Source organism: Streptomyces sp. NPDC007945, from assembly GCF_042958885.1.
In the GTDB taxonomy this organism is placed as follows: domain Bacteria; phylum Actinomycetota; class Actinomycetes; order Streptomycetales; family Streptomycetaceae; genus Streptomyces.
Genome location: NZ_JBIBJV010000003.1, coordinates 617445 through 673646 on the forward strand (window position 1 = coordinate 617445; position 56202 = coordinate 673646).

Consider the following 56202-nt stretch of genomic DNA (forward strand, 5'->3'; position numbering starts at 1 on the left):
GCGCCAACCCGCTGCTCCACCTCAGGCAGGGCACCGAAGGCGGCTGGTTCGACAACTACGCTCAGAGCTTCGACGCCGTCTGGGCCGGCGCACGGCCCTGGACACCCGACCAGGAGGGGACCGCCGCACATGGGCAGGACTGAGTACTACAACGACCCCGACGCCCCCAAGGCCAACACCCTCATCCCCGCCAGCAACCTCCTGGTCGTCGACGACAGCGGCGCCATCCTGCTCCAGCGCCGCCGTGACACCGGCCAGTGGGCGCTGCCCGGCGGCGCTCAGGACATCGGCGAGACCGCCGCCGAGTGCGCGGTACGCGAGTGCCTGGAGGAGACGGGGATCGTCGCCGAGGTCACCGGCTTTCTCGGCGTCTACACCAACCCGAACCACATCGTGGCGTACACCGACGGCGAGATCCGCCAGCAGTACGAGACCACCTACATCGGCCGCCCCGTCGGCGGCGAGCCCACCATCAACGACGAGGCCGACGACGTCCGCTTCGTCCAGTCGGCCGACCTCGACCAGTACGACATCCACCCCAGCATGCGCCAGCAGATCGGCGACTACCTGGCCGGCACCTACCCCTACCTCGGCTGAGCCGCCAGCACCGCCTCCACCCGCCCCACGGCAGCGAAGATCTCCGGCGCCGCCCGACGGATGAACCGCCCGACCACGCTGTCGTCCCCGTAGCGGCCCAGGATCTCCGCGACCCGCTCCTCGGCGGTGGTCCGGCCGCCGTCGGGAGTGGTCGTCATGTCGCAGTACACGAGCGCGTCCACCAGCAGCGGCTCCTCCAACAGTGGGAACTCGCCGGAGAGTTCTTCCGGCAGCCCCCGCTCCTCGGCCTCCAGCAGCGCGAAAGAGTGGTTGGCGACCAGCCGCACCAGCCGTTCATCGGCCCCATGCTCATCGCGAAGGAATCGGGCCCCGTCCAGCGGGTGGAAGCCGGTCGTGGCCAGGCGCGGGGCGTATCCGACATCGTGCAGCGAGGCGGCGGCAACGAGGAGGCTGGCGTCCTGGCCGAGAACATGACTGACTTCGACCGCGCGTTTAGCCACTCCCTGCGTATGCGCCCACCTGCGTGGAAGCGTGCTGCTGAGCTCTGCTTCCGCGACCTGCGTCGCCCACTCCTCGATCAGATCGTCCATGTGCGCTCTCTGCCCGGAGCGTGATCTCCACAAGCCTGACCGGCGGCGTGAATCGCCGTGGTTTCACCGGCGCCAGCTGCACCCGTGTCACCACAGGCCAAAAGATGCACCGGGAACTAGGCTCGGCGGTTCGAAGCTATCGGGGTGGGTGCCGCGGCATGGCCAGGACCCCAGGATGACTGCCGCACACGGGTAGGGCTGTGCTACACGTACCGCCTGCACCACAATGGGTGCGGGGAGCAGCCATCCCCTCGTTGCCCATACATCATGATGCTCTTGGAGCTCTCGCCGTGACGCTCTCCGCCTACTCTTCACCTACTGCGCTCGAGACCGTGTTCAAACGGGTCATCGAGCGCAAGGCTGTCCGCGCCGAAGCGACACTGCAGGCAGACATCCGACAGTTCCTGCTGGATGCGGACCTCAACCTCGGCGAGCAGGATCTCCTGACTCCTGTGCTGGAAGCGCAGGTAGGTGGTGGTACCGGCCATCGCATCGATATTGAGATGGGCGCGACCGTCATCGAGGTCAAGAAGGACATCAGTCGCCCGAAGATCCGCAAGGACGCGGTCGCGCAGCTTTCGAAGTATGTGCGTGCCCGAACAGAGCAGCGCGAGCGGCGACACGTCGGGATCCTTACTGACGGTGCTGACTGGCGTGCCTACACCCTGGTCAACGATGAGCTGAACGAGGTCAACTATTTTGATGCTCGGGAGCGCAACGCCAGAGCGCTGGACTTGGTTCGGTGGCTCGAAGGCGTCCTGGCAACGTCCGAGGGTGCGGCACCTACACCAGATGCCATCGCAGCTCGCCTCGGAGCGGACAGCGTCGCACACTCCATCGACAAGGCGGTCCTGGCTGCGCTTTACGAGGAAAACAGGAGTCTGCCGACCGTTCAGCTGAAGCGCGACCTGTGGTCTCGGTTGCTGCGCAGCGCCCTTGGCGCCCAGTTCGAGGACAGCGACGATCTGTTCATTGAGCACACGCTCCTCGTGAATACCGCCTCGATCATTGCCCACGCAGTGATGGGCATTGACGTGAAGGACACCCCGCCCGCCTCGCTGGTTAACGGTCAGCTGTTCACCCAGGCGCGGATCTCGGGTGTGGTCGAGTCGGACTTCTTCGGCTGGCCTCTGGAGATTGAGGGCGGCGAGGGGTTTGTTCAAGACTTGTCTCGTCGCCTCGCCGGCTTCGACTGGTCAAGGGTCGAGCACGACGTACTGAAGGTTCTGTACGAGTCGGTGATTGCCGCCGAGACCCGTAAAAAGCAAGGGGAGTACTACACGCCGGACTGGCTGGCGGAAGCGACGGTGATCGAGGCAGTCCCCGATCCACTGAACATGCGAATCATGGACCCGTCGTGTGGTTCCGGAACGTTCCTCTTCCACGGGGTCCGTCGTTATCTGGCAGCCGCACGGGACATCGGGTTGCCCCTACGAGAGGCGCTGGACGGGCTCCATGACCATGTCGCGGGCATCGATCTCCACCCAGTCGCTGTAGCACTGGCCCGCGTCACCTACCTCCTCGCCATCGGCCGCGAGACGCTTACCTCTGAAGAGCGCGGTCCGATAAGCGTCCCTGTCTACCTGGGCGACAGTCTCCAGTGGGACCAGCGCACCGACCTCATCGACCACGGCCACCTCGTCATCAAGACCGGCACGGGAAATCAGCTCTTCACCAACGAGCTTCGCTTCTCCGAAGCATTGCTGCAGGATGCCAGCCGTTTCGACGCGATTGTCAACGAGTTGGCCGACAAAGCGGCCGATCCGCATCGTGGGAAAGGAAAGCTGCCTTCCCTCATCGCCCTTTTCAACCGGCATGGAGTCTCTAGCGCGGACGATCGAGAAGAGCTGACGGACAACTTCCGTGTCCTGTGTGAACTGGTCGACGAGGGACGCAATCACATCTGGGCCTACTACGTTCGAAACCTTGCCCGCCCCATGTGGCTATCCCGCGCTGAGAACCGCGTCGACGTTCTCGTCGGAAATCCGCCCTGGCTGTCCTACCGGCACATGCCAGGTGAAATGCAGGCGACCTTCAAGGAGATGATGCAGGCCCGCGGTCTATGGAGAGGTTTTGAGGTCGCAACTCATCAGGATCTTTCTGGTCTCTTCATCGCTCGTGCTGTCCAGCAATACCTGCGCGAGGGTGGTTCTTTCGCCTTCGTTGTCCCTAACCCGGTGCTGGATCGCCCCTACTGGACCGGCTTCCGCAGTGGGGAATGGACAGACCCAGACCATCCCGTGAAGGTCGATTTCACCGGCTCATGGGACCTGCGTCGGCTACGTCCGCACTTCTTCCCCCGCGCCGCCGCCGTCATCTTCGGCCGCCGCCGCTCCATGGGCATCGGGCAGTGGGGCAGCAGTGCCGTTGGCCTTCCCAAGGAAACCGAAATCTGGACCGGAAGGATCACCAAGAGTGCGGCTCAATGGGAACGTGCCAAGGGTTGGATCAAGAGAGTAGACGGCCTACTGCGTTATCCGAAGGATGCGCTGATCAGCTCGCCTTACCGAAGCCGGTTCGCGCAGGGGGCAACGGTCGTCCCCAAGGTTCTCTTCTTCGTTGAGGAGCAGGCGGCTGGTCCTCTTGGTCTTGGTGGCGGCCGAGTCTCAGTCCGCTCCCAGCGCAGCACTATGGAGAAGAAGCCGTGGAAAGACATTCCCAATCTGGAAGGGTCGGTTGAGAAGCAGTTTGTCCGGCCGGTCCTGCTGGGTGAACACGCCGTCCCCTATCGCATCCTCGGGGCTGACCGGGTCGTTCTTCCCATCGAAACCACGAATGTTCTCTTGGATGGGCAGCACGACCATCTCGACCGCTATCCAGACCTGGCGGCGTGGTGGCGCAATGTGGAGCGGCTGTGGGATGACAATCGCTCCAGCGATCGGCTCTCCCTCCTCGAGAGGTTGGATTTCCGCAGAGGATTGACCGAGCAGTTGCCTGGAGCTCCCTTGCGAGTGGTCTACGGGAAGGCGGGCATGTATGTAACCGCAGCGCTGGTAGATGACCCGAACGCAATCATTGACCACTCTCTGTACTGGGCTGCAGTCGCCACCAGGCAGGAGGGCATGTACCTCCTTGCGCTGCTCAATGCCCCACGCCTCACAGAACTTGTGCGGCCGCTCATGTCATACGGGAAGGACGAGCGGCACATCGACAAAGCCGTGTGGGATCTTCCCATCCCTGACTTCGATCCCTCTGATCCCAAGCATGTCCGGATCGCAGAGCTCGGTGAGATGGAGACCCAGCGGATCGCGGAGCTCAAGTTCGAAGAGGGTAAGAGCTACATCCAGATCCGTCGCACGTTGCGTGACTTCCTCCTCAGCTCCCCGGATGCCGAGGAGCTAGATCAACTGGTTACCGAATTGCTCGATTGAGTTGGCGCCCCAGAGTCCTTCAACGAAGGCGGGCCGGGGATCGGGTCAGCCGGCCCGTCGTGCGTGAGCGCTGCGTGAGCGGACTGGGTGGCACCAGGGTGGACCCAGCGTCACGGTGATCACGGTCGGACGCCCCTGACCTGGGGAAACGGGATTCTGCGGCATCGTCCGGCACCACCCGGGATGATCTTGTGGGGCCTCGTAATGCGTAGGTCTCGGGTTCGAATCCCGAAGGCGGCTCAGAGAAAGGCCCGCCCGGACATCGTCCGGGCGGGCCTTTTCTGGGTCTGGGGGAGTGCGAGCGGCAGGCAGGGGGGAAGTGTGGGCGAGATCGAGGTGACCGAGCGGACCCGGTTGCGGCGGATGCGGGAGAAGGGGTCGCACCGGCGGGCGGATCTGGACGCCGTGCTGGCCGCCGGGTGGCTGTGCCATCTCGGGGTGACCGTGGACGGGGTGCCGATGGTGGTGCCGACGGCGTACGGGGTCGACGGCGACCGGCTGTACGTGCACGGATCGGTGGCCAGCAGGAGTCTGGTGCGGGCGCCGGAGAGCACGGTGTGCGTGACCGTGACGCACGTGGACGGGCTGGTGCTCGCGCGGTCCGTGTTCGAGCACGGGGTGAACTACCGGTGCGCGATGATCTACGGCGTTCCCGAGCGGGTCACCGACCCGGAGGAGAAGCTGCGGGGGCTGCGGGCGCTGACCGAACAGAGCAGCCCGGGGCAGTGGGAGTACGTCCGGCGGCCCAGCCGGAAGGAACTGGCCGCCACCTCGCTGCTTGCGCTCGACCTCACCGAGGCCTCGGTGAAGACCCGGAGCGGACCCCCGGACGACGGTGACTCCGAGGACGCGGAGCTGGGGCTGTGGGCGGGGGTGCTGCCGGTCGTGACCACCTTCGGGACGCCGGTGCCGGACCCGGCGCTGCCTCCTGGTCTCGCCGCGGCCGTGCCGGAGCACATTGCGGGGAGGGCCGGGCGGAGGACAGACGTCCGCTAGGGCCTGTCGTCGAACTCCCGCCTGCCCCACGACGCCATGCACGCACTCTCGCCGCACCGGGCACAAGGCCAAGTACGTCCCGTACGAGGCCTCGCGCCCGGCACGCCGAGAGCACGCACCTGACGCCGCGGGGCCGCCCTCCGGGCGAAGGCGGGAGTTTGACGACAGGCCCTAGCTGTGTCGACTGGGCGTGTCGGCCCGCTCGTGAGCCGTACACCCGGGCGGTCTCTCAGGTGGTGAGGGCGTGGCGGGCGAGGTGGGGCGGGTCGGCGAGGACGTCGATCGAGGTGATCGGGCCGGCCGGGGCCGTGAAGACGTAGAGCGCGTCCGGGTCGGCGTCGGCGACCAGCGCCGGGGCGCCGTCCACCAGGATCGGGCGGGCCGCCGCCGCGCGGGCCGCGAGGACGCGGGCGACGGCCGGGGCGCCGTGGGCGGGGCGGACCCCGCCGCGGACGGCCGACCGGTCGGCGCGCAGCACCGCGGCCGGGTCGAGGAGGGCGAGCAGTGCCGCCGTGTCGCCCGCGCGGGCGGCGGTGAGGACGGCGTCGAGGGCGGCCCGGAGCCGTACGGGATCGGGGACGGGCATCTCCTCGGCGCCCCGGACCCGGGCCCTCGCGCGGGCGCCGATCTGGCGGACGGCGGCCGGGGCGCGGTCCAGGACGGGGGCGAGGGTCTCGTACGGGACGCCGTGCAGGTCGTGGAGGACGAGGACGAGCCGTTCGGCCGGGGTCAGACCCGGGGCGGCGTCGGGCGCGTCCGCCCAGGGGTCCCAGGGGTCGGGGCGGCGTGCCTCACGGGCCCGGAGCCGGTCCAGGCAGATCCGCGCCAGGACGGCTTCCGGCGGCGGGCCGGGGTCGGGGACGGGCCCCGGGCCGCGGCGCGCCCTCGGGCCGGGGCCGTAGGAGGCGAGGGCGCGTTCCGCGGCCCGCACGGACCGGTCGGCCGCGGGGGCGGAACCGAGCAGGCCGAGGGCCATGGCCCTCAGCCGCCCGCGCGTGGTGGCGTCCACGTCGGTCGCCGTTCAGTCGCCGTGTCCGGTGCCCCCGCTGCCGAAGCCGCCGCTGGAGATCCCGCCCCACTTGCGCTTCTCCTCGTCCGGAGGGGTCGGGGAGGTCTCGCTGCCGCCGCCGTCCTTGAGCTGGTACGGCATGAGCCGGTGGGCTCCGTCGGTGTGCGGCATCTCGGTGCCGCGGCGGTACTCCGACATCTCGCCGGGGAGCGCGCCCGTGTCCGGGCGGTGCGGTTGCTCCTCGGGCTGCGGTGGGCGGGGCTCCCGGGTGCGGACGCGGTAACCGAACCAGAAGGCCCCGATGAGGATGGCCACGAGCACCAGGCCGCCGAGCACTTGTGCCAGTCCTGACTGCCAGACTCCAGCGGCCAGGATCTCTGCGCTGAGAGTGTTCATACCAACAGGATTACCCGATTCCGCTTCTTCGAATGCGTTCGATGGCGAGTTCGATGAAACATTTCCCCGGCCCCGCCGCGTCGAAGGGATGTACGCACGACAGCGAGCTCGGCGGTCGCACAGGGCGACCGTCGGTGACCACTCGCGACCGACGCCGGCCAGGGAGAGGAGGGGGCATGAGAACGTCCCGCGCGGACGAGTTCCTGGAGTTCGCCTCGGCGCGCACCGGCCAGCTGTTCCGCTCGGCCTGCCTGCTGACCAGCGGGGACGTCCACCTCGCCGAGGACCTCACGCAGGAGACGCTGGGCAAGATGTACGCCCTCTGGGGCAGGGTGTCCCGGATCGGCAACCCCGCCGCCTACGCCCAGACCGTGCTCGTCCGCACCTTCCTCAGCCACCAGCGGCGCCGCTCCGCCACCGAGCGGCCGCTCGGCGAACTGCCCGACCACACCCCGGACCCCGGCCGGGACCCCCTGCTGCGGATCGCCCTCCTCGACGCGCTCGCGGCCCTGCCCCCGAAGGACCGGGCGGTCGTGGTGCTGCGCTACTGGGAGGACCGCAGCGTCGAGGAGACCGCCGACGCCCTGCACACCAGCTCGGCGGCCGTCCGCACCCGCTCCACCCGGGCGCTCGGCAAGCTGCGGCAGCGACTCGGCGGCAGCATCGCCGAGTTCGCGCTGCGCTGAGTGGCGCTCCGCCCGCGCTGAGCGGCGCTCCCGCCGCGTCCGTCCCTCATCCGTCCCGCTTCCGGTACCCCGTCAGCATCCCGGACGTCCCGGCACTCAGGCATTCCCACTTCCCAGCAGAGAGGGCCACTTCGTCATGCCTCAGAACGAACACCACGACCCCGAACCGGAGTTCCTCGGCGCGTTCGGCTCCGCCCTGCGTGCGACCGGCGAGGGCTTCCCCGTCGACAGCCGGCCCGAGCTCGTCACCGGCGGTCTCGCCCGCGGCCGCCGCCGGCTCCTGCGCCGCAGGCTTGCCGTCACCGGCGGCGCCGTCGCGCTCGCCGCCGTCGGCGTCGGCGGCTTGTACGCCGGCTCCTTCGCCACCTCCGCCCAGCAGGCGGACAAGGCGTCCGTGGCGGCACCCCGGGACGGCGGCGCGACGACGCCGACCGCCCGGCCTGCGGGGGAGTCCGGGACGCTGAAGCCCGGCGAGGCCCAGATCCCGCTCTCCGAAATCGCCGAGGTCCTCAAGGCCAACACCCCCGCCGGGCACTGGCGGTTCGACGACCTCGACGGCACCGGCCAGGGCCTCGGCGGGTACTTCGACGACGGCCGGGGCGAGGCCGCCGTCGGCGTCACGCTCTCCCGGACCGGCCGCGCCCCCGACGCGGGCGCCGACATGGTGGTCTGCCCCGAGAAGGCGTACGTCCCCTACGACGACTGCACGACGGGGCGGTTCGGCGACGGCTCCCGGTGGATGGTCTTCCAGGGGTACGAGTACCCCGACAAGCGCGAGGAGACCAAGAACTGGCGGGCCACCCTGCTGACCAAGGACGGCTTCCTCGTCGACGTGAGCGAGTACAACGCGCCCGCCGAGAAGGGCGCCGAGATCAGCCGGGAGAACCCGCCCTTCTCCCCCGCGCAGCTCAAGACGCTCGTCGCCGCCGAGGAGTGGCGTGCGCTCCTGAAGCGGATCCCACCGCTGCCCACCACGCCCGGCAAGGCGGACAAGCCGGGCAAGCTCGCCAAGCCCGGCAAGGTCCGCCAGGCGCCGCCGCAGATCGCCGGCGACGCCGTCCCCGCCACCCTGCGGGCCCTGCTGCCCAAGGGGCTCAAGGTCGTCGACAAGGGCGGGGAGGGCGAGTTCGCCTTCGTCGTGGTCGACGACGGCAAGGGCAAGAGCCTCGTCCAGATCAACGTGCAGTACGGCATGGACGATGTCGCCGACCAGCTCTTCGGCTCCGGTGACGTCACCACCCTCCCCGACGGACGCAAGGTGAAGCTGACCCGGCAGCCCGGCGAGAAGGGCGGCGCGGGCGTCGTCTGGTGGACCGCCGACACCATGACGAAGGACGGCTTCCGGGTCGTCGTCTCCGCCTTCAACACGGGCGCGCAACACGAGGCGGCCACCCGCGCCGAGCCCGCGCTCACGCTGGAGCAGCTGAAGGCGATCGCCCTCGACCCGAAGTGGGCGAAGTTGCGAGCGAAGTGACGGGCGGCCCGCACGGGCGGTGCGCGCACGGTGCGCGGTTGTACGTAGGCGGTAGGCGGACGGCGGAGGGGGTCGTGCGCGCGGGTGGCGGGGAGGCGGTGTGCGGGGGTCACTTGGCGTCCGCGTACCGCTCCACCGTCGCCGTCGTGAACGGGAAGCGGACCGGCGTCGCGCCGAAGGCGATCCGGCCCGCCTCGTCGCCCGCCGCCCGGATCGCCTCCGTCACCGCCGCCGCCTCCTCGGCGGGGCAGTGCACGATCACCTCGTCGTGCTGGAAGAAGACCAGCTCGGCGCGCATTCCGGCGGCGGAGAGCGTACGGCGCAGGGCCGCCAGCATCAGCAGGGCCCAGTCGGCGGCGCTGCCCTGGACGACGAAGTTCCGGGTGAAGCGGCCCCTGGCCCGGGCGTTGTTCGAGGCGTACCCGGGGGTGAAGCCGTAGGCGAAGCCCGCACCGTCCTCCGCGGCCGCCGGCTCGGGGCCGTCCTGGGGAAGACCCGCCTCGCCGTCGTCACCCGCGCCGACCGCCTTCGGGCTCGTACGGCCCAGCCAGGTGCGGACCAGCCGGCCCTCCTCGCCGGCCTTCGCCGCCTCGTCGACATAGGCCACCGCGCGCGGGAAGCGGCGCCGCAGCGCCGCCAGGTTCTTCAGGCCGTCGCCACTGGTCTGGCCGTAGATCGCGCCGAGCAGGGCGAGCTTGGCGTGGTCGCGGTCACCGGAGAACGCCCGGTCCGACAGCCGGGTGTACAGGTCGTCCGGATGGCCGGCGACCTCCATCAGACCCGGGTCGCGGGAGATCGCGGCGAGCACCCGCGGCTCCATCTGGTCCGCGTCCGCGACCACGAGCCGCCAGCCCTCGTCGGCGACGACCGCGCGCCGGATCACCTTCGGGATCTGGAGCGCCCCGCCGCCGTTGGTGGTCCAGCGGCCGCTGACCGTGCCGCCCGGGAGGTACTCCGGCCGGAAACGGCCGTCGCGCACCCAGTCCGCCAGCCAGGACCAGCCGTGCGCCGTCCAGATCCGGTACAGCTTCTTGTACGCGATCAGCGGCTGCACCGCCGGATGGTCGAGCTCCTCCAGCTCCCAGCGGCGGGTGGACCGCAGCCGGATCCCGGCCTGCGCGAAGGCCTTGATCACGTCCGCCGGCAGATCGGGTCTCACACGGCGGCCGAACGCGGCCGACACCTCGTCCGCCAGCTCCGCCAGGCGGCGCGGCTCGCCCCCGCCCGCGTACCGCTCGCCCAGCAGCTCGTGCAGCAGCTCCCGGTGCACGTCGGCCCGCCACGGCAGCCCCGCCCGGTGCATCTCGGCGGCGATCAGCATCCCCGCCGACTCGGCGGCGGTCAGCAGCCGCATCCTGCCCGGATGCTCGGCCCGGTCGTGCCGGCGCTGCTGCTCCGCGTACACCTCCAGGAGCCCCTCGAAGGGGACGGAGACGGCCGGTCTCGGCTCGAAGAGCGAGTCCTGGGAGGTGGGCTCGGCCGTGCGCGCCGGCGGGTCGGACGGCACCGGGCCGTTCCGCAGCCGGGCCCACGCGGCGGCCGCCGAACGGGGCTCGCCGAGCCGGCCCTCGTGGCCGAGGAGCAGCTGCTCGGCGTCCTCGACGTCGTAGCACCGCTCGACGCGGACGCCGGCGGCGAGCAGCCGCGGATAGACCTCGGCCGTCGACCGCCACACCCAGCGCGCCACCTCCGGCCGGGACCGGACGGCGGCGACCAGCGACGGCTCGCGGCGCACCTCCCCCGCGGGCGCGCCGTCGGGCCGGAGGGGGGCGAGGACCACGCCCTCCCCCTCCGGTTCCGGGGCCAGCGCCCACCTCTCGCTCATGGGTGCGAGTCTGGCATCCGCCACTGACAGAGACCGGTGACGGCGCCGCCGCCCGCGCGGCGGGGTCGGTCTCGGGGCGGGGTCGGTCGCGCGGCAGGGCCGGTCACGGGTTGGGGCTGGTCGCGGGTGGGGCCGCCGCACGCGCGGCAGGGCCGTCCGCCAGGCGGGGCTGGTCAGGGGGTGGGGCCGGTCGCGGGGCACGCGGGTCCGGCATGCGGCGGTGGGGCGGTGGGTCCGTGACGGGGCGCGGTGCGGCGGGGCGCCGACGTGGCCGAGGTGCGGTGGGGCCCGGGCCGCCTACGCCGCCGCGTGGAAGAGGGCGGCCGCCTCGCCGCGGGAGGCGACGCCGAGCTTGCCGAGGATGTTCGCCACGTGGAACTTCACCGTGGACTCGCTGATGTGCAGTTCCACGGCGATGCGGCGGTTGCGGTGGCCGAGGGCCAGGTGGCGCAGGACCTCGGTCTCCCGTTCGCCGAGGGTCGCCAGCGGATGCGCCGCACCGGCCGGGGCGTCCGGGGTGGCCAGCGGCATGACCGCCGTCGTCGTGGTGCCCCAGCCGGGGACGGCCTCCAGGTCGATGCGGCCGCCGAGGACGTCGAGCCGGTCCCGTACCGTGCCCGCGCCGACGTCGCAGGTGGCGAGCGCGCCCGGGCCGTCGTCGCGGACGGTGGCGAGCAGTTCGTGCTCGGTGAGCCGCCAGCCGACGTGCACCCGGCTCACCCCCTCCTGGTCCAGGACGATCGGCAGCAGCGCGCGGACGATCGCGCGGGCGCTGTGCGCGAGGTCGGCGGGGAGGGAGAGGTCGCTGTCCGGCGGACCGAGTTCGAGCCGGGCCGTGTGGTGCCGGAAGACCGTCCGCAGCTCGTCGGCGAGCCGGCCGAAGGCGGCGCGCGCGGACTCCTCGGCGACCGCGCGGTCCCGCTGCCGCACGGACCGGATCTCCAGGAGCGCGGAGGCGGCGAGGTCGGTGGCGGCGGCTCGGGCCGCGGCGTCGTCGAGGTTCCTGCTGCGGAGCACCGACAGGACGCCGGAGACGGCCGCCGCGTGGGAGGTGGTCAGCTCGGCGATGACCCGGGCGCGGGTGTCGGCGGCGGTACGGGAACGGGCCAGCGCCCCCGGCATGGCCTCGACCGCGAACCGGTCGAGGTGGGCGGTCACCAGGTCCCACAGGGCCTGTGCCACGGCGAGTCCGTCGGGTCCCGCGGGCGCGGCGCCGTCCTCGAGGAGCAGGACCAGGAGGGAACGGCGGGCGGTGGCGTCGCTCGTCACCGCGAGGACCGGGCGGGGGCGTCCGGCGAGCCGCGCCGTCCCCTGCCAGGGCTCGCCGGGGACCCCGGCGGCGAGCAGCGGCGCCAGGTCCCCGGGGGTCGGCCCGCCGACCGCGCCGCCGGTCGTCTTGAACGGCGAGTGCGCGCAGTGCGTGGAGAGTTCGGCGGCGCCGAGGTGCGGGACGGCCGGGGCGAGCGCGGCGGAGAGCTGCGGGAGGACCCCGTCGAGCGGCCGGCGGAGGATCTCGTACGCGGCGGTCAGCGTGGGCACGTCCATGACGCCAGCGTAGTCAGGGACTTGGACGGGGCGGCTGGTCTTTCGGACAGGTCGGACTGGTCGGAGGGAGGGCCGGGAATGGGCGCGGTCGGACGGAGGCTTGAGCCCATCGAGACACCGGGTCATCGAAACTCCGAGTCATCGACGCATCGAGATACAGAGACATGGGGAAGCGGGCGCGGACATGTGAACGCGCCGACAGAGAGGGCGACATGGCGACGGCGACGATGGACGCGATCGTGTTCGAGGAGTTCGGCGGACCCGAGGTGCTGCGGTACGAGACCGGCGTCTCCGTGCCGGAGCCGGGGCCCGGCGAGGTGCGGCTGCGGGTCGCGACGGCGGGCGTCAACCCGGTCGACTGGAAGACGCGCAGCGGTCTGATGGCGGCCTTCCACCCGACGACGTTCCCGGCCGTGGCCGGGATCGAGGTGGCCGGCACGGTCGACGCGGTCGGCGAGGGCGTCACCCGACTCGTCGTCGGCGACGAGGTGTTCGGCTTTGCGAGGAGCGGCGGGTACGCGCAGTACGCCCTCGCCGGCGCCGAGGAGGTGCTGCCGAAGCCGGACGGGCTGTCCTTCGAGGCGACGGTGGGCCTGCCGGTCGCCGGCGAGACCGCGGCGCGGGTCCTGGAGCAGCTCCGGGTACGGGCGGGGGAGACGCTGTTCCTGCACGGCGCGGCCGGCATCGTCGGCACCATCGCCGTCCAGCTGGCGGTCGCCGCGGGCGTCACGGTCGTCGGCTCGGCGTCCCCGGCGAACCACGACCACCTGCGGGGGCTCGGCGCGATTCCCGTCGAGTACGGCGACGGCCTCGCCGAGCGGGTGCGGGCGGCGGCGCCCGGGGGTGTCGACGCGGTGTTCGACGCGGCGGGGTACGGGGTACTGCCGCTCGCCATCGAGCTGGCGGGGAAGGAGCGGGTCGTGACGATCGCGGCGACGGACGCGGAGGAGCACGGGGTCCTCTTCAGCGTGCCCGAGGAGGACTTCGGGCGGGTGCGGGGGTGGCTGCGGGCGCAGGCGGAGGGGGTCGTGGCGGGCACGCTGCGGCTGCGCCACGCGGAGACGCTGCCGCTGAAGGAGGCGGCGCGGGCCCAGGAACTCAGCGAATCCGGCCACACCCGGGGGAAGCTGGTCCTCCTCCCGTAACAGGCCGCGCCCACCGCGCCGTTGAGGGGGGCCGAGCGGGCTACGAGGGCGTTGCCCTTGCTGGACCCGCCCCCATGGCGGCGAAAGAGCCTCCGGCCAGGGCCGGGCGTCGGTGGGTGTCGCCCCGCTGGGGTCCGCGCCCAGGCGGGGGTGCGGCGGGGGCTGCCGGTGGCGGGGTGGGGCGGTGGCCCGGCTCCGACCCCGGCCACCGCCCTGTTCCACCTTCGCGGGTCAGCGGGCGAGGCGCCACGCGGGGAGGGCCGAGGCGGCGACGGCCACGGCGGCGCAGACGGCGGCCGCCGCTCCCGTCTCGGCCCACGGCAGGGCCAGGGTCACCGGCGCCGAGAGGGTGGCGAGCGCCGCGCCCAGGGCCCCCAGGACCGCGGCCGTCACCGCCAGGCCGAGGGCCGTGCCGACGGCCACGGCGAGCAGCGCCTCGCCCGTCACCGCCCGCATGGCCTGCGCGCGGGTGGCGCCGGCCAGCCGGAGTGCGGCCAGTTCCGTGCCGCGTACGGAGGTGGCCATGAGCAGGGTGCTCGCCAGGGCGATCACCGTGTACAGGAGGGTGATGCCGAGGAGGAGACGGAGACCGGTCCGGGCCGCCTGGTTCACGGGCCGGGGCTCCGCTCCCGGTCCCAGGCGGTCCGGCGTGGCGCCGGGAGCCTGCGCGCGGGTCACGTAGGGGCCGTTGTCGCCCGTGCCGCGTGCCAGGACCGCCGCCACCCGGAGCCGTACGGGCCCGCTGCCGTCCGCCCGCCACACCTCCACGTCCTCGCCGACCCGCCGCCGTTCGAACTCCTCGTTGACGACGATCGACCGGTCGTCCAGGTCGGCCAGGTCGCCCGCGACCACCGGGAGCCGCGCCAGTTCAGCGAAGCCCGCCGGGTCGGCGACCGCGCGGGCCCGGTACTTCACGACCGCCTCGGCCCCGTCCCGTACGAAGAGGGAGGTCGGGCCGGCCTCGGCCGCGTACGAGGCTGCGGTCCGTTCCCGCGCCTCCGTCTCCTTCGCCCGCGCCACGCTCTCCGAGGCGCCGAAGAGCGTGCCGGCCAGGGCCACCGTCACCAGGACGGGCGCGGCGACGGCGGAGGTGCGGCGCACGGCGGCGGCGGCGTTCGCCCGGACCAGGAGCCCGACGGCCCCACCGCCGGGGACCGGCAGCAGCCGGGCCACGGGGCGTACGAGGAGCGGGGCGAGCAGGGCCGCGCCGCCGATCAGGAGCATCGGCAGGGTCGTGTACGTCTTCCGCTTCAGCAGCGCCTCGGGCTCCGTGCCGTACGTCCACAGCAGCAGGCCGAGCCCGGCGGCGAGCAGCCCGGCGCCCAGCAGCGCCCGGCCGGGCGGCAGGACGTCCCGGTCCACGTCCGCCTCGCGCAGGACGGCCGTGGGTCCGGTCCGCCCGGCCCGGTGGGCGGCGGCGGCCGCGCCGGCGAGCGCGACGCCGAGCCCCGTCCAGAAGGCCGCGTGGTACGGCCATCCGGCGCTCCCGGCCGCCGCGTCGGCGAACCACGCGGGCGCCAGCTCCCTGGCCACCAGTGCCCGCGCCATCGGCGGCGCGGCGAGGGCGCCGAGCGCGCAGCCGGCCGCGGACGCGGTGACGCCGAGCACCGCGGCCTCGGCGAGCAGCAGTCGGCGGACCTGCGCGGGGGTGGCTCCGGCCGTGCGGAGCAGGCCGAACTCGCGGCGGCGCAGGGCTACGGAGAAGGCGAAGACGGAGGCGACGACGAAGACGGAGACGAAGGCGGCGACGCCGCCGGTGGTGCCGAGCAGGGCGTTGAGGCCGGTGAGTTCCCTGGCGTCGTCCTCGTGGCCGGGGTCGGCACGGCGGCGGTCGGTGCCGGTGAGCACCTGCGCGCGGTCGCCGACGACCGCGCCGACCTCCGCGACGGGCGCGTCGAGCCCGACGGCGTCCGGGGCGCCCGTCTCCGCGCCGGTGAGCGTCCAGCGTGCGCGGAGGTCGCGGAGCACCGCGGTGTCCACAGGCTGTGGACGGTCGAGCGGCCGGGAGACCAGGGCGGTCCCGGGGCCGCGCCGGACCTCCACGGTCAGCCGGTCCTGCCCGAGGACGACGACGGGCGAGGACGCGAACCGTTCGGGGGCGCGCGGCGGTGGGTCCAGCGCGGCGGCGAGCCCGAGTCCGGTCGCCGTCAGCATCCCCACCCCGAGCGCGAGCGCCAGGAACCCGCCCATGAGGGACGCCCACCGGGCCCGCAGCCCACCGACGACGAGGCTCAGCACGGCACACCCGCCGCCCCGGTCGTACCTGCCGCTGCCGGCGCTCCGGTCGCGCCGGCTCCTGTCGGCGTCTCGGTCGTACCGGCCCTTGCTGGCGCTCCCGTCGCCCCCGCCGTCGCCGCCGTTGCTCCGGGGAGTCCGGGGAGTCCGGGGAGTCCGGGCGTGCCGGGTGCGCCGGGCGTACCCGCGGGGCGCAGGGCCGCGAGGCGGGCCGAGACCTCGTGGGCCGTCGGTGCGGCCAGCTCGTCCGCGAGGCGGCCGTCGACGAGGAAGACGACGCGGTCCGCGCGGGCGGCGGCGAGCGGGTCGTGGGTCACCATGACCAGCGTCCCGCCCTCCTCGTCGACGAGGGCCCTGAGCAGGTCCATCACCTCGGCACCGGTCGTGGAGTCGAGCGCGCCGGTCGGTTCGTCGGCGAAGAGGACCGAGGGGCGCGTGATCAGGGCGCGGGCGATGGCGACCCGCTGGCACTGGCCGCCGGAGAGCTCGGCGGGCCGGTGCCGCTCGCGCCCCGCGAGCCCGACCCGGGCGAGCGCCGCCCGGACCTCGCCGCGCGCCGGGCGGCGGCCCGCGAGCCGCAGCGGCAGGGCCACGTTCTGCGCGGCCGTCAGCGTCGGCAGCAGGTTGAACGACTGGAAGACGAAGCCGATCCGGTCCCGCCGCAGCAGCGTCAGCCGCCGCTCGCCGAGGCCCTCCAGGGCCGTGCCCGCCACCTCGACGCGCCCCGCGTCCGGGCGGTCGAGTCCGGCGGCGCAGCGCAGCAGGGTGGACTTCCCGGAACCGGAGGGGCCCATGACGGCCGTGAACGTGCCGGCGTCGGCGTCGAGGTCGACGCCGTCGAGGGCCCGGACGTCCCCGTGGCGCCGGACGAGCCCCCTGAGCCGCACGGCGACGGCGACGGTGCCGGCGGGGGCGGGGGCGGAAGGAGAAAGGGTCCTGGTCATGGCTCCAGCGAACCGTTCCGCCCCCTTCCGGGTCACGCCGTCTGCCGGGCGTCCCGGGGGTAGGGCCAGACCTACCCCCGCTGGGCGGCGGGCGCCCTTGGAGCGGGCCAGGCTCGCCCCCACTCGGTGGGCGGCCCCCGGGAGTACGGCCACGCCCACCCTGCCCGGCGGGTGTCCCAGGACTACGGCCAGGTCCACCCCGGGGGGTGCAGGTCCACCCCGCGGGGTGGCGGTGCCCCGACCTGGGGCCAGGAGACCGCCTGCCCGGTAGCCGGGTCGCACCGTAGGACGAGGGGCTGCCCGCCCGGGACCGGGCATCCCGGCGTCCGGCCCAGCGCATCCGCCCAAGGCCCCGGGCATCCAAGCGTCCGGCCCAGCGCATCCGCCCAGGGCCGGGCGCCCCGGCCAGGCCTGCTCCGCCTCCGGGCCAGGCATCCCGGCGTCCGGCCCAGCGCACCCGCCCAAGGCCCCGGGCACCCCGGCCAGGCCCACTCCGCCTCCAGGCCAGGCGTCCCGGCGTCCGGCCGGGCTCACCCCGCCGGGGCCCGGGCCCCGGCTCTGGCTCTGGCTCTGGCCCGCGTCGGACGCGTCCCGCCGCCCTGAGACCATCGAAGGAGGAAGTCGGAGCGGGGGACGGAGAGGGCACGGTCATGCGGGACGAGGCACGGGACTCCACGGGGTCCAGAAGGCCCTCGGGTTCCACGGGTTCCACGGGTTCCACGGACTCCACCGGATCCGCGGTGTCCACCGTCGAGCGGGCGTTGCGGGAGGCGCTGCACGCGGGGGACGACCGTTCGCTCGACACCGCGGCCTCCCTGCTCGCGGCCGATCCGGGGGCCGACGCGGGGCTCGCGCGGCGCGGCGAGGAGTTCGTGCGGTCGCTGTGGGAGCGCGGCTGGCAGCCCGCCGACCTGGCGCGGACCGTCCGCCGCGAGCTGGCGGAGGAGCATCTGCGGCTGCTCGGCGGCCTGGTGGTGGCCGAGACCGCGCGGTACGCGACGCTGCCCCGGCGCTGGCGCGAGCAGCTCGACGCGCTGGCCGACGCGGCGGGGGAGGGGGCGGGGCCCGCCGACCGCTTCTCGTACGCGACCGCCGTCCTGGAGCTGTACCGCCTCCTCGTCCGGCTGCCCCGGCTCGACGCGGTGGGACCCGTACCCGGCGAGGCGCTGCCCCCGGCGGCCGTCGGCGAGCCGCGGATGCTCACCCGGATCCGGGCGCTGCTCGCCAAGGCGGAGGCCACCGGCTATCCGGAGGAGGCCGAGGCGCTGACGGCGAAGGCGCAGGAGCTGATGGCCCGCCACAGCCTCGACGAGGCCGGGCTCGCCGCCGGCGCGCCGTCGCCGCAGACGCCGGGAGCGATCCGAGTGGGCGTGGAGCCGCCCTACGAGCAGGCGAAGGCGATCCTGCTGGACGCGGTGGCGAGCGCCAACCACTGCCGGGCGGTGTGGAACGAGGCGTACGGCTTCTCGACCGTCGTCGGCTTCGAGGCGGACCTCGACCCCGTCGAGCTGCTGTACACCTCGCTGCTCGTGCAGGGGACGGCCGCGATGACCCGCGCGGAGGCCGAGCAGCGCAAGGGCGGCCGCAAGCGCACCAAGTCCTTCCGGCAGTCCTTCCTGCTCGCGTACGCGAACCGGCTCGGCGCCCGGCTGGAGGCGACCTCCCGGCGGGTCGCCGCCGAGGCCCCGACCCTCCTCCCGGTCCTCGCCTCCCGCGAGGTCGCGGTGACGGCCCGCACCGACGAGCTCTTCCCGGAGACGCGGGCCGCCCGGGTCCGCGCGATGTGGGACGAGGACGGCTGGAACCACGGCGCCACCGCCGCCGAGTCCGCGACCCTGACCCCGGGCCGCACCCGACTCGACCGGGGCTGACGACCGGCGCCGGCCACCGCGCTACCCCCCGGGGCCAGCGCCGGGGCCAGCGCCGGGCAAGCCCCCGGGCAGAACGCCCCGAAACAGCCCCCGCCGCAGCCCCGGGCCCCATCGGCCGAACCCTCAGCCGAAATGCCCGGTTGCCGCCCATATGTGGTGATCGTCGCTACCCTCGGAGCATGAGCTGGCTCCGGGCGCTGAGGGAGACCGCCCGTTCCGGGCTCGCCGTCGAGCGGCGGCGGCTCGCTCCCGTGGTCGCGGCCCGCGGGGCGCTCGGGCTCGCGCTCGTGGTCGGCTTCTCGCTGGCCGTCTTCGGGCCGGCCGTCGCCGCGTCCTCCGCGTTCGGCGCGTTCCAGGCGGCCATCGCCACCTTCCAGCGTTCGTGGCGGCCCCGGCCCACCCTCGCGCTCGCCTCCGGCGCCAGCCTCGCGGTCTCCACCTTCCTGGGGTACCTGACGGGGACGCACACGGTCCTCTTCCTCGCCCTGCTGATCCTGTGGACCTTCCTCTCCGGTCTCGCCTGGGCCGCCGGGCCCACCGCCGGCATCATCGCCTCCTCCAACGTGGCGATCATGCTGGTCACGGTCACCCTGCCCACCTCCGTGGCCACCGCCGCGGGCCACGCCGTCATGATCTTCGCCGGCGGGGTCGTGCAGGCCGCGCTGGTCGTGCTGCTGCCCGTCCGGCCCTGGGGCGCCCAGCGCGACGCGCTCGCCGACGCGCTCGCCGCGGAGGCCGACTACGCCCGCCGGCTCCGCCACGACCCGGTCGCCCCTTTCGACCCGGTCCCGCTGATGACCGCCCGCAGCGCCGCCGCCGTCACCCCGCGGCAGGCCCGCCGCCGGCCCGCCGAACTCCACGGGCCCCGCCGGCTCGCCGAACGGATCCGGCCCGTCCTCGCCTCGCTCGCGGACCCCGCCGTCGGCGCCCCCGCCGAGGGGCCGCAGCGCGACCGGGTGCGCGAACTGCTCGCCGCGGCCGCCGAGGTCCTCGACGCCGCAGCGCGCGCCATCCGGCACGGCGCGCCGGTCCGGCTGCCCCCGGCCGCCGTCGCCGCCCTCCGCACCCCGGACACCGGCACGATCCTCTCCGAGCGTTCCCACCGCGCCGCGCTCCGCCTCGCCGCCCTCCTCGGCGACGTCGTCGAGACGGTCGAACCCCGCACGGAGACCGGCGACGGCCCCGCGGACCCGTCCGCTCCGCGCGCCCGCCCCACCCTCCCGCGGCTCCTGCCGCTCCTCGTCGCGAGGATGCGGGCCGAAGCGCGGCCGGGCTCGGCGGTCCTGCGGCACGCGCTGCGCGTCTCCGCGGTCACCGCCGCCGGTTACCTCCTGGGCCTGGTGCTGCCGTTCGGGCACGGATACTGGGCGCCGATGACCTCCGTGATGGTGATGCGGCCGGACTTCTCGCAGACGTACTCCCGCTCGGTGGCCCGCTTCGGCGGCACGCTCGTCGGCGTCGGGCTCGCCTCCGCCGTCGTGCAGACCGCGCACCCGGGGACGTACCTCTCCGCCGGCCTCGCCGTCCTCTGCGCCTTCGGCATGTACCTGCTGATGCGGACGGGGTACGCGGTCAGCCAGGTCTGCGTCGCCGCGTACGTCGTCTTCCTGCTCGGCATGGAGGGCTCGGGGGTGACCCAGACCGTACGGGAGCGGGTCCTGCTCACCCTCCTCGGCGGCCTCCTCGCGATGCTCTCCTACGCGGTCTACCCCGCCTGGGAGACGCCCCGGCTGCGCGGCAGGCTCGCCGACTGGCTGACCGCGACCGGGCGGTACGCCGCCGCCGTCGCCGCCCGGTACGCCGACCCGGCGGGGCCCGGCAGCCCGGACGTCCGCGAGGCCCTGCTGTCGGCCCGCGCCGCGCGCGTGGCCTGGCAGGACGCGCTGGCCCGGGCCACCCACGAACCGGTGCGGCACCGGGGCCTCCCCCACGCGGCCGCCGAGGGCGCGGGCCACGCGATCGTCGAGTTCGGCCGGGCCGCCATGCTCCTGGAGGCCCACCTCCCCGAGCACGGCGCCCCGCCCCTGCCCGCCGCCGCGGGCCTCGCGGAGGCGCTGGGCGAGGCGACCGAACGCGGCGCGAAGGCGGTCCGCGAACGGAAGGCCCCCGCCTGGGACGACCTCCGCGCGACCGTCACCGCCTGGGAGACCGAGGTCACCGACCCCCTGCTGCGCAAGGCGGCCCGACTGCTCCTGGCCGCCCTGGACGACCTGTCGGCGGCCCTCACCGACGCCTGAACGGCCCGACCCGACGCCCGCCTTCCCGCACCCACGCCCGAACCGGCGCCGGCCCTTCCCGAACCGTCGCCCGCCCTTCCCGCGCCCGCGCCCGCACCGACGCCCGCCCCCGAGGAACCCCACCCCGACACCCCCCGAGAACCACCCCCCGAGAACCACCCCCCGGGAACCACCTCCCCCGCGTTCCCGTCCCCCCGGGTGGGAAGATCGCGGGGGACTCCCCGCCGCCGCACGCGGAGTGGCGTAGCGGCTACGCCACGCCCCGTGCACGTGCATCTGCTCATGCATGCGCATATGAACGCAGCTATGATCCGGGGAAGTTGACACCTGTACCAAGCAACTCGGGGAGCTACCAGTGCACCACGCGCACCACGCGTACAACGGCATGGCGGCGACGGAGCTGCGAGGCGTCGTCTGGCAGAAGAGCAGGCACAGCAACTCCCAGGGCTCCTGCGTGGAGTTCGCCAAACTGCCGGGGGGAAACGTTGCCGTGCGCAATTCCCGCCACCCCGACGGCCCGGCGCTCGTCTACACGCCGGCCGAGATCGAGGCGCTCCTGCTGGGTGTCAAGGACGGGGAGTTCGACCACCTCGTCTGACCCGACGGCCCCCACCTGACACATACGGAAGGGCCCCGGCGGTCACCCGCCGGGGCCCTTCTCCGTGCTCACGCGCGTCCTACTCCTCCGGTCCGACCCGGAACAGCGCCCACACCACCTTGCCCTGGAGGGTCCCGGCGAGCGGGTGCCAGCCCCAGCTGTCGCTGAACGACTCCACGAGGAACAGGCCCCGGCCCGACTCGGCCGAGAAGTCCTCCTCGCCCTCGCGCGCCTCCGGGCTCTGCCGGCTGGGGTCGCGCACCGCGCACACCAGACGGGACGCCCAGCGCATCAGGTGCAGCCGCACCTGCGGCGCCTGCGGGTCCTCGGGGCCGTCGGGGACGGCGTGCCGCAGGGCGTTGGTGACGAGTTCGGAGACCACGAGGGCCACGTCGTCGAAGCGGTCGGCGAGGTCCCAGCTGTCCAGCGTCGCGCTGGTGAACTTCCGTGCGCCGCGCACGGCTTCGTACCGCGCGGGAAGGGCGCAGGAGGCCGAGGTGGAGACGGCGCCGGGATCGATCGGCGGGAGACCCTGCCGTAAAGGCTCGAGCACGGTCGATCCATTCGTCCCCATGCGAGGCACTCCCGGGAATCGCGGTGGCGGTGCGACAACGGTGCAAGCAGTGCGAAACATTGCGACAACACGACAACGCGAACGAGTACGCGGCTGCGCGGGTCCATGGTTCCGAAAGCGTCCACGGGATGCAAGGGCAGATGCACGTGCACGCGCGGTACGGGTGCCGGACCTGTCCGAGCCTGTGGCGAATCTGTGGAAATCTTCTTGACACGGGCGCGCCGCCTTCCGTCCGGATCTCACCCCTGTGCCTCCCCTTCCGTAATCGGATGTGTACGCGCTGAAGCGTTTGATGGCAGAATCCGGGGCTCGAACGGGGGCTCGTCACCGTGAAGGGAAGGCTGGAGCCGTGACCGCAGGCGAAATGAACGGAGCGGGCGGGAGCGTCGTCCGACGGATTCTGCTGGGCTCCCAGCTGAGGCGCCTGCGCGAATCGAGGGGCATCACCCGCGAGGCAGCCGGCTACTCGATCCGCGCCTCCGAATCCAAGATCAGCCGCATGGAGTTGGGAAGGGTGAGCTTCAAGGCCAGGGACATAGAGGATCTGCTCACTCTCTACGGGGTCACCGAGGAGACCGAGCGCGGCGCGCTCCTGGGTCTCGCCCGCGAGGCCAACCTCACCGGCTGGTGGCACAGCTTCGGGGACGTCCTGCCGGGCTGGTTCCAGACCTACATCGGCCTCGAAGCGGCCGCCTCCCTCATCCGCGTCTACGAAGTGCAGTTCGTGCACGGCCTGTTGCAGACCGAGGAGTACGCCCACGCGGTCGTCTCCCGGGGCATGCCCGACGCCTCGCGGGCCGAGATCGACCGCCGCATCGCCCTCCGCCTCGAACGCCAGAAGGTCCTCGTCTCCGAGCGCGCCCCGCACTTCCACGTCGTCCTCGACGAGGCCGCGCTCCGCCGCCCGTACGGCGATCGGGCCGTCATGCGCGGGCAGTTGAAGCACCTCATCGAGGTCTCGGAGAACCCCGGTGTCACGCTCCAGGTGATGCCCTTCAGCTTCGGCGGGCACGCCGGCGAGAGCGGCGCCTTCACCATGCTCAGCTTCCCCGAGTCCGACCTCTCCGACGTCGTCTACCTGGAGCAGCTCACCGGCGCCCTCTACCTCGACAAGCGCGAGGAGGTCGCCCAGTACGCCACGGTGATGGAGAAGCTGGCGAAGGACAGTCCCGATCCGGCCGAAAGCCGTGATCTTCTCCGGGGCCTCCTCCAACTCTCCTGAGACATCAGTACGATGACGGCGCATCAGTAGCCCCGGCGGCCGGGCGCCCGCGCGCGCCCGGGTGACCGGCAGCCGGCAGAGGGGTTCACCGTCCATGTCGCACTTCACCGACCTGGCCCACCAGTTCATCGACGGCGAGTGGAAGCCGGGCAGCGGCTCCTGGGACATCATCGACTTCAACCCGTACACCGGGGAGAAGCTCGCCTCGATCACGGTGGCCACCGTCGAGGAGGTGGACCGCGCCTACCGGGCCGCCGAGCGCGCGCAGACCGCCTGGGCCGAGACCAATCCCTACGCCCGCCGCCAGGTCTTCGAGCGGGCCCTGCGGATCGTCGAGGACCGCGAGGACGAGATAGCCGCGACGATCGTCGCCGAGCTCGGCGGCACCCGCCTCAAGGCCGCCTTCGAGCTGCACCTCGCCAAGGAGTTCCTGCGCGAGGCGGTCCAGCTGGCGCTGCGCCCCGAGGGCCGCATCCTGCCGTCCCCGGTCGACGGCAAGGAGAACCGCGTCTACCGCCTCCCCGTCGGCGTCGTCGGCGTCATCTCCCCCTTCAACTTCCCCTTCCTCCTCTCCCTCAAGTCGGTCGCCCCCGCGCTCGCGCTCGGCAACGCCGTCGTCCTCAAGCCGCACCAGAACACGCCGATCTGCGGCGGCACCCTGGTCGCGAGCGTCCTGGAGGAGGCGGGCCTCCCGGCCGGGCTGCTCAACGTCGTCGTCACCGACATCGCCGAGATCGGCGACGCGCTCCTCACCCACCCGGTCCCGAAGGTCATCTCCTTCACCGGCTCCGACAAGGTCGGCCGCCACGTCGCCACGGTCTGCGCCCAGCACTTCAAGCACGCCGTCCTCGAACTCGGCGGCAACAGCGCCCTGATCGTCCTCGACGACGCCGACCTCGACTACGCCGTCGACGCCGCCGTCTTCAGCCGCTTCGTCCACCAGGGCCAGGTCTGCATGGCCGCCAACCGCGTCCTGGTCGACCGGCGGGTGGAGGAGGAGTTCACCGAGAAGTTCGTGGCGAAGGTGAAGACCCTCCGGGTCGGCGACCCGGCCGACCCCGCCACCCACATCGGCCCGCTCATCAACTCCCAGCAGGCGGAGTCGGTCGACGGCGTCGTCGAGCAGGCCGTCGCCGCGGGCGCCACCGCGCTGCTGCGCGGCGGGGTGGAGGGCAATGTCGTCTCCCCTTCGGTGCTGACCGGCATCCCCGTCGGCTCCCCCGTCCTCTCCCAGGAGATCTTCGGCCCGGTCGCCCTGATCCTCCCCTTCGACGGCGAGGACGAGGCCGTGCGGATCGCCAACGACACCCCGTACGGGCTCAGCGGCGCGGTCCACACCGCCGACGTGGAGCGGGGCGTGCGGGTCGCCAAGCGCATCCACACCGGCATGATCCACATCAACGACGGCACCGTGCACGACGAGCCGATCGTCCCCTTCGGCGGGGAGAAGCACTCGGGCATCGGGCGGCTCAACGGCGACGCGATGATCGAGGCCTTCACCACCCAGAAGTGGATCTCCATCCAGCACGGTCGCAGCCAGTTCCCCTTCTAGGACGGTATCTGTCCTACTCCTTCCGTACCGTGGGTCCTGCCCGACAGAGACATTGACGGAAGGCGGACACACCATGGTGGCTCTTGTTCCCGCGGAGGCCCCCGGCGACGAGCGCGGCGCGTTCCTCAACTTCGTGGAGGCCCAGCGCGCCGCGCTCCGCCGCGCCCTCCTCGGCCTCACCGAGGAGCAGGCCGCGAGCCGGCCCAGCGCCAGCGAGCTGAGCCTCTCCGGCCTGGTCAAGCACGTGGCCGAGGTGGAGCTGAACTGGCTCCGCCTCGCCCAGCGGCGGGAGAACGAGAGGCAGCGCACCCAGGAGACCTGGGGCGAGGCCTTCCGGCTCGTCGACGGCGAGAGCATCCCCGGGATCCTCGCCTTCTGGGACGGCGTGGCCAAGGAGACCGAGGAGTTCGTCCGCGCGGCGCAGAGCCTGGACGACACCTTCCCGCTGCCGCCCGCTCCCTGGTTCCCGGCGGACGGGCGCGTCTCGATCCGCTGGATGCTGCTCCACCTGGTGCAGGAGATGGGCCGCCACGCCGGGCACGCGGACGTGATCCGCGAGTCCCTGGACGGCAAGGTCTCCTTCGCGCTGATCGCCGAGGAGAACGCGGGGGAGGGATCCGGCGCCGCCTGACCGCGGCCCGCCGCGGCCTACTCTGGTCGGAATCGACCAGAGAGGTACGTGGGGATGTCGGCGATCCGCCTTCTCGTCCTGGGCGCCGTGAAGCAGCACGGCCGCGCCCACGGCTACCAGGTGCGCAACGACCTGGAGTACTGGGGCGCGCACGAGTGGTCCAACGCCAAGCCGGGCTCGATCTACCACGCCCTCAAGCAGATGGCGAAGCAGGGACTGCTGCGCGCCGAGGAGCTGGCGCCGAGCACGGTCGGCGGTCCGCCCCGGGTCGAGTACGAGATCACCGAGGCGGGCCGGGCGGAGTACCTGCGGCTGCTCCGGGAGGCGCTGGCCACCTACGACCAGCAGATGGACGTGCTGTCGGCGGCGGTCGGCTTCGTCGTCGACCTGCCGCGGGCGGAGGCGGTGGAGCTGCTGCGGGAGCGGCTGCGGCGGCTGGACGCCTGGCGGACGTCGGTGACGGAGTACTACGTCCCGGAGGGCGGCCCGGCGCAGCTCGGGCACATCGGCGAGATCATGCACCTCTGGGTGCACTCGGCGGACGCCGGCCGGGAGTGGACGCTCGGGCTGATCGAGCGGATCGAGGGCGGCGCGTACACCTTCGCGGGGGAGGGCGAGCCGTTCGTGGGCGTCCTCGCGGAGGGCCAGGAGAACCCGTACGCGACCGGCGACCCGGATCGCGATTAATCAAGTTTGACTAGCCGAGGTGACGGGCATAGCCTCTCCGCCGGATCGCTGGTCAAATTTGACTAGCGAGGAGGGCGGTGCGAACGGGATGGATCGGATCAATCACGTGAGCGGGAGGAAACGGATGTCAGCGGGCGGCGGCGACGCGATCCTCATGGAGGGCGTACGCAAGCGGTACGGCGACAAGCGGGCGCTCGACGGCCTCGGCCTCGCCGTCCGGCGCGGCACGGTCCACGGCCTGCTCGGCCCCAACGGGGCGGGCAAGACCACGACGGTACGGGTCCTGGCGACCCTGCTCCGGCACGACGAGGGCTTGGTGCGGGTCGCGGGGCACGACGTGCGGAAGGAGGCCGGCGAGGTCCGGCGCAGGATCGGGCTCCTCGGCCAGCACGCGGCGCTCGACGAGGAGCTGAGCGGCCGGCAGAACCTGGAGATGTTCGGCCGGCTCTTCCACCTGGGCGCCCGGGGCGCCGGGCTGCGCGCCGACGCGCTCCTGGAGCGGTTCGGGCTCACCGACACCGGCCGCAAGCCGGTCCGGCAGTACAGCGGCGGCATGCGGCGGCGGCTCGACCTCGCCGCCTCCCTCATCACCGAGCCGGAGGTGCTGTTCCTGGACGAGCCGACCACCGGACTCGACCCGCGCGGGCGCGGCGAGGTGTGGGAGGCCGTGCGCTCCCTCGTCGACGGCGGGACGACGGTGCTCCTGACCACCCAGTACCTGGAGGAGGCCGACCGGCTCGCCGACCGGATCTCGGTCGTCGACGGCGGCCGGGTGATCGCCGAGGGCACCCCCGGGGAGCTGAAGTCCCGGGCGGGCCGGGACCGCGTCGACGTCGTCGTCCGGGACGCCGACCGTCTCGACGAGGCCGTACGGGCGCTGCCCTTCGCCGCCGGCGAGGCGCACGTCGACCGGGACCGGCGGCTGATCAGCGCACCGGTACGGGACCGGATGGCCTCGCTCGCGGAGGTCGTACGGGCCCTGGAGGCGGCCGGGATCGAGGCCGAGGACGTGGCGCTGCGGCGCCCGACGCTGGACGAGGCGTTCCTGCGCCTGACCGACGGCAAGCGGGAGGTGGCGGCATGAGCGCCGGGTACGCGCTGAGCGACTGCTGGACGATGACCCGGCGCGAGCTGGCCCACTGGGCACGGCAGCCGGTCGCCGTCCTCGTCGGCCTCGTCTTCCCGGTGATGATGCTGCTGATGTTCGGCTACCTGGTCGGCGGCGGCCGCGCCGTACAGGGGGAGTACGTCGACTTCCTGGTGCCCGGGATGCTCACGCTGACCATGGTGTTCGGTCTCGAAGGGACGATGACCGCGGTCACCCGGGACCTCGACAAGGGGGTCGTCGACCGGTTCCGCTCCATGCCGATGGCCGACGGCGCGGTGCTCGTCGGCCGGGCGGTCGCCGACATGCTCCAGTCGACGGCCGGCCTGCTCGTCATGGTCGGCGTCGGATACGCGATGGGCTGGAGCGCCCGGGGCGGCCCCGCGGCCTTCGCCGGGGCCCTCGGACTGCTCCTGCTGCTGCGCTTCGCGATGCTGTGGATCGGGATCCACCTGGCACTCGTGGCCGGGAAGCCGGAGCTGGTGCAGGCCGTGCAGATCCTCGTCTGGCCGGTCGGCTTCCTCTCCAACGCCTTCGCCTCGCCGGAGTCCATGCCGGGCTGGCTGGGCACCGTCGTGGAGTGGAACCCGATGTCGGCGACCGCCACGGCGGTCCGCGAGCTGTTCGGCAACCCGGGCGGCGAACCGGGCTGGGTGACGGCGGCGGTGCTGTGGCCGCTGGCCCTGCTCGCCGTCTTCTTCCCGCTGGCCGTACGGAGGTTCCGCCGGCTCGGACGCTGAACCGGGGGCGCCCGCCGCGGCCCCGGAGGAACCGCGGCGGGCGCCCGTCAGTGGTGGAAGGAGGTCGCGGCCGTCCTGTCCCGGGTGAAGGGGTGGGGCTGGCTGCGGAGTTCGGGCAGGAGGCGGCGCAGGTCCTCGACGAGGAGGTCCGCGAGGTCGGCGGAGAAGCCGTTGCGGCAGACGATCCGCAGGACCGACAGGTCCTCGCGGTGGGCCGGGAAGGTGTAGGCGGGCACCAGCCAGCCGTGTTCGCGGAGCCGGCGGGAGACGTCGAAGACGTCGAAGGACGTGACGTCGGGCGCGGTCGTGAAGGCGAAGACGGGCAGCTGGTCGCCGCGGGTGAGGAGGCGGAAGTCGCCCATGGCGTCGATGCGTTCGGCGAGGCCGCGGGCGACGTCCCGGCTGGTCTGCTGGACGGCCCGGTAGCCCTCCCGGCCCAGTCGCAGGAAGGTGTAGTACTGCGCGACGACCTGGGCGCCGGGGCGGGAGAAGTTGAGGGCGAAGGTCGGCATGTCGCCGCCGAGGTAGTTGACCCGGAAGACCAGCTCCTCGGGGAGCTCCTCGGCGCCGCGCCACAGCGCCCAGCCGACGCCCGGGTAGACGAGCCCGTACTTGTGGCCCGAGGTGTTGATCGAGGAGACCCGGGGGAGCCGGAAGTCCCAGACCAGGTCCTCGTCGAGGAAGGGGGCGACCATGGCGCCCGAGGCGCCGTCGACGTGGACCGGGACGTCGAGTCCGGTGCGGGCCTGGAGCTCGTCGAGGGCGGCGCAGATCTCCGCGACCGGCTCGTAGGAGCCGTCGAAGGTGGAGCCGAGGACGGCGACGACGCCGATGGTGTTCTCGTCGCACAGGGCGGCGGCGGAGGCGGCGTCGAGGTGGTAGCGGTCCCCCTCCATGGGGACGAGGCGGGCCTCGACCTCCCAGAAGTCGCAGAACTTCTCCCAGCACACCTGCACGTTGACGCCCATCACCAGGTTCGGGCGGGCGGTGGCCGGATAGCGGTCGGCGTTCTTCTTGGCCCAGCGGCGCTTGAGCGCCATGCCGGCGAGCATGCAGGCCTCGCTGGATCCCGTGGTGGAGCAGCCGACTGCGGCGGCCGGGTCGGGGGCGTGCCAGAGGTCGGCGAGCATGGCGACGCAGCGGCGTTCGAGCTCGGCGGTGCGCGGGTACTCGTCCTTGTCGATCATGTTCTTGTCGCGGCACTCGGCCATGAGGACACCCGCCTGGGGCTCCATCCAGGTGGTGACGAAGGTGGCCAGGTTGAGCCGCGAGTTCCCGTCCAGCATCAGCTCGTCGTGGACCAGCTGGTAGGCGCTGGCCGGTGCCAGCGGCCCCTCCGGCATCCGGTGGCGCGGCGGGGCCTGCGTCATCCCGCCGACGGGGTCGGCCTCGCCGAAGAAGGGGTTGAGCGCGAGCCGGCGGAAGCGCTCGGTGTCGGTGGGGTCGGTTCCCTTGTGGAGGGGGGCCATGGGGGAGCTCCTTCTGCGGCGGTCGGCGGTCGCGGGTCGGCGGTCGGCGGTCTGAGGTGGGGGCCGGAGTGGGGGTCTGCGGTCCGCGGTGGCGTGCGCGGGTCAGCGGAGCGACTTGCCCCGGTGGTCGAGTTCCAGCTGCGGCCGGCCGGTGACGACCAGCCAGGCGGGCAGGGTGGCCACGCAGAGCAGCGAGAGCATCGCGGGGGAGGAGGCGAGGACGGCGGCGATGAAGAGGCTCACCCACCCCTGCCGCGTGGTGGCGAGGAGGACGCCGAGGACGGCGGAGGAGACGGCGACCGCCGGATGGATCTCCGGGACGAGCGCCTGGGCGACGAGGCCGAAGGCGGCGCCGAGGAAGACCGCCGGGAAGACCCGGCCGCCGCGGAAGCCGCAGGCGGCGGCCACGAGGAGGGCGGCCAGCTTCACCACCGCCAGCTTCGCCAGCTCCCCGGAGGAGTACACCCCGATGGAGCCGACGAGCTCCTCGGTCTCGTGGAGCCCCTTGAAGAGGGTCAGGTGCCCGCCGAGCGCGCCGAGCAGACCCAGCACCAGGCCGCCGGCGGGCAGCATCAGCATGGGGTGCCGCAGCCGGCCGAAGGCCCGGTGCAGGTGGGGGAAGACGTAACAGCCGAGGAGGCCGAAGAGGGCGCCCAGGGTGGCCAGGACGAGGGCGGCGAGCAGGTCCTCCCAGCCGGGGTCGGTCAGCGGCGGCAGGCCCATCGCGAAGCTGGGGTCCGAGAGGAGCTGGGTGGTCATCGCCCCGGCGCCGGCGGCGAGCAGCGGCGCGAAGAGCCGGTCCCACAGGGAGCCCCTCCCCGGCTGCCCGGTGAGCGCCTCGGAGAGGACCAGGGCGGCGGCGACCGGGGTGCCGAAGAGGGCGCCGAAGGTGCCGGCGATGGCGAGCGAGACCCAGAAGGCGCCCGGCACGCCCGGCGCGGCCCGCAGGCCCAGCCAGGCGGCCAGGGAGATCGCGGCGGCGATCGTCGGCTGCTCGGGGCCGAGGCTGACGCCGCCGGCGAGGGCGAGGGTGGAGGCGACGAGGAGGCCGGGCACCACGAGCGGCGGCAGCGGCGGTCCGCCGAGGCCCTCGGAGGCCGGGTCGGGCCCGGCGTGCCCGGGCGCCTTCCAGACGACCAGGCCGGTGGCGACGCCCGTGAGGGTGAGCACGGTGATCATCCACAGCGAGGAGTACCGCCCGACGTCCAGGGCGTCGGGCACGGTCTCCCAGAGCACCGACTGGAGCTCCTCGGCGAGCGTGCTGACGCCGAGGAACAGCAGGGCCGATCCGACGCCCACCACGAGGGCGGGCAGCACCTGCGGCAGCAGGATCCGTACCGGGGCTTCGGTGGGGGCGGTCGCGTCATGATCGGTGGCCACCGGCCCACCATAAGTGAGCAAATGCCGCACAACACCTCGAAAGGCCGGGCATTCGGGCGGGCACCTCACGTCACGTCAGGACCGGGGCCGACGGCGCGCGGACGGAAAAAAGGAGCGGGCGGCCGCCGGGACCGCCCGGGGGACGGGTCGCCGGCGACGCCGGGCCACGCGCACGGCGGGCCGCGGCGCACGGCGGGCCGCGGCGCGGGGCGGGCGGGGGCCCGGGCCACCCGCGGTCCGGGCGCGGGCCACGGCGCGCGACGGGCGCGGGCCCCCCACGGCCCGGGGCCCGCGCCCGCTTCCGTAGCGGTCGTTGTCAGGGTCGGGGGACGATGACGACGGCAGGACCGTAGGCGCACGCGGGTCCGGGCCACCCGAGGCGCGGGGCCCGTGCCCGCTCCCGTACCGCCTGGCGTCACGGCCGGGCGACGGTGACGACGGCAGGACCGTAGGCGCACGCGGGTCCGGGCCACCCACGGCCCGGACCCGCGCCCGCTTCCGTACCGCCCGGCGTCAGGGCTGGGGTGCGATGACGACGGCGGTGCCGTAGGCGCAGACCTCGGTGCCCACGTCGGCCGCCTCGGTCACGTCGAAGCGGAACATCAGCACCGCGTTCGCGCCGCGCGCCCTGGCCTGCTCCACCAGGCGTTCCATCGCCTGGTTGCGGGTCTCCACCAGCGTCTTCGTCAGGCCCTTCAGCTCGCCGCCGATCATCGACTTCAGACCGGCGCCGATCTGGCTGCCCAGGTGCCGGGACCGCACCGTCAATCCGAAGACCTCGCCGATCACCTGGCGTACCTCGTAGCCGGGAACGTCGTTCGTCGTCACCACCAGCACGTCGGGGTGCGGTCCCTGACCGCCTCCGTACTCCTCGATGCCCATCGGCCATCACCTCCTGGTCACCCAGGGTGGCCGGAAGGCGGCCGTCCCGCATCCCCGGCCGCCGGGTGGAACCGGGGCCCGCCCTTCCGCGTTGATAGCTTGGGGCGCGCCGCAGGCATGTCCCGCCCGCACCTCGACATGCCCCCCACCCCGAACCCAGGAGCCCGGAACCGTGAACACGCTTGCCCTCGGACCGAGCTGGCTGGATCCGGACTACCTGATCCAGACCTTCGGCCTGATCGGCGTCCTCGCCATCGTCTTCGCCGAGTCCGGTCTCCTCATCGGGTTCTTCCTCCCCGGCGACTCGCTGCTCTTCACCACCGGCCTCCTCGTCACCACGGGCAAGCTCGACTCCCCGCTGTGGCTGGTCTGCACGCTGATCGTCGCCGCGGCGATCCTGGGCGACCAGGTGGGCTACCTCTTCGGCCGCAAGGTCGGCCCGGCGCTCTTCCGGCGCCCCGACTCCAAGCTCTTCAAGCAGGAGAACGTCGAGAAGGCGCACGAGTTCTTCGAGAAGCACGGCCCGAAGTCCCTCATCCTGGCCCGCTTCGTCCCGATCATCCGCACCTTCACGCCGATCATCGCCGGCGTCAGCCGGATGAACTACCGCTCCTTCATCACGTTCAACATCATCGGCGGTGTGCTCTGGGGCGCGGGCGTGACCCTGCTCGGTGCCTCCCTGGGCAAGGTCGACTTCGTGCACCGGCACATCGAGGCGATCCTCATCCTGATCGTCCTCATCTCGGTCGTCCCGATCGTGATCGAGTACCTCAAGGCCCGCTCCCAGTCGAAGAAGGCCGCCGCCCAGGCCGCGTCCGCCGACGCCCCGGCCGCCCCCGCCGACCAGTACGGCCAGGGCTCCCGCCCCGGTCACGACGGCTACGGAGACCAGAGCGGCTACGGCAACCAGGGCGGGTACGGAGACCAGGGCGGGTACGGCAACCAGGACGGCTACGCGGGTCAGGGCGGCTACGCGGGCCAGGGCTACGGCAACGGCACCCGGAGCGGCTACGGCGAGCAGGGCGGGTACGGCAACCAGGGCGGGTACGGCAACCAGGGCGGCGGCTACGCCGAACAGGGCGGCGGGTACGCGGGCGGCCAGGCCGGCCAGGGGTACGGCGACCAGGCCGGGTACGCGGGCCAGGGCTACGGTCAGCAGCAACAACAGCCCGGCTACGGCTACGGCGAGCAGCCCGCCCAGGGCGGCTACGGCCGACAGCAGCAGCCCGGCTACGGCGACCAGGGCGGCTACGGCGGTTACGAGGACCAGAGCGCCTACGACGCCCAGAACCGCTACGACGACCAGCCCGGCTACGGCGCCGAGCCGGGCTACGGCGACCAGGGCGGCTACGGCAACCAGCCCGGCTACGGCAACCAGCCCCGCTACGGCGATCGGGGCGGCCACGACGGCCAGAACCCGCCGCCGCACCCCCCGCGCTAGGACACCGCTCAGAAGCCCCGGGTGCGCTTCGCCGCGCTGCGGACGGAGCCGGCGCCCGGGGCCCGCATGAAGAGGCGCGCCAGCTCGCCTCCCAGGTTCACCCCGATCGCGATCGCCAGGGCCAGGGCCGACGCCTTCGCCAGCGAGGCGAAGCCCTGGTCCAGGTTGTTCTGGGCGATCGCGAGGACACCGAAGTACGTCGCGGAACCGGGCAGCAGCGGCCCGATCGCCGCCGTCACGTACGGCAGCGAGGACGTGTGGTGGTAGCGGGCCATCAGCTGCCCGAAGAGACCCACCAGACCGGCCGCCAGGGCCGTCGCCATCACCGTCGACCCTTCCGCGGTCACCGCGATCGACGCGTACACCACCCAGGCCACGCCGCCGTTCAGCGTCGCGAAGAGCACCGTCCCCCGCGACTGCTGGAGCAGGACCGCGAAGGTCGCGCACAGCACCATCGACGACAGGATCTGCGTCACCGGCCGTTCGGCCGGGCTCAGCACCCCCTCCGGATTGAGCTGGGCGTCGAACTGCACGGCCACGTACAGCACCGACAGCACGCCCACCACGATCGCCACGAAGAAGTAGGCGACCTCCAGGAGCCGCGCCGAGGCCGTGATGTAGAAACCGGTCAGGCCGTCCTGCACCGCCGCGACGAGCGCCCGCCCCGGGATCAGCGCGAACAGGCCACCCGTGATGACCGCCGAAGGGCGCAGATCCGCGTGGAGCAGCGTCAGCAGCACCCCCATCGCGGCCGGCGGCATCGCCGCCACCAGGAACTGGTAGAACTCCGGCAGCCCGCGTCCCGCGCACAGCCACGCCAGCCGGTCGCCGAGCACCGCGCCGAGCGCCGCCACGAAGAAGACCCACGGCCCGCCGCCCAGCAGCGTCGAGGCCGCGCCCGCGAGGACGCCCGCCGCCGCCGTCAGCACCCAGCCGGGGTACGGGTGCCGGTTGCGCCGTATCTCCGCCAGGCGCCGGTACGCCTCCTCCGGCGACACGTCGTGCGCCGGCGCGTTGATGTCCGCGAGCAGCTGGTAGACCGCCTCCAGACGGGTGTAGTCGGTGCCGCGGCGCCGTACCGTCCGGTTCGCCGTCACGGGGTCGTCCACCAGCGACGGCTGGTACGTGATCGACAGCAGCGTGAACGTCACCGTCGGCTCGCAGCGGTCCAGGCCGTACGAGCGGCAGATCGCGAACATCGCCGCCTCGACGTCCTCCGCGCCCTCCCCGCCCGCGAGCAGCAGCTCGCCGATGCGGAGGGTCAGGTCGAGCACGCGCGGCACCGACGGCCCCGTCTCGTCCTTCGCGGCGGGCGCCTCCGGCACCGGCCGGTCGCCCACCGGCAGCCGCAGCATCGTCCGCATCCGGTCCTGCCACGGAGCGTTGTGCGGCAGCCGCGCCAGCGGGACCCCGTACGCGGGGGTGAAGGCCGGCGGGGAGTCCTTCGCCGAGTACGTCGACGGCGTCGCGAACGCGGAACCCTCCGGCTCGGCGGACGACGGCTCGGCGGCGAGCCCCTCCGGCACCACGAACGCCGAGCCCTCCGGCTCCGGCGGCGGCTCCGGCAGCAGCCCCTCGGGCAGCGCGAACTCCGAGGTCGCCTCGTCCGACAGGGGCTTCCGGTCCTCCGGAGCCTCCTCGGGGCCTGTCGGCTCCGCCACCACTCTGTCTCCGCTCACGCCCGGGGAATCTTGCATTCCAGTATGGGCGTCAGACGGGCGTGCGAAACGCGGACGCACGGAAGGCGGCGCGCCCCGAGGGGTGCACCGCCTTCCGCGAGGTCACTCGGACCGGGGCCTCAGTGAGCGCCCTGCTCCTTGGCGCGCGCGATCGACTTCTCGATCTCGGCCTCGGCGGCCTCACGGCCGACCCAGTCGGCGCCCTCGACCGACTTGCCCGGCTCCAGGTCCTTGTAGACCTCGAAGAAGTGCTGGATCTCCAGGCGGTCGAACTCCGGCACGTGGTGGATGTCGCGCAGGTGCTCCATGCGCGGGTCCGTCGCCGGCACGCACAGCAGCTTGTCGTCGCCGCCGGCCTCGTCCGTCATGCGGAACATGCCGATGGCGCGGCACTTGATGAGGCAGCCCGGGAAGGTGGGCTCGTCGAGGATGACGAGCGCGTCCAGCGGGTCCCCGTCCTCGCCGAGGGTGTTCTCCACGTAGCCGTAGTCGGTCGGGTACGCCGTCGACGTGAAGAGGCGACGGTCCAGACGGATACGACCGGTCTCGTGGTCGACCTCGTACTTGTTCCGCGATCCCTTGGGGATCTCGATGAGAACGTCGAACTCCACGGGTGGCTCCTCCTGAATCAACACAAGTGAATGCTCGCGACGACGCGCGGTGATTAAGTGTCTCTCACGCAGGTACGTGATCGCGAAAGGGGCTGGTCAGCAATGCCGGAGCCGAGGGTGTGGCAGCTCACGGCGGGCTCCGCCGTGCTCGGTCTGGCTCTCGCCGCCGCGGCGGCTACCGCGGCAGGCCCATGGGACGGAGGCCAGCGTACGGCCGAGCGGGCCCGCGCCGCCGCCCCCTCGGCGGGTGGCGAGCGTCACCCCGGCCCGACCCCCGCCCCGGCCGCCGCCCCCGCCGCGCCGCAGCGCCCGGAACCGGCCCCCGCGCCCAGCGCCCCCGACGTCCTCGCCGCCGTCTCGGGACCGGACGACGGCACCCTCCCCACCGACCTCCCCCGCACCCTCGTCCCCCTCCTGGCCGACCCGGGCCTCGGCACCGTCCGCACCGCCTCCGTCGTCGACGCCGCCACCGGCCGGCAGCTCTACGGAGAGGGCGCCGTCACCCCCATGACGCCCGCCTCCACCGTCAAGCTCGCCACCGCCGCCGCGGCCCTCTCCGCCCTCGGCACCGACCACCGGATCGCCACCACCGTCACCGCCGCCCCCGACGGCAGGACCGTCACCCTCACCGGCGGCGGCGACCCCACCCTCGACGACACCCGCCTCGAGGCCCTCGCCCGCGACACCGCCCGCGCCCTCGGCGAGCGCGGCCACACCTCCGTGCGCCTCGCCTACGACACCGGCCTCTATCAGGGCCCCGCCGTCCACCCGATCGGCCCCAACGAGAACCTCGCCCCCGTCACCGCCCTCATGACCCGCGGCGGCCGCCTCGACGACAGCACCGCGGGCCCCGCCCCCCGCTCCGCCGACCCCGCCCGGGACACCGCCACCGCCTTCGCCGCCCACCTCGCCCACGCCGGAGTGAAGGTCACCGGCGCCCCCGCCCCCGGCCGCACCCCCAAGGGCGCCCCCCTCGCCCGCACGTACTCCGCCCCCCTCGCCGACCTCGTCGAGCGCACCCTCACCCACAGCGACAACGACCTCGCCGAGGCCCTCGCCCGCCAGACCGCCCTCGCCCGCAAGCAGCCCGCCTCCTTCGCCGGAGCCGAGAAGGCCGTCCGCGCCGAGCTCGCCCACCGGGCCCTCCCCGTCGGCGGCGCCCGCTTCGCCGACGGCAGCGGCCTCGACCGCCGCGACCGCGTCTCCGCCCTCCTCCTCACCACCCTCCTCTCCCGCGCCGCGGGAGACCCCGGACTGCGCCCGATCCTCACCGGCCTCCCCGTCGGCGGCTTCACCGGCACCCTCGCCGGCCGCTACACCCAGGCCCCCGCCGGCGCCGGCCTCGTCCGCGCCAAGACCGGCACCCTCACCGGCGTCAACGCCCTCGCGGGCACCGTCGTCACCGCCGAGGGCCGGCTCCTCGCCTTCGCCTTCCTCGCCGGCCGCACCCCCTCCCCTGACCTCGCCCAGCCCGCCCTCGACCGCCTCTCCGCCGCCCTCACCGGCCAGAAGTGATCCCGCGGACCGACCGGAACCGACCCCCGCCGCCACCCGCCGGACCGGACCCGAACCGGGCCGGAACCCGTACCGTTGACCCATGACGAGCATCGGTGGTGCAGGCACGTCCGGAATGGTCGACTGGAACCTGGCGGTCGCGACCGCGACCAGGCTGGTCCGCCCCGGACCCGACGTCGGACGCGACGAGGCCCGCGCCGTCGTCGCCGAACTCCGCCGCCACGCCAAGGCCGCCGAGGAACACGTCCGCGCCTACACCCGGATGCTCCCCGACGGCACCGACGCCCACGACACGCCCGTCCTCGTCGTCGACCGCGCCGGCTGGATCAAGGCCAACGTCGCCGGCTTCCGCGAACTCCTCACCCCGCTCCTCGGCAAGATGCAGGAACGCCGCACCAACACCCCCGGCGGCACCGTCCTCGGCGCCGTCGGCGGCAAGGTCACCGGCGTCGAGCTCGGCATGCTGCTCTCCTTCCTGGCCTCCCGCATCCTCGGCCAGTACGAGACCTTCGCCCCCGTCACCCGCGACCTCCCCGGCGCCCCCCAGGGCGGCGGCCGGCTCCTCCTCGTCGCCCCCAACATCGTCCACGTCGAGCGCGAGCTCGGCGTCTCCCCCCACGACTTCCGCCTCTGGGTCTGCCTCCACGAGGAGACCCACCGCACCCAGTTCACCGCCGTCCCCTGGCTCCGCGACCACCTCCAGGGCGAGATCCAGTCATTCCTCGCCGCCACCGACGTCGACCCCGGCACCTTCCTCGAACGCCTCCGCGAAGCCGCCCAGACCCTCGCCGGCGGCCGCCCCGAGGCCGAGGAGGGCGACCCCGCCCCCTCCCTCGTCGAACTCGTCCAGACCCCCGAACAGCGCGAGGTCCTCGGCCGCCTCACCGCCGTCATGTCCCTCCTCGAAGGCCACGCCGACTACGTCATGGACGGCGTCGGCCCCCAGGTCGTCCCCTCCGTCGCCGAGATCCGCGAGAAGTTCCAGGCCCGCCGCGCCCGCGGCGCCTCCCGCCTCGACCTCGCGCTGCGCAAGCTCCTCGGCCTCGACGCCAAGCTCCGCCAGTACCGCGACGGCGAACGCTTCGTCCGCGCCGTCGTCGACGAGGTCGGCATGGACGGCTTCAACCGCGTCTGGACCTCCCCCAACACGCTCCCCACCAAGAGCGAGATCGCCGCCCCCGCCGACTGGATCGCCCGCGTCCACCGCAGGGCGGAGTCCTGAGCCGGGCGCACCGTACGGCAGACTCCCGGGGCGCAAGCGGCGCGTGACACCGGAACACGACGGAACACGCCACCAATCACCCGTCCGAGGGACCCTGAGCGTGGGGTGAGGCGTGCAATGCTCGGGTAAGGGCCACGTTTCTGTCACCATCGACGCACTCTGAGTGACCGAACACCCCATTCCGACCGTTAACACTCCGACCGAGGCACCCCACCCCATTCACGAAGGGCACCGAACCATGGGTCCCCATCCTGCGGTCGCGGCGATACGCCTGGCGGTCCGCCGCGTACTCCACGACGTCCTCACCGAGCACCCCACCGACCCCGCCGCCCCCCGCGACACGCACCCCCTCGTGCTCGTCGCCTGCTCCGGCGGAGCCGACTCCATGGCGCTCGCCTCCGCCCTCGCCTTCGAGGCCCGCAAACTCCCCGTCCGCGCCGGCGGCATCACCGTCGACCACGGCCTCCAGGACGGCTCCTCCGTCCGCGCCGACGAGGTCGCCGACCGCATGACCGCCCTCGGCCTCGCCCCCGTCGAAGCCGTCGCCGTCACCGTCGGCCGCGAAGGCGGACCCGAGGCCGCCGCCCGCGACGCCCGCTACGCCGCCCTCGACGCCGCCGCCGAGCGCCACGGCGCCACCGCGATCCTCCTCGGCCACACCCGCGACGACCAGGCCGAGACCGTCCTCCTCGGCCTCGCCCGCGGCTCCGGGATCCGCTCCCTCTCCGGCATGGCCGCCGTCTCCGGCACCCAGGGCCGCTACCGGCGCCCCTTCCTCCAGCTCGACCGCCAGACCGTCCGCAAGGCCTGCGTCGCCCAGGAACTCGCCGTCTGGGACGACCCCCACAACAGCGACCCCGCCTACACCCGCTCCCGCCTCCGCCACGAGGGCCTCCCCGCCCTGGAGAAGGCCCTCGGCAAGGGCGTCGTCGAAGCCCTCGCCCGAACGGCCCAGCTCTCCCGCGACGACGCCGACGCCCTCGACACCTGGGCCGCCGACGTCGAGACCGCCGTACGCGACGAGGCCGGCGCGCTCGAATGCGCCAAGCTCCACGGCCTGCCCCCCGCCGTGCGCCGCCGCGTCCTGCGCCGCGCAGCCATCGCGGAGGGCGCTCCCGCCGGCTCCCTCTTCGCCCGGCACATCGAAGAACTCGACCGGCTCATCACCGGCTGGCGCGGCCAGGGCGCCATCAACCTGCCCGGTCGCGTCGAAGCCCGCCGCCAGGGTGGCAGACTGGTCATCCGGCAAGGCTGACGCACGTTGCAACGAAAGTGACCCGGGTGAACGAGAAGGACATGGGCACCGACCTCCAGTCGGTGCTCATCACCAAGGAAGAGATCGACGCCAAGCTGGCCGAGCTGGCGGCGAAGATCGACGCGGAATACGCGGGCAAGGACCTGCTCATCGTCGGAGTCCTCAAGGGCGCCGTGATGGTGATGGCGGACCTGGCACGCGCCCTGTCCACCCCCGTCACCATGGACTGGATGGCCGTCTCCTCCTACGGCGCCGGCACCCAGTCCTCGGGCGTCGTCCGCATCCTCAAGGACCTCGACACCGACATCAAGGGCAAGCACGTCCTGATCGTCGAGGACATCATCGACTCCGGTCTGACGCTGTCCTGGCTCCTGTCGAACCTCGGCTCGCGCGAGCCGGCCTCCCTGGAGGTCTGCACCCTGCTGCGCAAGCCGGACGCCGCCAAGGTCGCCATCGACGTCAAGTGGATCGGCTTCGACATCCCCAACGAGTTCGTCGTCGGCTACGGCCTCGACTACGCGGAGAAGTACCGGAACCTCCCCTTCGTCGGCACGCTCGCCCCCCACGTCTACGGCGGCTGAGCGAACCCCGCCGGACGGGGAACCCGCACCGCCTTCCTCCCGTTGAACCACGGGAAGGCGGTCGCGGGCGACGATGCTGAGGTACCGTCCGAAGAACAGCTTTTTCCACACCGTGCTTCTCGCACAGCTTTTCTCATACAGCGGCATTTACCTACGGGCAGGAGGGACGGGGCGATTCTCGCTCCGTATGGATGGACGTGAAGCGATACTTCCGTGGGCCGGTCATGTGGATCGTGCTGGCCGTCCTCGCCGTGGTCGTGCTGATGCAGGTCGTCGGCTCGTCCGAGGGCTACAAGACGGTGGACACCGGCAAGGTCGTCCAGGCGATCGACAAGAACCAGGTCAAGCAGGCAAAGATCACCACCGGTGACGAGCAGATCGTCAAGATCGAGCTCACCGGCGACACGAAGATCGACGGCAGCAACAAGGTCCAGGCCAGCTACATCGGCACCCAGGGCGCCGACCTCGCCGACAAGCTGCAGGAGAAGTTCGAGGCCGGACAGATCGAGAAGGGCTACACCGTCTCCCCGACGAAGCAGTCGCCCTTCGTCTCGATCCTGCTCTCGCTCCTCCCCTTCGTCCTCATCGTGGTCGTCTTCCTCTTCCTGATGAACCAGATGCAGGGCGGCGGCTCCCGCGTCATGAACTTCGGCAAGTCCAAGGCGAAGCTCATCACCAAGGACACGCCCAAGACGACCTTCGCGGACGTCGCCGGCTCCGACGAGGCCGTCGAGGAACTCCACGAGATCAAGGAATTCCTCCAGGAACCCGCCAAGTTCCAGGCCGTCGGCGCCAAGATCCCGAAGGGCGTCCTGCTCTACGGCCCGCCCGGAACCGGCAAGACGCTCCTCGCGCGCGCCGTCGCCGGCGAGGCCGGGGTGCCCTTCTACTCGATCTCCGGCTCCGACTTCGTCGAGATGTTCGTCGGCGTCGGCGCCAGCCGGGTCCGCGACCTCTTCGAGCAGGCCAAGGCGAACGCCCCGGCCATCGTCTTCGTCGACGAGATCGACGCGGTCGGCCGCCACCGCGGCGCCGGCCTCGGCGGCGGACACGACGAGCGCGAGCAGACCCTCAACCAGCTCCTCGTCGAGATGGACGGCTTCGACGTCAAGGGCGGCGTCATCCTGATCGCCGCCACCAACCGGCCCGACATCCTCGACCCCGCCCTCCTGCGCCCGGGCCGCTTCGACCGGCAGATCGCCGTCGACCGCCCCGACATGCAGGGCCGCCTGGAGATCCTCAAGGTCCACCAGAAGGGCAAGCCGGTCGCCCCGGACGTCGACCTCGGCGCCGTCGCCCGTCGGACCCCCGGCTTCACCGGCGCGGACCTGTCGAACGTCCTCAACGAGGCCGCGCTCCTCACCGCACGCAGCGACCGGAAGCTGATCGACAACCACGCTCTGGACGAGGCGATCGACCGCGTGGTCGCGGGCCCGCAGAAGCGGACCCGCATCATGTCGGACAAGGAGAAGAAGATCACCGCGTACCACGAGGGCGGCCACGCCCTGGTCGCGGCGGCCTCCCCGAACGCCGACCCCGTCCACAAGATCACCATCCTGTCCCGCGGCCGCGCCCTGGGCTACACGATGGTCCTCCCGGACGAGGACAAGTACTCCACCACCCGCAACGAGATGCTCGACCAGCTGGCCTACATGCTGGGCGGCCGCGCCGCGGAGGAGCTTGTCTTCCACGACCCGACCACGGGCGCCGCGAACGACATCGAGAAGGCCACGGCCACCGCCCGCGCGATGGTCACGCAGTACGGCATGACCGAGCGGCTCGGCGCCATCAAGTTCGGCGGCGACAACACCGAGCCCTTCCTCGGCCGCGAGATGTCCCACCAGCGCGACTACTCGGAAGAGGTCGCCGCGCTGGTCGACGAAGAGGTCAAGAAGCTCATCGAGACCGCGCACAACGAGGCGTGGGAGATCCTGGTCGAGAACCGCGACGTCCTCGACAACCTGGTCCTGGCCCTCCTGGAGAAGGAGACCCTGGGCAAGGAGGAGATCGCCGAGATCTTCGCCCCGATCGTCAAGCGCCCGGCCCGCCCGGCCTGGACCGGCTCCTCCCGCCGCACCCCGTCCACGCGTCCGCCGGTCCTCTCCCCCAAGGAGCTGGCCCTGACGAACACCGCGAACGGCACGGCCTCGGTGGACACCACCAAGGGCATCGACATCGCCCCCGAGGACACCCCGGAGCCCTGAGCCCCGGACCCCCGGAATGGAAGCCGCGCCCCCACAGGTTCTAGCCTGTGGGGGCGCGGCTCTTTTGCGCGCCATGTCAGACCAGACGGAACGAGGCACAGATGACCGACCCGGTGACGCTGGACGGCGAGGGCAGGATCGGCGAGTTCGACGAGAAGCGCGCCGAGAACGCCGTACGAGAGCTCCTCATCGCGGTCGGCGAGGACCCGGACCGCGAGGGCCTGAGGGAGACGCCGGCGCGCGTGGCGCGGGCGTACAAGGAGCTTTTCGCGGGGCTGTGGCAGAAGCCCGAGGAGGTTCTGACGACGACGTTCGACCTGGGGCACGATGAAATGGTCCTGGTGAAGGACATCGAACTGATGGCCACCTGTGAGCATCATTTGCTCCCATTTCATGGCGTAGCCCACATTGGTTATATTCCAGCGGAATCGGGCAAAATTACCGGGCTGTCGAAGCTGGCCCGCCTGGTGGATGTCTTTGCCCGACGTCCGCAGGTGCAGGAACGTCTCACGACGCAGATCGCCGACTCGCTGATGGAGATCCTGGAGGCGCGCGGGGCCATCGTCGTCATCGAGGCCGAGCACATGTGCATGAGCCTGCGCGGGGTCCGCAAGCCCGGTGCGAAGACGACCACCTCGGCAGTGCGCGGACAACTTCGCGACGCTACCACCAGGGCCGAGGCCATGTCCCTGATTCTGGCACGTTAGGGGCGAACCGCCCGCCGTGCTCTCTACCGTCCCCGGTAGGGGATACGGCCTTGCGAGCAAGATGCTCGTCAATCTGGTCGGAGGCCGCGTTCAGGCGAAGAACGTGGCCTCCGGCGACCTCATGTGGACCCTGGACGGGGAACGGACGGTGCGGACCACGGTCACTGGTGTGACCGCCGCCAAGGCGCGGCACGCCGTCGAGGTGGTCACCGACCACATGGCCTTCCTCGCCAGCCCGGACCTGCTGCTGTTCACGCCGGACGGGTGGACGCACGCGGCGGACGCGGCGGGGACGACGGTCGCATGGACGCCCGCGCGGAAGCTGTGCCGCGAGCGGCCGATGATCAGGCCGGGGTACGACTTCGGCTACTTCGTGGGCGCCACCTGCGCGGATGGGACGGTGTACAAGAACTACGTCTCTTTGATCGTGAACGACGAGGGCTTCGCGTCCCGGTACGCGACCGCCCTGACCGCCTGTACGGGATTGCCTGCCCGGCTGGAGGCGGTGACGAGGCCCTCGGGCTTTCTGAAGCGGGACCTGCCGGGCTTCCGAGTCCGAGTGGTGTCCTCATACCTCAGCGACGCGATGCGCCACTACGTGGGCGGGGACGCGCACCACATGCGCCAGGGGTTCCCCCGGGTGGTCCTCCGCGACGCGGCGACCTTCGACGGGTTTGTCGACGGCTACATCGACGGCGACGGCCATGACACCCGCCACGGGTACGGGCGGATGATCACGAGCGCCAACGTTCCCTTCCTCGTAGATCTGGCTCGCATCATCGGTGCGCGATTCACCCCCTCGAAGCGAGGGCTCGCCTCGCAGCTCTACGTTTCCAACCGCTGGCGGTCCCGAGGCACCTTCACCCCCGAGCACCACCCCCTGGACCCGCCCGAGTCCTCCTGGGTCCAGGTGCACGAGGTCCGTCCCCGCCCGGCTCTCGGCACGAAGCCGTTCACCTTCTACGGGTACCGGCTCGCTCCGTACCCGACCTTCCTGGTGAACGGGCATCTGGCCCGGGAGGCGTGGTAGGGGTCAGGCGGCGGGGGCGGGGCCCTTGTCGTCGTCCTCCGGGAGTCTGCAGACGCGTTCCAGGAAGAGGGCGGCGGCGATGACGGCGAAGGCGGCGAGGAGCGCGGCGGCGGCGTAGAGGGCCTGGTCGCGGCGGGCGGGGACGTCGAGGGAGCCGAGGAGGAAGACGCCCACGCCGCCGTAGAGGCCGGCGACGAGGGCGGCGACCAGGGCGCTGGCCTGGCCGAAGACGACCGCGCGGGCGGCCATCAGGGGCTCGACGCCCTTGGCGCCGGGGCGGCGCTCGCGCTGGGCCTTGAGGCGGGCCCTGATCGAGAGGGCGGTGGCGGTGAGGACCACCGCGATCACCGCGAGGACGATCGGCGCGGCGAGCGGCACGCTGGGGAGCGTGCCGACCGAGTCCCACAGGCGGGCGCCGCCCCAGGAGAGGATGCCGGCGACCAGGAAGAGTCCGGCGAGCACTTTGAGCCGCAGTTGTTTCACCGGGTGTCCTTCACGTGGTCGCGGGTGGTCTGCCACGTAGCGTAACGATTACTCGGGGAGACGGAGTTCCAGGTCTGGGCGGGGCGTCAGGCCCGCGAGGCCGACGGCGGCCAGGAGGGCGGTGACGGCGCCGTGGCCGGGCAGCTGGGCCTCGGGGTCCACGTCGTGCCAGGGGGCCAGCACGAAGGCCCGCTCGTGGGCCCGGGGGTGCGGGAGGGTGAGGACGGGGTCGTCGGAGACCACGTCCGCGTAGGCGACGATGTCGACGTCGAGGGTGCGGGCGCCCCAGCGCTCGTCCCGGACCCGGTGGAAGGCCTCCTCGACGGCCTGGGCGCGCTCCAGGAGGGAGGAGGGCGGCAGGGTGGTCCGTACGAGGGCGACGGCGTTGAGGTACGAGGGCTGGGTGTCGGGGTCGACGCCCCAGGGCTCCGTCTCGTAGACGGGGGAGACGGCCTTGACGCGGAGGCCGGGGGTGTCGGCGAGGGCGTCGACGGCTCCCTGGAGGTTCTCCAGGCGGTTGCCGAGGTTGGCTCCGAGGGCGACGACGGCCCATCGGGGGTTGGAGAGGGTGGTGTCGGCGGCGTCGACGGTGGCGACGACGGAGGCCGGCACGGGCTGGACGGTGGGGTCGCTCTGGCTCGGTTTCATCGTCGGCTCCGGGTGATCGTGATGGTGACGTCGTCGAAGGGGACGGTGATGGGGGCGTCCGGCTTGTGGACGACCACTTCGACCTCCTGCACGCCCGCGTGGCTGAGGCACTGCTGGGCGATGCGCTCGGCGAGGGTCTCGATCAGGTCCACGGGCTCGCCCTGGACGACGTCGACGACCTCTTCGGCGACGATGCCGTAGTGGACGGTCTTGGTGAGGTCGTCGTCGGCGGCCGCCGGGCGGGTGTCGAGGCCGAGGACCAGGTCCACGATGAAGGTCTGCCCCTCCTCGCGCTCCTTGGGGAAGACGCCGTGGTGACCTCGGGCCTTGAGGCCGCGCAGCGCGACACGATCCACGCGAATCACTCCTGCTGTCGTAGTTGCGGAGGCACGCAGCCGGGTGCGGACGGCCGGGTGTCCTCCACCGAATCTACCTGCGGGCACCGACAGCGCTTGCTGTCGGGGGCGTCAGGCGGTGGGTCCGGCGTCGTCGGCGGGGGTCGTGGGGGGCGTGTCGTCGTCGGCTTCGGCGATGACGGGGGAGGCGTGGTGGGACCAGATCCGCCATCCTCCGGGGGTCCTGCGGAAGGCGTTGGTGGCGACGACGAGCTGGCCGACGAGGGGGCCGAGCTCGGCGCCGTCCTCGGCGGGGCCGCCGCTGAGGATGTTCTCGGTGCAGGTGACGAGGGCGGTGTCGCCGGCGAGGGAGATCCGGACGTCGGTGAGGAAGAACTGGATGTAGTCGGTGTGCGCCATGATCAGCGCGTACGAGCGGAGGACCTCGCCGCGGCCGGTGAGGACGGGCCAGCCGGGGTGGACGCAGGAGACGCCGGTGGCGCCGTCGTCGAGCCAGAGGTCGTCGAGGCGGTCGAAGTCACCTTCCTCCAACGCCGTGTAGAAGGCGGTGTTCGCGGCCTCGACGGCGGCGAGGTCGGCGTCGCGTCCGGCGGGGGCCGGGGGGTCCCCGGCGGTCACCGGGCTCCTTCGACGGCGCGGGCGACGCGGACGGCGTCGGCGGTGGCGCGGACCTCGTGGACGCGGACGGCCCAGGCGCCCTCGTGGGCGGCGAGGGCGGAGACGGCGGCGGTGGCGGCGTCGCGTTCGCGGGCGGGGGGCGGGGCGGCGCCGGGTTCGCGGGTGAGGACGTGGCCGAGGAAGCGCTTGCGGGAGGCGGCGACGAGGAGGGGGCGGCCGAGGGCGCGCAGCTCGGGGAGGTGGGCGACGAGGGCGAGGTCGTGGGGGGCGAGCTTGGCGAAGCCGAGGCCGGGGTCGATGACGATCCGCTCGGGGGCGATGCCGCCGTCGACGACGGCCTCCATGCGGGTGCGGAGTTCGGTGACGACCTCGGTGACGACGTCGTCGTAGACGGCGAGGCTGTTCATGGACTCGCTGAAGCCGCGCCAGTGCATGACGACGAAGGGGACCTCGGCGGCGGCGACGGCGGGGACCATGCGGGGGTCGGCGAGGCCGCCGCTGACGTCGTTGACGAGGGTGGCGCCGGCCCGGACGGCGGCGGTGGCGACGGAGGCGCGCATGGTGTCGACGGAGACGGTGACGCCTTCGGCGGCGAGGCCGCGGACTACGGGGACGACGCGGCGGAGTTCCTCCTCCTCGTCGACGCGGGTGGCGCCGGGGCGGGTGGACTCGCCGCCGACGTCGACGAGGTCGGCGCCCTGGGCGACGAGGTCGAGGCCGTGCTTGACGGCGGTCGTGGTGTCGAACCAGCGGCCGCCGTCGGAGAAGGAGTCCGGGGTCACGTTGACCACGCCCATGACCGCGCAGCGGTCCCACTCGGGGAGGCCGAGGGGAGCGCCCCGGTCGATCGTCGTACTCATACGACCAGCGTAGGGCCCGGCGGGGGCGGGGGCGGTTTCAGGCCGTGCTGACTTCTTCGCGGGCGGTGCGCTGGGGGACGACGTGGGCGCAGGGCCGGGGGGTCCTGGCGGGGCGGCGGCGGGTGAAGGGGCGGGGGAGGGCGAGGGTGAGGAAGCCTTCGGCCTGCATGGCGGCGAGGCCGATGCGGGGGAGGTCGCGGCCGGCGCGGTAGACGACGAAGCGGGGTTCCCAGCGGGGCTGGAACTTGGCGTTGAACTTGTAGAGGGACTCGATCTGGAACCAGCGGGAGAGGAAGAGGAGGAGGCCGCGCCAGAGGCGGAGGACGGGTCCTGCGCCGATGCGTTCGCCGCGGGCGAGGGTGGAGCGGAACATGGCGAAGTTGAGGGAGACGCGGCGGATGGCGAGGTCGGGGGCGGCCTGGAGGGCGGCGACGATGAGGAGTTCGTTCATGCCGGGGTCGGCGGAGCGGTCGCGGCGCATGAGTTCCAGGGACATGCCGTCGGGGCCCCAGGGCACGAAGTGGATCATGGCTTTGAGGTCGCCGTAGGGGCCGTCCTGCTGATCGGGGTCGGTGAGGTGGGCGGTGGCTATGACGGCGTCACCGTCGCCGGGGGCGCCGATGCGGCCGAGGGCCATGGAGAAGCCGCGTTCGGTGTCGGTGCCGCGCCAGGCGGCGGCGGCCTTCCGGACGCGGTCGAGTTCGTCGTCGGAGAGGTCGCGGACCCGGCGTACGCGGGTGGTGTAGCCGCCGCGTTCGATCCGTTTGACCATCTGGCGGACGTTGCGCATGGCGCGGCCGGAGAGCGAGAAGGCGTCGACGTCGATGACGGCCTCGTCGCCGAGTTCGAGGGCGTCGAGGCCGGTCTCGCGGGTCCAGACCTGGCCGCCGGTCTCGGAGCAGCCCATGACGGCGGGGGTCCAGGAGTGGGCGCGGGCCTCGTCCATGAAGCGTTCGATGGCGCCGGGCCAGGCCTCGACGTCGCCGATGGGGTCGCCGCTGGCGAGCATGACGCCGGAGACGACGCGGTAGCAGACGGCGGCCTTGCCGCTGGGGGAGAAGACGACGCCCTTGTCGTGGCGGAGGGCGAAGTGGCCGAGGGAGTCGCGGCCGCCGTGCCGGTCGAGGAGGGCGCGGAGCCGGGTCTCGTCCTCGGCGGTGAGGCGGGCGGCGGGGTGTTCGGGGCGCAGGGCCAGGTAGAGGGTGGTCAGCGCGGTGAGCATGCCGAGGGCGCCGAGGGAGTAGCCGACGGTCCAGTCGACGCCGTGGGTGTAGGCGACGGGGCCTTCGACGCCGAGGAGTCCGAGGAGGACGTGTTCGAGGCGGTCGGTGAGGCTGGGGTCGCCGACGACGCGGCGGGGGTGGGCGCTGACGACGACGAGGCCGAGGGCGAGGGAGCCGGCGCCCATGACGACGAAGTTGGCGAGGGCGCGCCAGCGGCTGCGGGGGTCGGGGAGGGCGGCGAACTGGTCGCGGTGGCGCAGCAGCAGGGCGAGCAGGGCGAGGGAGAGCAGGGAGCCGAGGACGGAGTGGCGCCAGACGAACTGGGCGACGGCGCCGAGCGGCAGGAGGAGGACGACGGCGCGCCAGGCGCGGCGCTTGTGCCGCTTGAGGCCGTGGGCGAGGAGGAGCAGGAGGACTCCGGCGCTGAGCGAGACGGCGGCGGAGAGGGGGCCCAGGGTGCCGGGGAGGACCTCGGCGAGGGCGTGGACGCGGCTGGCGCGGAAGCGGGGGAAGACTCCGGCGGCGATGTCGAGGAGGCCGACGAGGGTGCAGGCCGTGCCGATGAGGGAGGGGATCCGTTCCGGTCGTGGCCCGCGGAGAATTCGGCGGAGCCGAACCGGAACCGATGATGTTTTGTCCCCATCTACCGTGACAGACATCGCTTCCTGCGCTTCCCGTGCGTCCGTGGTCGTTTTCGGCCCTGTTCGGGGCGCTCCTTAGGACGGGGCTGCGCGGGGGCGGGTTCATTCGGGCACGGGAAATTCTCAGGAAGTCGTCGGGACGTCCGGGAAGTCGTACAGGAAGGTGCGGACGTCTGATGGGTCTCACGAGTGGCGCGGCGCTGGTCACGGCGGTGGCGGCGGCCCTCGCGCTGTTCGCGGTCACGGTGCTGCTGTGGCCGCGGCTCGCCCGCCGGGGGTGGCGGCCGGTGCTGGGCAGGGTGGGGTTGCTGTTCGCGACGCAGCTGGCGCTGTTCGCGGCGGTGGGGCTCGCGGCGAACCGTTCCTTCCTCTTCTACGGCTCCTGGGCCGACCTCTTCGGCCAGGAGCAGGAGATGGGGGTGGTCGTCGACCACGGCGCCGCCGCGAAGGACGTCCGGGTGGTGGGGACGCGGGCGGTGGACGTGCCGGGCGGGGCGCGGCCGTCGGTGGGCGGGCAGATCCAGGAGGTGGTGGTGCGGGGCGACCGGTCGGGGATCACGTCGCCGGCCTTCGTGTACCTGCCGCCGGAGTACTTCCAGGAGCGGTACGCGAAGCGGTCGTTCCCGGCGGCGGTGGTGCTGACGGGGTATCCGGGCACGGCGGAGAACCTGATCAAGGGGCTGAAGTACCCGCGGACGGCGTACCTCCAGGCGAAGGAGGGCCGGATGCGGCCGATGGTGCTGGTGATGCTGCGGCCGACGGTGGCGCCGCCGCGGGACACCGAGTGCGTGGACGTGCCGGGAGGTCCGCGGACGGAGACCTTCTTCGCGGAGGACCTGCCGCGGGCGGTCTCGGAGTCGTACCGGGTGGGGTCGAAGCCGCGGAACTGGGGGGTCATGGGGAACTCGACGGGGGGCTACTGCGCGCTGAAGATCGCGCTGCACCATCCGGACCGGTTCGCGGCGGGGGCGGGGTTCTCGGCGTACTACCGGGCGGCGGAGGACGTGACGACCGGTGACCTGTTCCACGGGGACCGGGAGCTGCGGCGCCGGGCCGACCTGCTGTGGAGCCTGGACCACCGGCCGCAGCCGGCGTCGTCGTTCCTGGTGACGACGTCGGAGCGGGGCGAGGGGAACCTGAAGGGGACCCGGGAGTTCATCCGCAAGGTGAGGAGTCCGGCGCGGGTCTCCTCGATCACGCTGGAGAGCGGCGGGCACAACTTCACCACGTGGAACCGGGAGATCCCGCCCGGCCTGGTGTGGATGAGCGGGAGGCTCCGGGCGGACTGAGCGCCGGGGCCGGCCCGGCGGTCACGGCCGGGCGGGTCCTACGCGTCGGCGCGGCGCAGCGCGCGGTGCACGCCGGCGGGGGTGAGGGTGCCGAGCGGGCGGCCGTCGGCGCCGGTGACGGTCAGGTGCCCGGAGTCGTCCTGGAGGAGCAGGGCGAGCGCGTCCTTGAGGGTGCTTCCGAGGGGGACGGAGCGGGGTACGGGGCCGGATCCCGGTACGGCGGATTCCGGTGCGGGGCCGGATTCCGTTACGGGGGCGGGCGCGTCGTCCGGCAGCGGGTCGAGGTCCTCGGCGGTGACGGGGGTGACGGCGAGCCGCTTGAGGGCGCGGTCGCCGCCGACGAAGTCGGCCACGTACGGGGTGGCGGGGGAGGCGAGGACGGTGGCCGGGGTGTCGAACTGCTCGATGCGGCCCTGTCCGTAGACGGCCATGCGGTCGCCCATCCGGACGGCCTCCTCGATGTCGTGGGTGACGAGGAGGACGGTCTTGCGGACGGTGGCCTGGAGGGCGAGGAACTCGTTCTGGAGCCGTTCGCGGACGACCGGGTCGACGGCGCCGAAGGGCTCGTCCATGAGGAGGACCGGCGGGTCGGCGGCGAGCGCGCGGGCCACGCCGACGCGCTGGCGCTGACCGCCGGAGAGCTGCGCGGGGTAGCGGGCGCCGTGGACGGCGGGGTCGAGGCCGACGAGTTCGAGGAGTTCGGCGGCACGCGCGCGTGCGGCGGCCTTCTTCCAGCCGAGCAGGGCGGGGACGGTCGCGGTGTTGTCGAGGACCGTGCGGTGCGGGAAGAGCCCGACCTGCTGGATGACGTAGCCGATCTTGCGGCGCAGGGCGACGGGGTCCACTCCGGCGATGTCGCGGCCGTCGACGAGGACGCGGCCGGCGGTCGGTTCGACCAGCCGGTTCACCATCATCATCGTGGTCGTCTTGCCGCAGCCCGAGGGGCCCACGAGCGTGACGAGCTCACCTTCGGCGACCTCGAAGGAGAGGTCGTCGACCGCGGTGGTGCCGTCCGGGTAGCGCTTGGTCACCTGTTCGAACCGGATCATGGGGCCCATTGTGTCCCCTCGTCATCCGGTCTGTGTGAAGGAGGTGTTGCGGCGAGGTGGCGGATGGGCGCCACGAGGCCGCGGACCCGCCGATCCGTCGGTGGGGCGGGTTAGGGTCGTCGTCAGACACACGTTCTAGCGGCGACGACCTGGGGGAGGTCCGGATGAGCGCGCCGAACTGCCTGGTCGCCAACGACTGGATCTGCGGGGAGTACCTGCGCACCCGCCGCGCGGAGCTGACCGACGCGCTGGTCCAGCACATCGGCCTCACCGCCGCCTCGGTGGCGATCGCGCTGCTCGTCGCCGTGCCGCTGGCCCTCCTGGTCCGCGCCCGCCCGCGCCTGGCCACCCCCGTCCTCGGGCTCACCACCCTGCTCTACACGGTGCCGTCGCTCGCCATGTTCTCGCTGCTGCTGCCCGTCTTCGGGCTCTCCTCCGCGCTCGTCGTCACCGGCCTCGTGCTGTACGCCCTGACGATCCTGGTGCGGAACGCGCTGGCCGGACTCGAAGCCGTCCCGGCCGAGACCCGGGAGGCCGCCCGGGGCCTGGGCTTCGGCCCCTGGCGGCTGCTCTGGCAGGTCGAACTGCCCCTCGCGCTGCCGGTCCTGATGGCCGGCGTCCGGATGGCCACGGTCTCCACCATCGCCCTCACCACCATCGGCTCGGTCGTCGGCCGCGGCGGCCTCGGCAATCTCATCGAGGACGCCCTGCCCACCTTCTTCAAGGCGCAGGTGCTCGCCGCCTCGGTGCTCTGCGTGCTGCTCGCCGTCACCGCCGACCTGCTGCTCCTGGGCCTCCAGCGGCTGCTCACCCCCTGGTCCAGGGCCCAGGGCGCGCCGGGGGGTGAGTGAGGTGGGGGTCGTGGCGGACGCGTGGACCTGGCTCACCACCGGGGCGCACTGGAGCGGCGAGGAGGGCATCGGGGCGCGCCTCGCCGAGCACGTGTACGTGAGCGCGCTCGCCCTGCTGATCGCCGGCGCGGTCGCGCTGCCGCTGGGCCTCTGGCTCGGCCACCTCGGACGCGGCGGCGCGCTGGCGGTCAACGTGTCGAACGTGGGGCGGGCCGTCCCGGTCTTCGCGGTCCTCGCCCTCTTCATGGTCTCCCCGCTGCGGAACGCCGGATACGTGCCGACCGTGACCGCGCTGGTCCTCTTCGCGATACCGCCGCTGCTGACCAACGCGTACGTGGGCGTGCGCGAGGTCGACCGGGCGGCCGTCCGCGCGGCCCGGGGCATGGGGATGACGGGCGCTCAGGTCTTCCGCCGGGTGGAGCTGCCGCTGGCGGCCCCCGTGGTCATGACGGGGGTACGCTCCGCCGCCGTGCAGGTGGTCGCCACCGCGACCATCGCCGCCATGGTCGGCCAGGGCGGGCTCGGCCGGATCATCACCGCCGGCTTCGCGCTGTACGACACCGCGCAGGTGGTCGCGGGCGCCGTCCTGGTGGCGCTGCTCGCGCTCGCGGTGGAGGGCGTGCTGGTCGGCGTGGACCGGCTCCTGGTGCCCCGGCCGCCCCGGACTTGACGTACTCGGAACACCGAAAGAGAAGGACGGAAAGACGTGAACAGGATCTCGCGCGCCACCGGCGCGCTGCTGGGTGCCGCCGTGCTGGCCGTCTCCCTCACCGCGTGCGGCGGCGACAGCCTGGAGAAGGGCAAGGAGACGACCTCCGGCGGCTCCGGCGGCGACAAGGGCTCCCTGGTGGTCGGCGCCGCCGCCTTCACCGAGTCGAAGGTGCTCGCCGAGCTGTACGCGCAGTCGCTGCGGGACGCGGGCTACTCGGTCTCGGTCACCACCGTGAAGAACCGCGAGCTGTACGAGCCCGCCCTGGAGAAGGGCGAGATCGACGTCGTACCGGAATACGCGGCGACGCTCGCGGAATTCCTCAACGCCAAGGCGAACGGCCCGAAGGCGCCGGAGGAGAAGCCGGTCGCCTCCGGTGACGCGAAGGCCACCGTGGACGCACTGCGGAAGCTCGCCGAGCCGCGCGGACTGAAGGTCCTGGAAGTCGGCGGGGCGGTCGACCAGAACGCCTTCGCGGTGACCAAGGAATTCGCCGAGAAGAACAAGCTGAAGACGCTTTCGGATCTCGGCGCGGCGAAGCTGAAGGTGAAGATCGCGGCCGGCGACGAATGCGCGGTGCGGCCCTTCTGCGCCCCCGGTCTGAAGAAGACCTACGGCATCGACGTGACGGGCGTCGACCCCAAGGGCGTCGGTACCCCGCAGGCCAAGCAGGCCGTCAAGGACGGGGTGGACCAGCTGGTCCTCACCACCACCACGGACGCCACGATCGACGGCTTCGGCCTGGTCTTCCTGGAGGACGACAAGAAGCTGCAGAACGCGGACAACGTCCTGCCGGTGGTGAACGCGAAGGAGGCCGGCGCGCCGGAGGTCGCCGCCGCCCTCGACAAGATCACCAAGGTGCTGACCACCGCGGATCTCGCCGAACTCAACCGCAAGGTCGACGCCGAGCGGGCGAAGCCGGAGGACGTCGCCGCCGCCTATCTGAAGGAGAAGGGGCTGGTCGGCAAGTAGTCGCCGGAGAGGGGAAGTCGGCCCGAAGCGGAAGCGGAACGCGGTCTGCCCGATTCCGTTGTCGAGAAGTGGCCAAATGATTGCCGGGCCGACCCCCCACTCCACGCCTACGCACGGTAAATTTCAGGCCATGCCACGTGGACGCCACCGTCATTCCCCGCCTCTGCACAAGCTGATGCCGCCCTCCGCGGTCGCCGGCGTCGCGGTCGTGTGCGCCGCGGCGGCCTGGGTCACCGGTGAACTCGTGGTCGTGCGGCTGCTCGCCGTCGCGGCGTCGGCGGCCGCCGTCACCGGTGCCGTCCTCATGCGCGGCTGGGACCGCAGCGCCGGCCGCCAGGTCGCCGAGCTGACCCGTGCCCGCACCGCCGACCAGTGGAAGGCCGAGGAGCGCCTCGCCGAACTGGAGGCGGACCTGGAGGAGTCCCGCGCCCTGCGCATCCGCCTCGACGCCAAGCTCCGTGCCAAGCGCGTCGAACTGGCCGGGCTGCGCGGCGAGCACGCCGACCTGCTGCGCCGCTACGCGACCGCCGAGACCGAGCGCGCCAGCGCCCTCGAAGGACAGCGCGTCCTCGCCCAGGCCAACGCCGAGGCCCCCAAGGAGCTGACCGCCGGCGGGTCGACGCCCACCCCGGAGGCGTACCGCCGCGCCGCCCAGGCCCTGCGCGACCTGCCCCGCAACGCCGCCGCCCAGCGGGCCCGGCGCACCGCCGAGGCGGCCCGCGCCCGCGACCTCGCCGAGCGCGCCGGCGAGCACGCCCACCCGGCGGGCGGGGACGCCCCGGCGGCGCTCGCCCCCGCCGCCACCGCGAAGGCCCTGCCGTCGGCGGGCCCGGAGCGGACCCCGGCCGTCCCGGCGGCCGGCGCGATCGCCCCGTACGCGACCCGCAGGACCGCCCCGCGCCCCGAGGGCGGCTTCGACTTCTTCGGCACGCAGACCGGCACGCCCACCGGCCAGGCCGGCACGCAGGCCGGCGACCGGGCGGGTACGGACAAGGCGGCCATCGAGGCCGTCCAGGACACCGACCTCGCCGACGTCGTGGGCGAGGAGGTCCTGGAGGAGGCCCGCGCGGCGCAGGGCCCCGCGCTCACCCCGGTCCCGGCCTCGGCCGCCGTCGCCCCGCGCCCCGAGCGCGCCGACGAGGAGCCGTCCGACGCGGAGCCCGCGGTGCCCCGCCCCTCCGCCGCCGGACCGATCGGCCAGGTCATCGACCTGACCGCGCACGACGAGACCGAGCAGCTCGACCTCGCCGAACTGCGCGGCGCCGTCAACCGGTGACCCACCGCCTCGTCCTCCTCCGCCCGGAGGAGGCCCCGGCCCGCCGGGACGAGCTGATCGCCCTGTGCGCCCAGGCCTTCGCCGGCGCCCCCTGGCACGACACCCCGCTCGGCGCCGTACGGACCGCGGACCGCCTCCTGGGATCCGCGGCCCGGGGCGACGGCTTCCACGCGGTGACGGCCCTCGGCCCCGACGGCGAACTCCTCGGACTCGCCGCCGGCTGGACCGACACGGTCCTCTCCGGGGCCGGGCCCGCCTTCGAGCTCGCCGAACTCCTCGTCGCCCCCGCCCATCAGGGCCGCGGCCTCGGCCGGGCACTCCACGACGCCCTCCTGGCGGCCGTGGGGACCGGGCCCGCGCTGCTCATGACCCTCGACGTGCCGGAGCTGACGGGCCGGTACGCGCGCTGGGGCTGGACGGTCGTCGACCGCCGCCGCCCCGGCCGGGAGACCCGCGACCACGTGATCATGCGCCGCCCCTGAAGGCGCGGCGCGGCCCCTACTTGTCGATGTCGCCGACCACGAAGAAGAACGAGCCCAGGATCGCGACCATGTCCGCGACCAGCGTCCCCGGCAGCAGCTCCACCAGCGCCTGGATGTTGTTGTACGAGGCCGAGCGCAGCTTCAGCCGGTACGGGGTCTTCTCGCCCTTCGACACCAGGTAGTAGCCGTTCAGCCCCAGCGGGTTCTCGGTCCAGGCGTACGTGTGCCCCTCCGGCGCCTTCAGGACCTTCGGCAGCCGCTGGTTGACCGGGCCCGGCGGCAGCTCGGCGAGCCGGTCCAGACAGGCGTCCGCCAGCTCCAGGGAGTTGTGCGTCTGGTCGAGCAGGCACTCGAAGCGGGCCAGGCAGTCGCCCTCCCGGCGCACCACGACCCGCAGCGTGTCCTGGAGCTCCCCGTAGGCCAGGTACGGCTCGTCGCGCCGCAGATCGAAGTCGACGCCGGAGGCGCGGGCGATCGGACCGGACACCCCGAAGGCGTGCACGGTCTCCGGGGCCAGGACGCCGACGCCGCGCGTCCGGGCCCGGAAGATTTCGTTCCCGAGGACCAGGCGGTCGTAGACGTCCATCCGCGACCGCACGTCCGCGACCGCCTGCCGGGCCCGGCCCAGCCAGCCCGCCGGCAGGTCCTCCTTGAGGCCGCCGACCCGGTTGAACATGTAGTGCATCCGGCCGCCGGACACCTCCTCCATCACCGTCTGGAGCTCCTCGCGCTCCCGGAAGGCGTGGAAGACGGGCGTGATCCCGCCCAGCTCCAGCGG

General features: G+C 73.0%; 51 protein-coding genes (2 of these 51 running past the window's edge). 30 read left to right on the forward strand and 21 right to left on the reverse strand.

Features of this window, described 5'->3' with window-relative positions:
- A protein-coding gene (locus ACFZCF_RS13660; protein WP_391286619.1) for an XRE family transcriptional regulator crosses the window boundary here: on the forward strand, nt 1–143 show its end. Its footprint begins 631 nt before the window's first position; 143 of the gene's 774 nt are visible here — the last part of the coding sequence; the start codon falls outside the window, past its left edge; it ends in the stop codon at nt 141–143.
- Nucleotides 130–597 (forward strand): NUDIX domain-containing protein, encoded by a 468-nt coding sequence (locus ACFZCF_RS13665; RefSeq protein WP_391286620.1) that lies wholly within the window; start codon nt 130–132, stop codon nt 595–597. Before ACFZCF_RS13660 ends, ACFZCF_RS13665 begins: the two co-directional genes overlap by 14 nt.
- On the opposite strand, the gene ACFZCF_RS13670 is transcribed toward ACFZCF_RS13665, so the two are convergent.
- Nucleotides 585–1148, reverse strand: a complete 564-nt coding sequence (locus ACFZCF_RS13670) for an HD domain-containing protein (protein ID WP_391286621.1) — start codon at nt 1146–1148, stop codon at nt 585–587. The genes ACFZCF_RS13665 and ACFZCF_RS13670 overlap by 13 nt on opposite strands.
- Before the next feature lie 290 nt (nt 1149–1438).
- Here ACFZCF_RS13670 and ACFZCF_RS13675 point away from each other — a divergent pair, with 290 nt between their 5' ends.
- Both ACFZCF_RS13675 and ACFZCF_RS13680 read left to right on the forward strand, forming a co-directional pair.
- Nucleotides 1439–4519: an N-6 DNA methylase gene (locus ACFZCF_RS13675; protein ID WP_391286622.1), complete on the forward strand. Its 3081-nt coding sequence runs from the start codon at nt 1439–1441 to the stop codon at nt 4517–4519.
- Nucleotides 4520–4882: 363 nt separating this feature from the next.
- Complete coding sequence (locus ACFZCF_RS13680) at nt 4883–5515, forward strand: pyridoxamine 5'-phosphate oxidase family protein (protein ID WP_391286680.1); 633 nt, start codon at nt 4883–4885, stop codon at nt 5513–5515.
- A gap of 229 nt (nt 5516–5744) precedes the next feature.
- Here the strand turns inward: ACFZCF_RS13680 and ACFZCF_RS13685 are convergent, their stop codons facing one another.
- On the reverse strand, nt 5745–6524 hold the full coding sequence (locus tag ACFZCF_RS13685) for an RNA polymerase subunit sigma-70 (protein ID WP_391286623.1): 780 nt from the start codon (nt 6522–6524) through the stop codon (nt 5745–5747).
- A 12-nt stretch (nt 6525–6536) separates the two neighbouring features.
- Complete coding sequence (locus ACFZCF_RS13690; protein WP_391286624.1) at nt 6537–6920, reverse strand: DUF6479 family protein; 384 nt, start codon at nt 6918–6920, stop codon at nt 6537–6539.
- A 176-nt stretch (nt 6921–7096) separates the two neighbouring features.
- Between ACFZCF_RS13690 and ACFZCF_RS13695 the strand changes: the two genes are divergently transcribed.
- Both ACFZCF_RS13695 and ACFZCF_RS13700 read left to right on the forward strand, forming a co-directional pair.
- The gene (locus ACFZCF_RS13695) at nt 7097–7606 is read left to right on the forward strand and encodes a SigE family RNA polymerase sigma factor (RefSeq protein ID WP_388443242.1); all 510 of its coding nucleotides are present in this window, start codon (nt 7097–7099) and stop codon (nt 7604–7606) included.
- A gap of 136 nt (nt 7607–7742) precedes the next feature.
- Complete coding sequence (locus ACFZCF_RS13700) at nt 7743–9080, forward strand: hypothetical protein (RefSeq protein WP_391286625.1); 1338 nt, start codon at nt 7743–7745, stop codon at nt 9078–9080.
- Between the two features lie 109 nt (nt 9081–9189).
- Here the strand turns inward: ACFZCF_RS13700 and ACFZCF_RS13705 are convergent, their stop codons facing one another.
- On the reverse strand, nt 9190–10905 hold the full coding sequence (locus tag ACFZCF_RS13705) for a bifunctional 3'-5' exonuclease/DNA polymerase (RefSeq protein ID WP_391286626.1): 1716 nt from the start codon (nt 10903–10905) through the stop codon (nt 9190–9192).
- A 297-nt stretch (nt 10906–11202) separates the two neighbouring features.
- Nucleotides 11203–12450 (reverse strand): LuxR C-terminal-related transcriptional regulator, encoded by a 1248-nt coding sequence (locus tag ACFZCF_RS13710; protein WP_391286627.1) that lies wholly within the window; start codon nt 12448–12450, stop codon nt 11203–11205.
- Between the two features lie 227 nt (nt 12451–12677).
- Here ACFZCF_RS13710 and ACFZCF_RS13715 point away from each other — a divergent pair, with 227 nt between their 5' ends.
- Entirely contained in the window at nt 12678–13595 is a 918-nt protein-coding gene (locus tag ACFZCF_RS13715) for an alcohol dehydrogenase catalytic domain-containing protein (RefSeq protein WP_391286681.1), read from the forward strand.
- A 231-nt stretch (nt 13596–13826) separates the two neighbouring features.
- Here ACFZCF_RS13715 and ACFZCF_RS13720 read toward each other — a convergent pair whose 3' ends face one another.
- Nucleotides 13827–15833, reverse strand: a complete 2007-nt coding sequence (locus tag ACFZCF_RS13720; protein ID WP_391286628.1) for an FtsX-like permease family protein — start codon at nt 15831–15833, stop codon at nt 13827–13829.
- Nucleotides 15827–16774 (reverse strand): ATP-binding cassette domain-containing protein, encoded by a 948-nt coding sequence (locus ACFZCF_RS13725; protein ID WP_391286629.1) that lies wholly within the window; start codon nt 16772–16774, stop codon nt 15827–15829. The genes ACFZCF_RS13720 and ACFZCF_RS13725 overlap by 7 nt, the downstream gene beginning before the upstream one ends.
- A gap of 740 nt (nt 16775–17514) precedes the next feature.
- On the opposite strand from ACFZCF_RS13725, the gene ACFZCF_RS13730 reads away from it, so the two are divergent.
- From ACFZCF_RS13730 to ACFZCF_RS13740, 3 genes are all read left to right on the forward strand, one after another.
- A complete protein-coding gene (locus ACFZCF_RS13730) occupies nt 17515–18645 on the forward strand; it encodes a DUF2786 domain-containing protein (protein ID WP_388443255.1) in 1131 nt (376 codons plus the stop codon).
- Between the two features lie 179 nt (nt 18646–18824).
- Nucleotides 18825–20882, forward strand: a complete 2058-nt coding sequence (locus ACFZCF_RS13735) for an FUSC family protein (protein WP_391286630.1) — start codon at nt 18825–18827, stop codon at nt 20880–20882.
- 385 nt (nt 20883–21267) lie between these two features.
- Nucleotides 21268–21480 carry a DUF397 domain-containing protein gene (locus ACFZCF_RS13740; RefSeq protein WP_030219358.1) on the forward strand — a complete coding sequence of 71 codons (213 nt, stop codon included), beginning with the start codon at nt 21268–21270 and terminating at the stop codon, nt 21478–21480.
- A gap of 79 nt (nt 21481–21559) precedes the next feature.
- Here ACFZCF_RS13740 and ACFZCF_RS13745 read toward each other — a convergent pair whose 3' ends face one another.
- Nucleotides 21560–22054, reverse strand: a complete 495-nt coding sequence (locus tag ACFZCF_RS13745; RefSeq protein WP_189944534.1) for an ATP-binding protein — start codon at nt 22052–22054, stop codon at nt 21560–21562.
- A 349-nt stretch (nt 22055–22403) separates the two neighbouring features.
- On the opposite strand from ACFZCF_RS13745, the gene ACFZCF_RS13750 reads away from it, so the two are divergent.
- From ACFZCF_RS13750 to ACFZCF_RS13775, 6 genes are all read left to right on the forward strand, one after another.
- Complete coding sequence (locus tag ACFZCF_RS13750) at nt 22404–23276, forward strand: helix-turn-helix domain-containing protein (protein WP_388443261.1); 873 nt, start codon at nt 22404–22406, stop codon at nt 23274–23276.
- 94 nt (nt 23277–23370) lie between these two features.
- A complete protein-coding gene (locus tag ACFZCF_RS13755; RefSeq protein WP_388443264.1) occupies nt 23371–24828 on the forward strand; it encodes an aldehyde dehydrogenase family protein in 1458 nt (485 codons plus the stop codon).
- A 73-nt stretch (nt 24829–24901) separates the two neighbouring features.
- Entirely contained in the window at nt 24902–25459 is a 558-nt protein-coding gene (locus ACFZCF_RS13760; protein ID WP_391286631.1) for a DinB family protein, read from the forward strand.
- Nucleotides 25460–25513: 54 nt separating this feature from the next.
- Entirely contained in the window at nt 25514–26146 is a 633-nt protein-coding gene (locus ACFZCF_RS13765) for a helix-turn-helix transcriptional regulator (protein WP_391286632.1), read from the forward strand.
- Between the two features lie 124 nt (nt 26147–26270).
- Nucleotides 26271–27230 carry an ATP-binding cassette domain-containing protein gene (locus tag ACFZCF_RS13770; RefSeq protein ID WP_388443272.1) on the forward strand — a complete coding sequence of 320 codons (960 nt, stop codon included), beginning with the start codon at nt 26271–26273 and terminating at the stop codon, nt 27228–27230.
- Nucleotides 27227–27991, forward strand: coding sequence for an ABC transporter permease (locus ACFZCF_RS13775; protein ID WP_391286633.1), 765 nt, complete (start codon nt 27227–27229; stop codon nt 27989–27991). Before ACFZCF_RS13770 ends, ACFZCF_RS13775 begins: the two co-directional genes overlap by 4 nt.
- A gap of 47 nt (nt 27992–28038) precedes the next feature.
- Here the strand turns inward: ACFZCF_RS13775 and ACFZCF_RS13780 are convergent, their stop codons facing one another.
- From ACFZCF_RS13780 to ACFZCF_RS13790, 3 genes are all read right to left on the reverse strand, one after another.
- Nucleotides 28039–29460: a glutamate decarboxylase gene (locus ACFZCF_RS13780; protein ID WP_391286634.1), complete on the reverse strand. Its 1422-nt coding sequence runs from the start codon at nt 29458–29460 to the stop codon at nt 28039–28041.
- Between the two features lie 102 nt (nt 29461–29562).
- The gene (locus ACFZCF_RS13785; RefSeq protein ID WP_388443281.1) at nt 29563–30840 is read right to left on the reverse strand and encodes an ion channel protein; all 1278 of its coding nucleotides are present in this window, start codon (nt 30838–30840) and stop codon (nt 29563–29565) included.
- A 513-nt stretch (nt 30841–31353) separates the two neighbouring features.
- Nucleotides 31354–31722, reverse strand: coding sequence for a YbjQ family protein (locus tag ACFZCF_RS13790; protein ID WP_388443284.1), 369 nt, complete (start codon nt 31720–31722; stop codon nt 31354–31356).
- Between the two features lie 172 nt (nt 31723–31894).
- Between ACFZCF_RS13790 and ACFZCF_RS13795 the strand changes: the two genes are divergently transcribed.
- Nucleotides 31895–33163, forward strand: a complete 1269-nt coding sequence (locus tag ACFZCF_RS13795) for a VTT domain-containing protein (RefSeq protein WP_391286635.1) — start codon at nt 31895–31897, stop codon at nt 33161–33163.
- Between the two features lie 8 nt (nt 33164–33171).
- On the opposite strand, the gene ACFZCF_RS13800 is transcribed toward ACFZCF_RS13795, so the two are convergent.
- Nucleotides 33172–34827 carry a threonine/serine exporter ThrE family protein gene (locus tag ACFZCF_RS13800; protein WP_388443543.1) on the reverse strand — a complete coding sequence of 552 codons (1656 nt, stop codon included), beginning with the start codon at nt 34825–34827 and terminating at the stop codon, nt 33172–33174.
- A gap of 134 nt (nt 34828–34961) precedes the next feature.
- Entirely contained in the window at nt 34962–35453 is a 492-nt protein-coding gene (locus ACFZCF_RS13805) for an inorganic diphosphatase (RefSeq protein WP_030749421.1), read from the reverse strand.
- 102 nt (nt 35454–35555) lie between these two features.
- Here ACFZCF_RS13805 and dacB point away from each other — a divergent pair, with 102 nt between their 5' ends.
- From dacB to ACFZCF_RS13840, 7 genes are all read left to right on the forward strand, one after another.
- On the forward strand, nt 35556–36968 hold the full coding sequence (dacB, locus tag ACFZCF_RS13810; protein WP_391286636.1) for a D-alanyl-D-alanine carboxypeptidase/D-alanyl-D-alanine-endopeptidase: 1413 nt from the start codon (nt 35556–35558) through the stop codon (nt 36966–36968).
- 82 nt (nt 36969–37050) lie between these two features.
- Entirely contained in the window at nt 37051–38190 is a 1140-nt protein-coding gene (locus tag ACFZCF_RS13815) for a zinc-dependent metalloprotease (RefSeq protein WP_388443294.1), read from the forward strand.
- Between the two features lie 238 nt (nt 38191–38428).
- Nucleotides 38429–39445 (forward strand): tRNA lysidine(34) synthetase TilS, encoded by a 1017-nt coding sequence (gene tilS, locus ACFZCF_RS13820; RefSeq protein WP_391286637.1) that lies wholly within the window; start codon nt 38429–38431, stop codon nt 39443–39445.
- Between the two features lie 41 nt (nt 39446–39486).
- Complete coding sequence (hpt, locus tag ACFZCF_RS13825; protein ID WP_067161225.1) at nt 39487–40026, forward strand: hypoxanthine phosphoribosyltransferase; 540 nt, start codon at nt 39487–39489, stop codon at nt 40024–40026.
- Between the two features lie 191 nt (nt 40027–40217).
- Nucleotides 40218–42230 carry an ATP-dependent zinc metalloprotease FtsH gene (ftsH, locus tag ACFZCF_RS13830; protein ID WP_388443300.1) on the forward strand — a complete coding sequence of 671 codons (2013 nt, stop codon included), beginning with the start codon at nt 40218–40220 and terminating at the stop codon, nt 42228–42230.
- 101 nt (nt 42231–42331) lie between these two features.
- Entirely contained in the window at nt 42332–42937 is a 606-nt protein-coding gene (gene folE / locus ACFZCF_RS13835) for a GTP cyclohydrolase I FolE (RefSeq protein WP_388443303.1), read from the forward strand.
- A gap of 103 nt (nt 42938–43040) precedes the next feature.
- Nucleotides 43041–43967, forward strand: coding sequence for a hypothetical protein (locus ACFZCF_RS13840; RefSeq protein WP_391286638.1), 927 nt, complete (start codon nt 43041–43043; stop codon nt 43965–43967).
- A 3-nt stretch (nt 43968–43970) separates the two neighbouring features.
- On the opposite strand, the gene ACFZCF_RS13845 is transcribed toward ACFZCF_RS13840, so the two are convergent.
- The 6 genes from ACFZCF_RS13845 to ACFZCF_RS13870 all read right to left on the reverse strand — a co-directional run bounded on the left by ACFZCF_RS13845 (nt 43971) and on the right by ACFZCF_RS13870 (nt 48814).
- On the reverse strand, nt 43971–44450 hold the full coding sequence (locus ACFZCF_RS13845) for a DUF3180 domain-containing protein (protein ID WP_388443309.1): 480 nt from the start codon (nt 44448–44450) through the stop codon (nt 43971–43973).
- A gap of 48 nt (nt 44451–44498) precedes the next feature.
- Nucleotides 44499–45098: a 2-amino-4-hydroxy-6-hydroxymethyldihydropteridine diphosphokinase gene (gene folK, locus ACFZCF_RS13850; RefSeq protein ID WP_388443312.1), complete on the reverse strand. Its 600-nt coding sequence runs from the start codon at nt 45096–45098 to the stop codon at nt 44499–44501.
- On the reverse strand, nt 45095–45454 hold the full coding sequence (gene folB / locus ACFZCF_RS13855; protein WP_056569486.1) for a dihydroneopterin aldolase: 360 nt from the start codon (nt 45452–45454) through the stop codon (nt 45095–45097). Before folB ends, folK begins: the two co-directional genes overlap by 4 nt.
- Nucleotides 45455–45565: 111 nt before the next feature.
- Nucleotides 45566–46072, reverse strand: a complete 507-nt coding sequence (locus tag ACFZCF_RS13860) for a nuclear transport factor 2 family protein (RefSeq protein ID WP_391286639.1) — start codon at nt 46070–46072, stop codon at nt 45566–45568.
- Complete coding sequence (folP, locus tag ACFZCF_RS13865; RefSeq protein WP_391286640.1) at nt 46069–46932, reverse strand: dihydropteroate synthase; 864 nt, start codon at nt 46930–46932, stop codon at nt 46069–46071. The genes ACFZCF_RS13860 and folP overlap by 4 nt, the downstream gene beginning before the upstream one ends.
- 37 nt (nt 46933–46969) lie before the next feature.
- Nucleotides 46970–48814, reverse strand: coding sequence for a phosphatidylglycerol lysyltransferase domain-containing protein (locus ACFZCF_RS13870; protein WP_391286641.1), 1845 nt, complete (start codon nt 48812–48814; stop codon nt 46970–46972).
- A 158-nt stretch (nt 48815–48972) separates the two neighbouring features.
- Here ACFZCF_RS13870 and ACFZCF_RS13875 point away from each other — a divergent pair, with 158 nt between their 5' ends.
- The gene (locus ACFZCF_RS13875; protein WP_391286642.1) at nt 48973–50085 is read left to right on the forward strand and encodes an alpha/beta hydrolase-fold protein; all 1113 of its coding nucleotides are present in this window, start codon (nt 48973–48975) and stop codon (nt 50083–50085) included.
- Between the two features lie 38 nt (nt 50086–50123).
- Here the strand turns inward: ACFZCF_RS13875 and ACFZCF_RS13880 are convergent, their stop codons facing one another.
- Nucleotides 50124–51134 (reverse strand): ATP-binding cassette domain-containing protein, encoded by a 1011-nt coding sequence (locus ACFZCF_RS13880; RefSeq protein WP_391286643.1) that lies wholly within the window; start codon nt 51132–51134, stop codon nt 50124–50126.
- A gap of 164 nt (nt 51135–51298) precedes the next feature.
- Between ACFZCF_RS13880 and ACFZCF_RS13885 the strand changes: the two genes are divergently transcribed.
- The 5 genes from ACFZCF_RS13885 (at nt 51299) to ACFZCF_RS13905 (ending at nt 55424) form a co-directional block, all read left to right on the forward strand.
- Nucleotides 51299–51985 carry an ABC transporter permease gene (locus ACFZCF_RS13885; protein WP_388443331.1) on the forward strand — a complete coding sequence of 229 codons (687 nt, stop codon included), beginning with the start codon at nt 51299–51301 and terminating at the stop codon, nt 51983–51985.
- 1 nt (nt 51986) lies between these two features.
- Nucleotides 51987–52655, forward strand: coding sequence for an ABC transporter permease subunit (locus ACFZCF_RS13890; protein ID WP_391286682.1), 669 nt, complete (start codon nt 51987–51989; stop codon nt 52653–52655).
- 36 nt (nt 52656–52691) lie between these two features.
- On the forward strand, nt 52692–53666 hold the full coding sequence (locus ACFZCF_RS13895; RefSeq protein WP_388443334.1) for an ABC transporter substrate-binding protein: 975 nt from the start codon (nt 52692–52694) through the stop codon (nt 53664–53666).
- A 130-nt stretch (nt 53667–53796) separates the two neighbouring features.
- Nucleotides 53797–54942, forward strand: a complete 1146-nt coding sequence (locus ACFZCF_RS13900) for a hypothetical protein (RefSeq protein ID WP_391286644.1) — start codon at nt 53797–53799, stop codon at nt 54940–54942.
- Complete coding sequence (locus ACFZCF_RS13905) at nt 54939–55424, forward strand: GNAT family N-acetyltransferase (RefSeq protein WP_391286645.1); 486 nt, start codon at nt 54939–54941, stop codon at nt 55422–55424. Before ACFZCF_RS13900 ends, ACFZCF_RS13905 begins: the two co-directional genes overlap by 4 nt.
- Before the next feature lie 16 nt (nt 55425–55440).
- Here ACFZCF_RS13905 and ACFZCF_RS13910 read toward each other — a convergent pair whose 3' ends face one another.
- On the reverse strand, nt 55441–56202 hold the 3' portion of the coding sequence (locus tag ACFZCF_RS13910; protein WP_388443343.1) for an NADH-quinone oxidoreductase subunit D. The gene runs 381 nt beyond the window's last position; 762 of the gene's 1143 nt are visible here — the last part of the coding sequence; the start codon falls outside the window, past its right edge — the gene reads right to left on this strand; the stop codon is at nt 55441–55443.

Bases quoted from the DNA above. Each gene is read 5' to 3' on its own strand.
- ACFZCF_RS13665 (WP_391286620.1), top strand. From the start codon at position 130: ATGGGCAGGACTGAGTACTACAACGACCCCGACGCCCCCAAGGCCAAC.
- ACFZCF_RS13670 (WP_391286621.1), bottom strand. From the start codon at position 1,148: ATGGACGATCTGATCGAGGAGTGGGCGACGCAGGTCGCGGAAGCAGAG.
- ACFZCF_RS13680 (WP_391286680.1), top strand. From the start codon at position 4,883: ATGCGGGAGAAGGGGTCGCACCGGCGGGCGGATCTGGACGCCGTGCTG.
- ACFZCF_RS13690 (WP_391286624.1), bottom strand. From the start codon at position 6,920: ATGAACACTCTCAGCGCAGAGATCCTGGCCGCTGGAGTCTGGCAGTCA.
- ACFZCF_RS13695 (WP_388443242.1), top strand. From the start codon at position 7,097: ATGAGAACGTCCCGCGCGGACGAGTTCCTGGAGTTCGCCTCGGCGCGC.
- ACFZCF_RS13700 (WP_391286625.1), top strand. From the start codon at position 7,743: ATGCCTCAGAACGAACACCACGACCCCGAACCGGAGTTCCTCGGCGCG.
- ACFZCF_RS13705 (WP_391286626.1), bottom strand. From the start codon at position 10,905: ATGAGCGAGAGGTGGGCGCTGGCCCCGGAACCGGAGGGGGAGGGCGTG.
- ACFZCF_RS13710 (WP_391286627.1), bottom strand. From the start codon at position 12,450: ATGGACGTGCCCACGCTGACCGCCGCGTACGAGATCCTCCGCCGGCCG.
- ACFZCF_RS13715 (WP_391286681.1), top strand. From the start codon at position 12,678: ATGGACGCGATCGTGTTCGAGGAGTTCGGCGGACCCGAGGTGCTGCGG.
- ACFZCF_RS13725 (WP_391286629.1), bottom strand. From the start codon at position 16,774: ATGACCAGGACCCTTTCTCCTTCCGCCCCCGCCCCCGCCGGCACCGTC.
- ACFZCF_RS13735 (WP_391286630.1), top strand. From the start codon at position 18,825: ATGAGCTGGCTCCGGGCGCTGAGGGAGACCGCCCGTTCCGGGCTCGCC.
- ACFZCF_RS13740 (WP_030219358.1), top strand. From the start codon at position 21,268: ATGGCGGCGACGGAGCTGCGAGGCGTCGTCTGGCAGAAGAGCAGGCAC.
- ACFZCF_RS13745 (WP_189944534.1), bottom strand. From the start codon at position 22,054: ATGGGGACGAATGGATCGACCGTGCTCGAGCCTTTACGGCAGGGTCTC.
- ACFZCF_RS13755 (WP_388443264.1), top strand. From the start codon at position 23,371: ATGTCGCACTTCACCGACCTGGCCCACCAGTTCATCGACGGCGAGTGG.
- ACFZCF_RS13760 (WP_391286631.1), top strand. From the start codon at position 24,902: ATGGTGGCTCTTGTTCCCGCGGAGGCCCCCGGCGACGAGCGCGGCGCG.
- ACFZCF_RS13765 (WP_391286632.1), top strand. From the start codon at position 25,514: ATGTCGGCGATCCGCCTTCTCGTCCTGGGCGCCGTGAAGCAGCACGGC.
- ACFZCF_RS13770 (WP_388443272.1), top strand. From the start codon at position 26,271: ATGTCAGCGGGCGGCGGCGACGCGATCCTCATGGAGGGCGTACGCAAG.
- ACFZCF_RS13775 (WP_391286633.1), top strand. From the start codon at position 27,227: ATGAGCGCCGGGTACGCGCTGAGCGACTGCTGGACGATGACCCGGCGC.
- ACFZCF_RS13780 (WP_391286634.1), bottom strand. From the start codon at position 29,460: ATGGCCCCCCTCCACAAGGGAACCGACCCCACCGACACCGAGCGCTTC.
- ACFZCF_RS13790 (WP_388443284.1), bottom strand. From the start codon at position 31,722: ATGGGCATCGAGGAGTACGGAGGCGGTCAGGGACCGCACCCCGACGTG.
- dacB (WP_391286636.1), top strand. From the start codon at position 35,556: ATGCCGGAGCCGAGGGTGTGGCAGCTCACGGCGGGCTCCGCCGTGCTC.
- ACFZCF_RS13815 (WP_388443294.1), top strand. From the start codon at position 37,051: ATGACGAGCATCGGTGGTGCAGGCACGTCCGGAATGGTCGACTGGAAC.
- tilS (WP_391286637.1), top strand. From the start codon at position 38,429: ATGGGTCCCCATCCTGCGGTCGCGGCGATACGCCTGGCGGTCCGCCGC.
- hpt (WP_067161225.1), top strand. From the start codon at position 39,487: ATGGGCACCGACCTCCAGTCGGTGCTCATCACCAAGGAAGAGATCGAC.
- ftsH (WP_388443300.1), top strand. From the start codon at position 40,218: ATGGACGTGAAGCGATACTTCCGTGGGCCGGTCATGTGGATCGTGCTG.
- folE (WP_388443303.1), top strand. From the start codon at position 42,332: ATGACCGACCCGGTGACGCTGGACGGCGAGGGCAGGATCGGCGAGTTC.
- folK (WP_388443312.1), bottom strand. From the start codon at position 45,098: ATGAAACCGAGCCAGAGCGACCCCACCGTCCAGCCCGTGCCGGCCTCC.
- folP (WP_391286640.1), bottom strand. From the start codon at position 46,932: ATGAGTACGACGATCGACCGGGGCGCTCCCCTCGGCCTCCCCGAGTGG.
- ACFZCF_RS13870 (WP_391286641.1), bottom strand. From the start codon at position 48,814: ATGTCTGTCACGGTAGATGGGGACAAAACATCATCGGTTCCGGTTCGG.
- ACFZCF_RS13875 (WP_391286642.1), top strand. From the start codon at position 48,973: ATGGGTCTCACGAGTGGCGCGGCGCTGGTCACGGCGGTGGCGGCGGCC.
- ACFZCF_RS13880 (WP_391286643.1), bottom strand. From the start codon at position 51,134: ATGATCCGGTTCGAACAGGTGACCAAGCGCTACCCGGACGGCACCACC.
- ACFZCF_RS13885 (WP_388443331.1), top strand. From the start codon at position 51,299: ATGAGCGCGCCGAACTGCCTGGTCGCCAACGACTGGATCTGCGGGGAG.
- ACFZCF_RS13900 (WP_391286644.1), top strand. From the start codon at position 53,797: ATGCCACGTGGACGCCACCGTCATTCCCCGCCTCTGCACAAGCTGATG.